Below are 55,813 nucleotides of genomic sequence, written 5' to 3' on the forward strand. Positions count from 1 at the left end.
AACCGACCAGATACATCTGCCAGCTTTTATTCACCAGGCGGAAGGTTTTGCCAAACAGCCAGTTCATGACGCCGCCCTGGGCAGGGAGCGTAATATCGCCCTGCACGGGCCTGCCCTGTTTCAGCGCCTGAAAACTGCGCCAGACGCCGCGCAGGATCACCATGTTCACCAGCGCCATCGCCAGCAGGAAGGTGGCGGAAACCGCGGTGCCGATCAGGCTGCCGGTTTCGTGGAACCACTCCATGTTTTTCTGAAACGCCGTCGCGGTCGCGGCGATAGCAATAGAGGCCAGCACCACGATGGTGGAGTGCCCCAGCGAGAACCACGCCCCCACGCCGGAAGGACGTTTGCCCTGCTGCATCATCTTACGCGTCACGGTATCAATCGCCGCGATGTGGTCAGCGTCCACCGCGTGACGCAGCCCGTAGCACCATGCCAGCAGGCTGGCGGCCATCAGCGCCGTGCTGCCGCTAAAAGCGTGCCATGCCCATCCCCAGGCCAGCAGGTTTGCCATTACCAGAGCCAGCAGCAGAAGCGCGGCGCGAGGTTCATTGCGTAAGAGTCGTAACATTTTAAGTCCTTTGTGAACATGACCGGGCAGCGGCAACCACCGCCTGCCCGAAGGAGATCGCTCCGTCACCTGCGGGCAGGCGCGAAGGAAAAAGAAGCGTAAAGTCAGAAAGATAATGACGCAGGCGTGCGCGCAGCAGACGGTTGTGCAGCACGCCGCCGCTGAGACAGATTGTTGACAGCGACAGGCGTCGGGCATGGCGCGCGGCGAGTTGCGCCAGCCCTTTTGCCAGCGCGTCGTGAAACGCCCACGCGCGCTCGCAGGGTTCCGCCTGCCAGCTCAGCCACTGCAGCCAGAACTGCGCGAGGTTATCCACGTCCAGCGTCACCGGATGGTCGACGCCCGCGCACCGCGAGGCCAACGCTTCCAGCCGGCAGGCCGCTTCACCTTCCCAGGATTGGGTTTCGATGCCCAGCGCGCAGGCGACCGCATCAAACAGGCGACCACAGGACGAGGCCTGCGGCGCGTTGATGCCGCGCCGGATCGCCGTTGCCAGCAGCGGCCAGTTTTCACGCTGAACCGCGCGCGTTTCCGGGTACTGCTGCCAGTCAGGGACAAACGCCAGGCAGTGGGCGAGTAAATTACGCCACGGCTGCCGCGCCGCCAGATCGCCCCCCGGCAGCGCAACGGCAGGCAGCCCGTCCAGACGCTCGCACGCGAGATAGTTCACCCGCAGGCACTCCCCGCCCCACAGCGCGCCGTCCTCGCCCATGCCGATCCCGTCCAGCGTCAGGGCAATCGCGTCTCCGCCGTCGAGCGGCCAGCCGTTCTCCGCCAGGCACGCCGCCGCGTGGGCGTGATGGTGCAGCACGGTTTCGACCGGCAGCCCCTGCGCCTGCGCCCATCGTTGTGTGTGATAGCCCGGATGGGCGTCACACACCACGCGCTTCGGCTGAAAGGCGTAAATTTTCTGCATCAGCGATAGCGCGCCGCGCCACTGCGCTTCGACGCCCTCGTCGCCGAGATCGCCAAAATGCTGGCTCAGCACCGCCTGGCTGCCACGCACCAGGCAGAAGGTGTTTTTCATCTCCGCGCCGGTGCATAGCATGGCGGGGATATTCTCAAAACCCGCAGGCAGCGTAACGGCATCGGGTACAAAACCGCGCGCGCGGCGAAGCATCGCGCCGTCGCGATCCATCACCGAATCATCCATCCGCTGCAGGATATCGCGGTTGTGCAGCAGGAAGCCGTCCGCGACGTCGCCGAGCTCATCCAGCGCCTGCTGGTTGGTCATGGCAGGCGGTCTGCCGCTGAGGTTGCCGGAAGTCATCACCAGCGGGCGCCGGCAGTCCATCATCAGCAAATGTTGCAGCGGGTTAGCGGGAAGCATAATGCCAATACAATCGAGCCCCGGTGCAATCCCTTCGGGAAACCCGGGAAGCGAAGCTCTTGGGGTCAGCACAATCGGCGCTGCAGAGGAGCGCAACAGCGTCTGGATCGCCTCCGGCATGCCGTCCGCATTTGGGATCATCACCGCCAGCGGCTTAGACGGTCGCTGTTTGCGTGACCGGAGCGTCGCGACCGCCTGCGGATTACGCGCATCGCAGACAAGATGAAAACCGCCCAGCCCTTTAACCGCGACTATGCCTCCGCTTTTCAGCATCGCCACCGCCGCGCTCAGCGCGTCCTCGCGGGCTGCGGTGATGTTGCCCGCGCGCCATTCCAGCGCGGGCCCGCAGTCCGGGCAGGCTACCGGCTGGGCGTGAAAGCGGCGGTCAGCCGGGTTACGGTATTCCGTCTCACACGGCAGGCAGAGGGGAAATGCGGCCATTGACGTGGCCGGACGGTCATAGGGCATCGCGCGGATAATGGTAAACCGCGGCCCGCAGTGCGTACAGTTGATGAACGGATAGCGATAGCGGCGCTCGCCGGGGTCGCGCATTTCAGCCAGGCACGCCGGGCAGGTCGCGGCGTCGGGGACGATCTGCGTGTCCATCGCCCCGCCCGCGCTCTGGCGGATGGTAAAGTCCTCCGGCACCTGCGCCCACGTAAACGGCTGCGTTTCAACGTGGTCAATGCGTGCCAGCGGTGGGCAGTCCTGATGCAGCCTCGCGGTAAAGGCCCCCCCATTACCCGCGAGGCGCACCAGCACGCCCTCTCCATCATTGCAGACGTCGCCGGTCAACTGAAGCGCCTGCGCCAGCTGCCAGACGAAGGGACGAAACCCCACGCCCTGCACTTTACCGCGCACGCGCAGCTGTACGCCGTTACTGCACATACGGTTCAGAACAGCAGCGATGACGACGTGTCGAATGCCGCACGACGGCGCTTTTCGGCGCTCATCTGCTCAAGCTTCTCGCGATCCACGCAGACCAGCGCATGCGTCGGGCAGGCTTCCATGCAGGCCGGACCGGCGTCGCGGTGATAGCAAAGATCGCATTTGTTGGCTTCGGCTTTCTCCGCACGTACGCTCAGACCCATGCCGCTGTTGCGTACCACCGGACGAACAACCACCTCCATCGCGCCGTACGGGCAGGCGACCACGCAGGTTTTGCAGCCAATGCAGCGCTCCTGCATGACGTGCACAAAGCCTTTCTCGCGTTTAATTGCCCCGTTCGGGCAGACGTTCGCGCACGGTGCGTCTTCGCACTGGCGACAGATGGCGGCGGTGGAAATATTCACGCCTTTGATGACGTGGATGCGCGGCAGGAAGGTGTCAGGGGTGAGCGACGCGCAGTCCTGCTCCGCCTGATGGGAAACCACGCACGCCACTTCACAGGTACGGCAACCAATACACTTACTGGCATCGGCCATAATAAAACGGTTCATCTGCTTCTCCAGCATTACAGTTATGCGCGGAGATATTCATAAACCGTGCCAATAATTAACCTGTTGATTTTAGATGAATTTAAAAATCACGATGGTGCTGTCATCGTCACTTATGACGATGACAGCTGTCGACATCAGCGGTGCGGGCCGTCAATAACGGAGTCGCGCAGGACAAGCTCGCCGGAGAAGGTCTGCTGATACTTAAACTCACCGCCGTCGAGCATGAAGATCAGGCGGCTGATGGTCTCTTTGATCATCTCCGTCACCGGAATATGCACGCTGGAGAGCGACGGCACGATGTAGGGCGCGATGGCCACGTCGTCGAAACCGATCACCGACACCGCGTCCGGTGCGGCCACGCCGCTGTCGTGGAGCTGCTTCATGGCGCCAATCGCCATGTCGTCATTACTCGCCACCAGCGCCGTAAACCGTTCACCGCGCGCAAGCAGTTCGGCAACCGCCGCCGCGCCGCTGGCGGGGTTCCACTTCCCCTGCGCAATCAGCCCCTCGCGCAGCGGAATACCGTGCTGCGCCAGCGCGTCCTTGTAGCCGGAGAGACGCTCAACCCCGGTGGGAGAATCCAGCGAGCCGGTGATAAACGCGATCTCCCGGTGCCCTTTCGCAATCAGCTGCGACACCGCCTCCTGGCTGGAGGCTTTATGATCTGACCAGACGCAGTGGCTGCTGTTTTTCCGCAGGCGGCGGTTGAGCACCATAATCGGCTGCTCGCACTTCTCGACGATCTCATCCATCTCTTCCACGCTCAGGAAACGCGGATAGATAATCACCGCGTCGCAGCGCATATCGAGCAGGTACTGGATCGCCTCGCGCTCTTCATCCGCGCTGTGCTTGCCGTCCGCGAGGATCAGCTGCCGCCCCTTTTCTTCCGTCATGCGCGCGGCGTGAAACAGCAGTTCGCTAAAGTAGACGCCGTGATAGAGGGTGTTCGTCACCACCAGTCCCAGCGTCTGGGTACGTTTGGTTGCCAGGTTTCGCGCCAGCAAATTCGGGCGATAGCCGCTCTCTTCAATGGCCTGAAACACCCGGTCTTTGGTCTCCTGGCTGACGTAGCCATTTCCCGACAGCACCCGGGACACCGTGGCTTTCGAAACGCCTGCCCGCTTCGCCACTTCAAGCATCGTGGTCATAGTGTTATTCCGTCTGAATCTGATGGAGCGCAGTGTACTGCACTGCAAAAAAATTGTCGCAGCGGTGAAATCACGCTTTCGATACCTCATTGCGATCTGCATCACGAAACGAAAAAATGGTCAAAAAGCGATCTTGTTTCATTCACAGAAACTCATGATGATTATGTGGAACCGGTTTCCTACATGTCTCACAACAATAACAGGATCACATCCGATGGCCAAAAATTACGCTGCGCTGGCGAACGACGTTATCAGCGCGCTGGGCGGCAAAGAGAACATCGTCGCCGTAACCCACTGCATGACGCGTCTGCGTTTCGTACTGAAAGACGAAAGCCTGACCGACGCTGCGCGACTGAAAAGCATCAGCGGCGTGCTCGGCGTGGTACGCAACGACAACCAGTGCCAGGTCATTATTGGCAACACGGTTTCACAGGCGTACCGCGAAGTGGTGAGCCTGCTGCCCACGGACCTGCAGCCCGCAGTGCCGGAAGGTCCGCAGAAGATGACCTTACGCCGCATTGGCGCCGGGATCCTCGACGCGTTGATCGGCACCATGTCCCCGCTGATCCCGGCGATCATCGGCGGCTCGATGGTCAAGCTGCTGGCGATGATCCTCGAGATGACCGGCGTGCTGCCAAAAGGCGCGCCGACGCTCACTATTCTGACCGTCATCGGCGACGGCGCCTTCTTCTTCCTGCCGCTGATGGTGGCGGCCTCGGCGGCGGTGAAATTCAAAACCAACATGTCGCTGGCCATCGCCATTGCCGGCGTGCTGGTGCACCCGAGCTTTATCGAGCTGATGGCGAAAGCCGCGCAGGGCGAGCACGTTGAGTTCGCCTTTATTCCGGTGACGGCGGTGAAATACACCTACACCGTCATCCCGGCGCTGGTGATGACCTGGTGCCTGTCGTATATCGAACGCTGGGTGGATCGCATTACCCCGGCGGTGACGAAAAACTTCCTCAAGCCGATGCTGATCGTGCTGATTGCCGCCCCGCTCGCCATCGTGCTGATTGGCCCGCTGGGGATCTGGATCGGTAGCGCCATCTCCGCGCTGGTCTACACCATTCACGGCTACCTGGGCTGGCTCTCAGTCGCCATCATGGGCGCGCTCTGGCCGCTGCTGGTGATGACCGGGATGCACCGCGTGTTTACGCCGACCATCATTCAGACCATTGCCGAAACGGGCAAGGAAGGGATGGTGATGCCGTCGGAAATCGGCGCCAACCTGTCGCTCGGCGGCTCGTCGCTGGCAGTGGCGTGGAAAACCAAAAACCCGGAGCTGCGCCAGACGGCGCTGGCGGCGGCGGCCTCCGCCATTATGGCGGGGATCTCTGAACCGGCCCTGTACGGCGTGGCGGTGCGTCTGAAACGTCCGCTGATTGCGAGCCTGATAAGCGGTTTTATCTGCGGGGCGGTCGCCGGCATGGCCGGTCTTGCCAGCCACTCGATGGCGGCACCGGGGCTGTTCACCAGCGTGCAGTTCTTTGACCCGGCCAATCCGATGACCATCGTCTGGGTGTTCGGCGTGATGGGGCTGGCAGTGGTGCTGTCGTTTGTTCTGACCCTGCTTTTAGGGTTTGAGGATATCCCGGTCGAAGATGAGGCTGAAAAAGCGCGCGCCCTGCAGACCGCACCGGTACAGAACAACGCAGCAAAAGCATAAATTGAAAGCGAGGTAAGAATGTCTGTTTTTCCACAAGGATTTTTATGGGGCGGCGCGCTTGCCGCCAACCAGAGTGAAGGTGCTTACCGTGAAGGCGGCAAAGGACTGACGACGGTCGATATGCTCCCCCACGGCGCGAATCGCCTGGCGGTGAAGCTCGGTAAGGAAAAGCGTTTTTCGCTGCGTGACGACGAGTTCTACCCGAGCCACGAAGCGATTGATTTTTACCATCGCTATAAAGAAGACATTGCCCTGATGGCGGAGATGGGCTTTACGGTGTTCCGCACCTCCATTGCCTGGAGCCGCCTCTACCCGAACGGCGACGAACCGCTGCCGAACAAAGAGGGCATTGCCTTCTATCGCGCGGTGTTCGAGGAGTGCAAAAAGTACAACATCGAGCCGCTGGTGACGCTCTGCCACTTTGACGTGCCTATGCACCTGGTGACGGAATACGGCTCCTGGCGCAACCGTAAGATGGTCGATTTCTTTGCCCGCTACGCCCGCACCTGCTTTGAAGAATTTAACGGGCTGGTGAAATACTGGCTGACCTTCAACGAAATCAACATCATGCTGCACAGCCCGTTCTCCGGCGCGGGGCTGGTGTTTGAGGAAGGCGAAAACGAAGACCAGGTGAAATACCAGGCCGCGCACCACGAGCTGGTGGCAAGCGCGCTGGCGACCAAAATCGCCCACGAGGTAAACCCGGAAAACCAGGTGGGCTGCATGCTGGCGGGCGGTAATTTCTACCCCTACTCCTGCAAGCCGGAAGACGTGTGGATGGCGCTGGAGAAAGACCGCGAGAACCTGTTCTTTATCGACGTGCAGGCGCGCGGCAGGTATCCGACCTACTCCGCCCGCGTGTTCCGCGAAAAAGGCGTGGTGATTGTGAAAGATCCCGGCGACGACGAGCTGTTAAAAAACACCGTCGACTTTGTCTCGTTCAGCTATTACGCCTCGCGCTGCGCGTCGGCGGATATGAACGCGGGCAACACCAGCGCGGCGAACATCGTGAAGTCCCTGCGTAACCCGCATATTCAGGTGAGCGAATGGGGCTGGGGCATCGACCCGCTCGGCCTGCGCATCACCATGAACATGATGTACGACCGCTACCAGAAGCCGCTGTTCCTGGTGGAAAACGGCCTCGGGGCGAAAGACGTTATTGATGAAAACGGCGAGATCAACGACGACTACCGCATCAGCTACCTGCGCGAGCACATCCGCGCGATGGGCGACGCGATTGAGGACGGCGTGCCGCTGATGGGCTACACCACCTGGGGCTGCATCGACCTGGTGGCCGCCTCAACGGGCGAGATGAGCAAGCGCTACGGTTTTGTGTACGTTGACCGCGACGACGCCGGGAACGGCACGCTGGACCGCAAGCGCAAGAAATCGTTCTGGTGGTATAAGAAGGTGATCGCGAGTAACGGGGCGGATCTCGAGTAGCCTGTCCTTACCCCTCACCCTAACCCTCTCCCCATAGGGGAGAGGGAACCGTTTGGTGCGGTTTTCACCCTCTTTACTCCGGGAATAAAGGACTGCTCGGCGCGGTTTTCACCCTCTCCCCTCTGGGGAGAGGGCCGGGGTGAGGGGTTCAAACCCTCGATCCCCAACCCACTCCGCAAGCCGTGAATAGACCCGTTCCACCGCCTCCTTCACCGGCGGCGTCATCGGGTAATAAAATCCAACGATGTCCGGCTGAATCCCCAAAAACAGCACCTCGCCCACGTCGTCTTTAATCTGATCGACCAGGTAGTTCAGCGGCATATTGTGGGTGGTCATCATAAACATCTCGGCGATGTCGTCCGGGTCAATCAGGCGGATCTCACCGGGGTTGAGCCCCATATCGGTGGCATCGACGATTAACAGCCTCTCCGGGCGCAGCTCGCGGATGGCGACCACGTCGTTTTCCGGCGCGCTGCCGCCGTCAATTACCACCCAATTGCCCTGCGGATTCGCGGCGCACATCTCTGCCAGCAGCGGGCCCGCGCCGTCGTCGCCCATCATGCTGTTGCCCACACACAGTAAAACGTCAGTCACGTAATCTCCTCACCATCAGGTAGATGGCGCTCTCCTGGTGAATATCGTGCAGCATGCCGAGCAGCGTTTTGCTCCACGACTGCTGCTCGGGGGTTTGCCTGGCGAGCGCCGCGTCAAAGGCGTTGGCGAGCATCGCAATGTGGTTGGCGTCGATGACGATCTCGCCATACTTCGGCACGCCCTCCATTTTGCGCCGCGCCGTGCTGCCCTCCTCCAGCGTGGCGATCCACGCTAGGTACTCGGGCCACGGGCAGCTCAGCGCCGCCTCCAGGCAGTCAATCACCCCGAGGTGATGCCCAATCGCCAGGCTGTAATAGACCACCTGCTGCGCCGCATCCGGCGTGGCATCGTTCTCATCAATAAACTTACGGCTCAGCTGGCTGAACACCACCGTTTCACTCATCGGATACGCGCCTCATCCACGATGCTGTTCAGGTTTGCCACGATCTCATTGAGACGCGGATCGTTTTCCGCCTCCAGCCAGCGCGCTACCTGATGGTCGCCCTGACTCAGCAGGCGCAGATAATCGTCGGCAATCTGGCGCCCATAGCGGTAGCCCGCCAGCCTGCGCGCCGTGCGGTCAATCTTCACCCGCAGCGGCTGGACCATGTCCGGGTGCAGGATGGCCGCAGGCCGGTTGTCCAGCTCGCCCGGCTCGCGCGCGTGGATTTTCTGCTCCAGCAGGCCGAGCGCCATGGCAAAGCCGTACAGCGTCGCGGCGGGCGTTGGCGGACAGCCCGGAATGTAGACGTCCACCGGCACGATTTTGTCGGTCCCGCCCCAGACGCAGTAGAGGTCGTGGAAGATGCCGCCGCTGTTGCCGCAGGCCCCGTACGAGATGCAGATTTTCGGGTCCGGCGCGGACTGCCAGGCGCGCAGCGCCGGCGAGCGCATGGCGCGGGTGACGGCCCCGGTAAACAGCAGGATGTCCGCATGACGCGGGGACGGCACCACTTTGATGCCGAAGCGCTCGGCGTCAAACAGCGGCGACAGCGTAGCGAAGATCTCAATCTCGCAGCCGTTGCAGCCGCCGCAGTCCACGCGGTAGACGTAGGCCGAGCGTTTGATTTTTTTCAGCAGCGACGCCTTCATGCTGGCGATGGACTCCTCCACCGTCATCGGCACCGGAATGCCGTTAGCGTCGCGCGGGCCGAGTAAATTTTCCATCAGCTGGCCTCTCTCATATGGCGGGTGATATCAATGCGGTCGGACGGCAGCAGGCACTTCTGACGCTTGCACTCCGGGCAGGTTTCAAAGCTTTCGCGGTGATGCTCCGCGCGGGCGTCACCGTTGTGCTGCAGCAGCGCGATGGCGTAGTCGATCTCTTTTTGCACGGCGAACGGGCGCCTGCAGACGCGGCAGCTGCACAGGTCAAAGCGCGACTGCTGCAGAAAATCCTCCTTCTTCCACACCGCCAGCTCGAATTCCTGCGACAGGCGAATGGCGACCGTCGGGCAGACCTCCTCGCAGCGGCCGCAGAAGATGCAGCGCCCGAGGTTAAACTGCCAGGCCAGCTCGCCGGTTTTGAGATCCGTTTCCACCGTTAAGGCGTTCGACGGACAGGCGTTGACGCAGGCCGCGCAGCCGATGCACTGCTGCGGGTTGTGCTCCGGCTTGCCGCGAAAATTTTTATCCACCGGCATCGGCTCCAGCGGATAGCGGCTGGTCTGCGTGCCCGTTTTGATTACTTTTTTGATAAAGGTAAACATGGCGAGTCCTTATTTCAGCGGCGAGTTTTTACGCTCGATGCTGTAGCGCTCAAGCTCTTTGTACGGCACCACCAGGCTTTTCTTCTTGCGCACGTCCACCACGGTCATGCGGTCGGTGCAGGAGTAGCACGGGTCGAGGCTGCCGATGATCAGCGGCGCGTCGGAAACCGTGTTGCCGCGCAGCATATAGCGCAGGGTTGGCCAGTTGGCGTAGGTGGCCGCGCGGCAGCGCCAGCGGTAAAGCTTCTGGTTGTCGCCGGTCATGCTCCAGTGGATGTCGTCCCCGCGCGGCGCTTCGGCAAAGCCGAGGGCAAAACGGTTCGGAATGTAGGTGAAGCCTTCCACCATCAGCGGGCCGCCCGGCAGGTTATCGAGGCCGTAGTCGATCATGTTCAGGGCGGTGAACACCTCGTTGATGCGCACCTTGAGGCGCGAGATGACGTCGCAGCCCTGCTCGCTGTGCACGGTCATCGGCAGCAGGCCGTAGCCGACGAACGGGTGATCGGCTCGCGTGTCGCGGGCGTGGCCGCTGGCGCGCACCATCGGGCCGACGTTGCTGAAGTCGCGGGCGATTTCCGGATCAAGACGGCCGATGCCGACGGTGCGCTGCTCGATGTTTGGCGTGCTGAGCAGCATGTCCACCAGCTCCTGCACGTCGCGGCGCATCTGCTGCGCCAGCTGGCGGGTCTGGATCATGTCGTCCTTCAGCAGGTCGCGGCGGATCCCGCCGATCAGGTTCAGGCCATAGGTTTTACGCGCCCCGGTGAGGATCTCCGCCATCTTCATTGACGCTTCACGCACGCGGAAGAACTGCATAAACCCGGAGTCAAAGCCGACGAAGTGGCAGGCCAGGCCGAGGTTCAGCAGGTGCGAGTGCAGACGCTCCACCTCCAGCAGAATGGCGCGGATCATCTGCGCGCGCTCCGGCACCACGATCCCCATGCCGTTCTCCACCGAGGTGGTGTAGGCGGTGCTGTGGGCGAAGCCGCAGATGCCGCACACGCGGTCAGAGAGGAACGTTACTTCGTTGTAGCCCATGCGGGTTTCCGCCAGCTTTTCCATGCCGCGGTGGACGTAGAACAGGCGGTAGTCGGCGTCGATAATGTTTTCGCCGTCGACAAACAGGCGGAAGTGGCCCGGTTCGTCGGAGGTGACGTGCAGCGGGCCGATCGGCACCACGTTGTTCTTCTTGCTGCCCAGCTCGTTGATAAACTCGTAGGTTTCGCTGTCGGTGGTCGGCGCCGGGCGCTGGCGGTAGTCCATGCTGTCTTTGCGCAGCGGATAGAGTTCGTCCGGCCAGTCGTCCGGCAGCACCAGACGTCGCTCGTCCGGCAGGCCGACCGGCACCAGGCCGTACATGTCGCGCACTTCGCGCTCGCCCCAGACGGCGGCGGGCACGCGCGGCGTGACGGACGGGTATTCCGGCTTAGCCGGGTCGACTTCGACGCGCACGGTGAGCCAGCACTTTTCGCCCTGCTCCATCGACATCACGTAGTACACCACATAGTTGCCGCACAGCTGGCGCTCGTCGTTGCCGAACAACACCGACAGCCAGCCGCCCTGCTGGTAGTACAGAAACTCGACCACTTCCGGCAGATAGTTCACCTTGATGGTGACGGTTACCTGGTCTTTGGTTTGCCAGGAGTCCTCCAGCACCACGCCGGGGAAAGCCTGATGCAACGCGGCGAGATACTGCTGACCTTTCTTTTCTTCAGACATAAATACTCTCTTTAATCACGCCACCAGCAAGGAGACGAACGCTAAAAATGCAAAACCAAAACCGGCCCAGGTGATGTGCGACGTTTCCACAAAACGCAGGCGCGCCATGCTGTTTTCAAACAGGGCAATCACCAGCACGCCGACCAGCAGCTTAAGGGCGGCAATCACGACGGCCAGCACCAGACCGCCTGCGGAGAAGTGCGTCATCTGCCCCCACGGGAAGAAGACGCCGACAAACATCTGCAGCACCACCAGCTGTTTGAGGCTGATGCCCCACTTCAGCACCGCGAATCCATAGCCGCTGTACTCGGTAAGCGGCCCCTCCTGCAGCTCCTGCTCGGCTTCCGCGAGGTCGAACGGCAGTTTGCCCATCTCAATAAACGTGGCGAACGCGCAGGCGCACAGCGCCAGCACCAGCGGGATCGAGCGCGCCACCGGCCAGTGGTAAACGGTGTGGGTGATAAAGCTGATGTGGGTGGAGCCCGCGACCTGCGCGGCGACCCACAGCCCCAGCAGCAGGATCGGCTCCACCAGCACGCCGAGCATTGCCTCGCGGCTGGCACCGATGCCGGTAAACGGGCTCCCGGTGTCCAGGCCCGCAATCGCAAAGAAGAAGCGGGCGATGGCAAAGAGGTAGATAAGCGTGATCAGATCGCCAAGCACGGGCAGCGGCGACGCCACCGTCACCACCGGCAGCGCGGTGGCGATGGTCAGCATCACGCCCACCATCACAAACGGCGTCAGGCGGAAGACCCAGCCTGCGGCGTCCGGCGCGACGCTCTGACGGGAGAGCAGTTTAAAGAGATCGCGGTATTCCTGAAGCACCCCAGGCCCGCGACGGTTGTGCATCCGGGCGCGCGCCACGCGCGTGATGCCCGACAGCAGCGGCGCAGCGGCGAACAGCACCAGCGCCTGAAGAATTGCCAGTAACAGACTCATGTCAGGCTCCTCGTGAAATCACAATGACCACCAGCACCGCCAGCTCGATGACCGCCAGACGGCGGAACAGCGCGGGTGCGGCGGCGCTCTGCCAGCCGGGTACCCAGCCTACCGGGTTCAGCCAGTGGCGCAGCTTCAGCACGGCGGCGAAGTTCTCCTTCACCGGCATGGCAAAACCGTGGGCGGTGATGACCATCGACTGTTCGTGTTCGTAGCCGCAGGCCCACGCCGAACCGCGCGAGCGGGAGGCGAGCCGGTCGCGTTTGAAGAACAGCATCAGGACGAGCGGCAGCAGCGGTGCGCCAATCAGCAGCAGCGCGATCATGGGCTGAGAGACGGTGGTATTCGCCACGGTCAGCGGCAGCGGAATGGCGTTGCCCAGCAGCGGCAGCAGCCACGGCGCGGCGACGCCGCCCGCGATGCAGCACAGCGCCAGCGCGACCACGCTCGCGCCCATTAACAACGGTGCGCAGCAGGCGTTTTCCGCTTCGCGGGTGCGCGGCGCGCCGAGGAAGGTCACGCCGTAGACTTTCGCCATGCACATCACCGCCAGCGCCCCGGTAATCGCCAGCCCGACAGCCAACAGCGGGCCGAGCAGGCGCGCGATAAAGAGATCGCTCTGACCAAGCGCGAAGAAGGACTGATAGATCACCCACTCCCCGGCAAAGCCGTTCAGCGGCGGCAGCGCGGCCATTGCCATCAGACCCACCAGCATGGCCAGCGAAATCACCGGCATCTTTTTGCCAATCCCGCCCAGCTTTTCGATATCCCGATGACCGGTGCGGAACCAGACGCTGCCCGCGCCGAGGAACAGAGTGCTTTTAAACAGGCTGTGGTTGACGAGGTGATAAAGACCGCCGATAAACCCGGCGGCAATCAGCGCCGGATGATTAAGCGCCAGCCCGGTCACGCCCGCGCCAATACCGAGAAGGATAATGCCGATATTTTCCAGAGTGTGGTACGCCAGCAGGCGCTGGATGTTGTGCTCCATCAGCGCGTACAGGCCGCCGACGAACGCGGTAATCATTCCGGCGACCAGCAGCACGACGCCCCACCACAGCGGCGGTTGTCCGCCGGTCAGCGTAATCGCCAGAATCCCGAACAGACCCACTTTCATCACCACCGCAGAAAACAGCGCGGCAGCGGGCGCGGAGGCATTCGCATGCGCCTGCGGCACCCAGCCGTGCAGCGGGATGATGCCGGCGAGCAGGCCAAAGCCGAGCACGCCCAGCAGCCAGACGTCGTTCCCCAGCGGATGGCCGTTGAGCGCAGCGAAGTCCAGCGTGCCGAAGCGGTGCCACACCAGCCAGCAGGCCAGCGCCAGCAGCAGCGTCCCGAGGCGTCCCAGCGCAAACCACAGCTTGCCGGAGGTGCTGCAGCCGGTCAGGAACACGCCGCACAGCGCCATGATTTCCGCCATCACCACCAGCGCGCCGAGGTTGCTGGCAATAACGGTGCAGACCGCCGCCGCCATCAGCAGGTTAACCAGCAGGCCGTTAGCCCTGGCGTGCGGATGGCGGTGCCAGTCGATATTGAACAGGCTGATAAACAGCCCGCACAGGCCAAACGTCACCAGCCAGATGGCGTTCAGCGGCGTGATCTCAACCGTGTGGCGAATCAGCGGCATCACGGCCTCTGCGGACTGGCCGCCGAGCAGGACAACGCCGCCTGCCGCCAGCGTCATCAGGCTAGCAACCGCCCCGCCGATCCCGGCGATCGCGCCGCTCAGAGTTTTATGGAATGAGAAGATCAGCGCCAGAACAGCGGCGGCAGCAAAACAGGCTACCGCGCTGGTAATCATCATCGCCGCGTTCATTTCGCCCCCTCGTTAAGCGCCTGTAGCAGAGAAAGGTCGCCAAAATCACTGTTGATGGTCAGCTCGCGTTTACGCTTGCTGGTACGGGCGATGTCGCGAATGTTAACCAGAATCAACGCCTTAGTCGGGCAGGTTCGCACGCAGGCCGGGCCCTGCTCATCGAAGCTGCACAGGTCGCATTTCACCGCAACGGCACGGATGCCGGGCACCCAGTCCAGCAGCGTACTTACGCGTGCCGGAGCCGGTGGCGCGGGCGGGGCTTTTGGCGAGTTGGCGTTCGCCGGAATATGCAGCGGACGGCTGCCGGAAAATTCAATCGCGCCGAACGGGCAGGCAATGCCGCACAGCTTGCAGCTTACGCACAGGCTTTCGTTCAGCTGGACAGCGCCATCAACGCGGGTGATGGCATTCACAGGGCAGACGCCCGCGCAGGGGGCGTCTTCACAGTGATGGCAGAGCTGCGGGGCAGACTCTTTTTCATTACGCATGACGTGCAGGCGCGGCATGGACTGCAGCCCATGCAGGCGATGCGTTTCCGAGCACGCCGCCTCACAGGTTCGACAGCCAATACAGACCGTCGAGTCAGCAATTACAAAACGGTTCACCGGGTTATCCTCTGGTGATAGTCATTTTTGACGAAAAACTGTCTTGTCGACACTTCTCGACACGCAGGAGTCAGGCCACGTTCGCTGAGGTATTTCCATCCATCAGCTGCTTCAGGTTGACCGGAAGATCGTGTTCAACGGCGGCGTACAGGCCGTTATAGACCGGCGCGATTTTTTCCAGATAGTGCTCCAGCACCTGCTGGCGATCGCGGTTGCTGACGTGGCCGTCCACCATGCCATCGGCCATCAGCTGCGCCTTCGCAATACACTGTTTTTCGCCGTCTTTTGTCTCGAGGTGGTACTCAATGGTGTGGCTGTTGAAGTTATCCGCCAGGGTAACGTTAATGGTGAAATGGCCGAACAGGACAAAGCGCATATCGCCCTGCGCCGCGCAGCTCATCGCGTGGTGAAGACGCGCTTTCGAGAGGGTGATGCCCTGAACCAGAGAGTTGCAGTAGAGGTGCCACTGGTCCTGCAGCTGCTGATGACGCTGCGCGATGTAATCCGCTTTTTCGCTGATTTCCCAAATAGTCATAGAAGGTATCCGGTTAATGGAGATAGCGGCTGTTAAGCAGATTCCATGCCAGTTTTTATCTTGCTGATTTTAAATAGATTTAATTACAAAACCGCTGTCAACGCCGCGGTGTCGACGTGTCATTTCGACAGCGTTGACATCGTCACGCCTTAACAAAAATCAAGCTGGCACCGTTATTGCATTCAATGGCGCAATTCATTGAGGAGGCGTCATGCACGAAATCACCCTCTGCCAGCGGGCTCTGGAACTTATCGAACAGCAGGCAGTGCAAAACCACGCGAAGCGCGTCACCGGCGTCTGGCTGAAGGTCGGGGCGTTTTCCTGCGTCGAGACCAGCGCCCTGCATTTCTGTTTTGAGCTGGTGTGTCGCGGCACGCTGGCGGAAGGCTGCGAGCTCCATATCGAAGAGCAGCAGGCGGAGTGCTGGTGCGAGCAGTGCCAGCAGTACGTCACCCTGCTGTCATCAAAGGTTCAGCGCTGTCCGCAGTGTCAGAGCACCGGTCTTCGCATCGTGGCGGACGACGGCATGCAGATCCAACGCCTCGAAATCGAGAAGGAGTAAAGTATGTGTAGCACCTGCGGTTGCGCCGAAGGCAACCTGTATATAGAAGGGGATGAACACCGTCCCCATTCCGCGTTTCGCTCCGCGCCCTTTTCGCCAGCCCCGCGGCCAGCTGCGGCTTTAACCGGTATCACCTTCTCCCCGCAACGCTCCGCTGCGGGCGATCTGCACTACGGCCACGGCGAAGCGGGTACCCACGCGCCGGGCATCAGCCAGCGCCAGATGCTGGAGGTGGAAATCAACGTGCTGGACAAAAATAACCAGATCGCCGCCCGCAACCGCGCGCGCTTTGCCACCCGCAAACAGCTGGTGCTGAACCTGGTCTCCAGCCCCGGCTCCGGCAAAACCACGCTGTTAACGGAAACGCTCAAACGCCTGAACGGGCGCGTCTCCTGCGCGGTGATCGAAGGCGACCAGCAAACCGTTAACGACGCGGCGCGCATTCGCGAAACCGGCACCCCGGCGATTCAGGTCAATACCGGCAAAGGCTGCCACCTGGATGCGCAGATGATTGCCGACGCCGCCCCGCGTCTGCCGCTGGCGGATAACGGCATTCTGTTTATTGAAAACGTCGGCAACCTGGTCTGCCCGGCAAGCTTCGATCTGGGCGAACGCCACAAGGTGGCGGTGCTTTCGGTGACCGAAGGCGAAGACAAGCCGCTGAAGTACCCGCATATGTTTGCCGCCGCCTCCATCATGCTGCTGAACAAAGTCGACCTGCTGCCGTACCTGAACTTCGACGTGGATAAGTGCCTGTCCTGCGCCCGGGAAGTGAATCCCGAGATTGAGATCCTGCTGGTCTCCGCCACGCGCGGCGACGGCATGGACGCCTGGCTGAACTGGCTGGAGAGTGAACGATGTGCATAGGCGTACCGGGACAAATCCATTCCATTGACGGGAACCAGGCCAAAGTGGAGGTCTGCGGCATCCTGCGCGACGTGGACCTGACGCTGGTGGGCAGCAGCGATGAAACGGGCGCATCGCGTCTCGGCCAGTGGGTGCTCGTCCACGTGGGGTTTGCCATGAGCGTGATTAACGAAGCGGAAGCCCGCGACACGCTGGATGCCCTGCAAAACATGTTCGACGTGGAGCCGGACGTGGGCGCGCTGCTGTACGGCGAGGAGCGTTAGCCATGCGTTACGTTGATGAATACCGCGCGCCCGAGCAGGTGCTGCAGCTTATCGGGCACCTGAAAACGCGCGCGGCGCTGCTGAACTACACGAAAGAGAGACCGCTGCGGATCATGGAGGTGTGCGGCGGACATACGCACGCCATCTTCAAATTTGGCCTCGACCAGCTGCTGCCGGAGAACATCGAGTTTATCCACGGCCCCGGCTGCCCGGTGTGCGTGCTGCCGATGGGGCGCATCGACAGCTGCATCGAAATTGCCAGCCAGCCCGACGTCATTTTCTGCACCTTTGGCGACGCGATGCGCGTGCCGGGGAAAAACGGCTCGCTGCTGCAGGCGAAAGCGCGCGGGGCCGACATCCGGAACGTCTATTCGCCGATGGATGCCCTGACGCTGGCGGAGGACAACCCCGCGCGCAAGGTGGTGTTTTTTGGTCTGGGGTTTGAAACCACCATGCCCGCCACCGCCATCACGCTGCAGCAGGCGAAAGCGCGCGGCGTCGGGAATTTTTTCTTCTTCTGCCAGCACATTACGCTCATTCCCACGCTGCGCAGCCTGCTGGAAGAGCCGGGAAACGGCATTGACGCCTTTCTGGCACCGGGGCATGTCAGCATGGTAATTGGCACAGACGCCTACGGTTTTATCGCTGAACAGTACAATCGTCCGTTAGTGGTCGCTGGTTTCGAACCACTTGATCTACTGCAAGGTGTCACCATGCTGGTTGAGCAGAAAATAGCGGCCCTGAGTACCGTGGAAAACCAGTACCGCCGCGTGGTACCGGATGCGGGAAATGAGCGGGCGCAGCAGGCGATAGCCGATGTGTTCAGCGTTGAGGGCGACAGCGAATGGCGTGGTCTGGGGCTGATTGCCGAATCCGGCGTGCGCCTGACGCCAGCCTATCGCGCGTTCGACGCCGAAGCGCATTTCCGCCCGCAGCCGCAGCAGGTTTGCGACGATCCCCGGGCCCGCTGTGGCGACGTGCTCACCGGTAAATGCAAACCGCATCAATGCCCGTTATTTGGCAATACCTGTAACCCGCAAACGGCGTTTGGCGCGCTGATGGTCTCCTCCGAAGGGGCGTGTGCCGCGTGGTATCAGTATCGCAACCAGGAGAGTGAAGCATGAATACGGTTGAAATGGCGCACGGCAGCGGCGGACAGGCGATGCAGCAGCTGATTAACCGGCTGTTTATGGAAGCCTTCAACAACCCCTGGCTCGCCGAACAGGAAGACCAGGCGCGCATTGACCTCGCCACCCTCACCGCGCAGGGCGACAGGCTGGCCTTCTCCACCGACAGTTACGTGATTGACCCGCTGTTCTTCCCCGGCGGCGATATCGGCAAGCTCGCCGTCTGCGGCACGGCCAACGACGTGGCGGTCAGCGGCGCCATTCCGCGCTACCTCTCCTGCGGATTCATCCTCGAAGAGGGGTTACCGATGGAGACGCTCACGGCAGTGGTCAACAGCATGGCGCAGACCGCGCGCGAGGCGGGGATAGCTATCGTCACCGGCGATACCAAAGTGGTGCAGCGCGGCGCGGCCGACAAGCTGTTTATCAACACCGCCGGCATGGGGGCGATCCCCGCCGATATTCACTGGGCGGCACAGCATCTTAGCGTGGGCGACGTGCTGATCGTGACCGGGACGCTGGGCTGCCACGGGGCGACCATCCTTAACCTGCGCGAAGGTCTGGGGCTGGATGGCGAACTGCGCAGCGACTGCGCGGTACTCACCCCGCTGATCCAGACGCTGCGGGGTATTCCCGGCGTGAAAGCCCTGCGGGACGCGACGCGAGGCGGCGTGAACGCCGTGGTCCACGAATTTGCAGCAAGCTGCGGGTACGGGATTGAACTCACCGAGCGCAGCCTGCCCGTTAAGCCTGCCGTTCGCGGCCTTTGCGAACTGCTGGGCCTTGACCCGCTCAACTTCGCCAACGAAGGCAAACTGGTGATTGGCGTTGAACGCGCGTCAGCGGAAGCCGTTCTTGAACAGCTGCGGGCTCATCCGACAGGAAAAGAGGCGGCGATGATTGGTGAAGTGGTTGAGCGCAAAGGGGTGCGCCTGGCCGGGCTGTATGGCGTGAAGCGCACGCTGGATCTGCCGCACGCGGAACCCTTACCCCGTATTTGCTAGAACCGCGCCAAAAGCGGTCAGCACTGAATGTCTCTTTTTTGCCAGTTTCTATTGGAAAGCAATATGCCGTATACACCGATGAGCGATCTTGGACAGCAGGGCCTGTTTGACATCACGCGCACACTTTTACAGCAGCCCGATCTCGGTGCGCTGAGCGATGCCCTGACGCGGTTGGTCAGGCAATCGGCGCTGGCGGACAGCGCCGCGATTGTGCTCTGGCATAGCGGAACGCAGCGCGCGAGCTACTACTCGACGCGTGATAATGGCAAAACGTTTGAATACGAAGACGAAACGTATCTTGCGCACGGCCCGGTGCGCCGCATACTCTCCCGGCCTGAAGTGCTGCACTGCAACTTTGCGGAGTTCCGCCAGGCGTGGCCGAAGCTGGCGGAAAGCGACCTCTATCAGCCTTTCGGGCATTACTGCATGCTGCCGCTGGCGGCTGAGGGACAGATTTTTGGCGGCTGCGAGTTTATCCGCACGACCGACCAGCCCTGGAGCGAGGCGGAATACGAGCGCCTGCACACCTTCACCCAGATCGTGGCCGTCGTCGCGGAGCAGATCCAAAGCCGCGTCACCAATAACGTCGATTACGACCTGCTGAGCCGCGAGCGCGACAACTTCCGCATTCTGGTCGCCATCACCAACGCCGTGCTCTCCCGCCTGGACATGGACGAGCTGGTCAGCGAAGTCTCGAAAGAGATCCACCACTATTTCAAAATCGACGCCATCAGCATTGCGCTGCGCGGCCATCGCAAGGGCAAGCTGAACATCTACTCCACGCACTATCTCGATGAAGCCAACCCGGCGCACGAGCAGAGCGAGGTGGACGAAGCGGGCACCCTTTCCGAGCGGGTCTTCAAGAGCAAAGAGATCCTCCTGCTCAACCTGAACGAGCAGGACCCGGTCGCGCCGTACGAGCGGATGCTGTTTAACACCTGGGGCAATAAAATTCAGACCCTTTGTCTGCTGCCGCTGATGTCCGGCAACACCATGCTGGGCGTGCTAAAGCTGGCGCAGTGCGAGGAGGGCGTGTTTACCACCGCCAACCTGAAGCTGCTGCGCCAGATTGCCGAGCGTATTTCCATCGCGCTGGATAACGCCCTCGCCTATCAGGAAATTCATCGCCTGAAAGAGCGGCTGGTGGATGAGAACCTGGCCCTGACCGAACAGCTCAACAACGTGGACAGCGAGTTTGGTGAAATCATCGGGCGCAGCGACGCCATGTACAGCGTGCTTAAGCAGGTTGAGATGGTGGCGCAAAGCGATAGCACGGTGCTGATTCTGGGCGAAACCGGCACGGGCAAAGAGCTGATAGCCCGCGCCATTCACAACCTGAGCAACCGCAACAGCCGACGGATGGTGAAGATGAACTGCGCCGCGATGCCTGCGGGACTGCTGGAAAGCGATCTGTTCGGCCACGAGCGCGGAGCATTCACCGGGGCCAGCAGCCAGCGGCTGGGCCGTTTTGAGCTGGCGGACAAAAGCTCGCTGTTCCTCGACGAAGTGGGCGATATGCCGCTGGAGCTACAGCCGAAACTGCTGCGCGTCCTGCAGGAGCAGGAGTTTGAGCGCCTGGGCAGCAACAAGCTTATCCAGACCGACGTGCGGCTGATTGCCGCCACCAACCGTGACCTGAAAAAAATGGTCGCCGACCGCGAGTTTCGCAGCGATCTTTACTATCGTCTGAACGTCTTCCCGCTCTTCCTGCCGCCGCTGCGCGAGCGCCCGGAAGATATCCCCCTGCTGGTCAAAGCCTTTACCGCGAAGATCGCGCGCCGGATGGGGCGCAACATCGACAGTATTCCTGCCGAGACGTTGCGCACTCTTTCATCGATGGAATGGCCCGGCAACGTGCGCGAGCTGGAAAACGTCATCGAACGCGCGGTGCTGCTGACGCGCGGTAACGTGCTGCAACTCTCCCTGCCTGAGGTTACGCTTCCTGACGTGACCGCGCCCGCCGCCGAGACAGCGAAAGAGGGAGAAGATGAATATCAGCTCATTATGCGCGTGCTGAAAGAGACCAACGGCGTGGTCGCCGGGCCAAAAGGTGCCGCTCAGCGACTGGGGTTAAAACGCACCACCCTTCTGTCACGCATGAAGCGTCTCGGGATTGATAAAGAGAGCCTCATTTAAGACCTTATTCCGGCGGTGTTTTTCTGACACCGCCTTTTGTTCCCCTGCGCAATTGTCCCTCATTGACACAAAATCGTTTCCTCTGTATAAAATTCCGCCTTAATAATGAGTTTCATTTGCATCAATAATAATTTTAATGAAGGGTAGCGTTTCATGAAAAAGGTCATCTGCGCGTTAGGCCTGGCGATTGCGTCGGTCGGTTCTGCTCTGGCAACCACCTATCCCCTGACGATTGAAAACTGTGGCTACAAAGAGACGTTCACCAAAGCGCCGGAACGCGTCGTGGCCCTGGGCCAGAACACCGTCGAAATTTTGCTCCTGCTGGGCCTGGAAGATAAGGTGAAGGCCAGCGCCTTCTGGCCGACCAAAGTGCTGCCGCAGCTGGCGGAACAGAACGCAAAAATCAAAACCCTGACGGTCGAAATCCCGACCCTTGAATCCGTTCTTGCGCAAAATCCTGACTTTGTCCCCGCGCAGTCCCCGCTGCTGCTGGGGCCTGAAAGTAAGGTCGCAAAACGCGAAGACCTGATGACCCTGGGCGTGAACAGCTACGTGTCGCCGGGCATGTGCGCGACCAAAAAAGCCACAGGCGATATGTACGGCAGCCGCCAGAAGCTGTGGGATATGACGTATCTCTATAAAGAGATTGAGGATTTCGCCAAAATCTTTAACGTTGAAGACCGCGGTCAGGCCGTTATTGCCGATTTCAAAAAACGCGAGGCCGACCTGCGTAAGGAATTCGGCAAGAGTAAAAAAGACCTTTCGTTTGTCTTCTGGTTCTCCAGTTCATCCCCTTCTGCAGACGCCTACGTCGGCGGTAAAAATAGCCCCTCCGGGTTTATCGCCAGCCTGATGGGCGGCCATAACGCCATCACGTCCGAGGCCGAATGGCCAACCGTGGGTTGGGAAAGCATTATTGCCGCAAATCCGGATGTCATCGTGGTGTCCAGCCTGGACCGCAACCGCTGGGCGCTGGATAACGCGGAAGAAAAAATCAAATTCCTGAAGAGCGATCCGGCGGTCAGCCAGCTGGACGCGGTGAAAAAAGGCCATATCGTGGTGATGGACGGCCAGGCGATGAACCCGACGATCCGCACGATTTACGGGGCTGAGCAGGTCGGCGAACAGCTCAGAAAGCTGGGGCTGAACTGATGACAACCGCCGTTCTTCAGGCCCGGCAGAGCCTGGTTCTGACGACCTCGGGTTTGCTCGCCCTGGTACTGTTATTTCTGACGATCGCGCTGAGCGTCAGCGTCGGCGAGCTGTCCATCCCGCTGGATAAGGTGTTTTACGCCATCAGCAATAAAATGGGGCTCACCGAGGTTCCGCTCACCCGCATCTATGAGAGCGTGATCTGGGACTTTCGCCTGAGCCGCGCGCTGGTGGCGGCCTGCTGCGGCGCGGGGCTGGCCATCTGCGGTGCCGTATTGCAGAGCCTGCTGAAGAACGCGCTGGCGGAACCTTACGTGCTCGGCGTGTCGGCAGGTGCCTCAACCGGAGCGGTGTCGGTCGTCGTTTTGGGGATTGGCACCGGTGCGGTGTCGTTGTCTGCCGGGGCCTTTGCCGGGGCGTTCGCCGCCTTTGCGTTTGTCGCGTTTCTGACGAACGGCGCGCGCGGGGGAAATGAACGTACCATTCTGGCTGGCGTTGCCGCCTCACAGCTGTTCAACGCCATTACTGCCTATACCATCAGCACCTCCGCCAGCGCCCAGCAGGCGCGCGACGTGATGTTCTGGCTGCTGGGCAGCTTCAGCGGCGTTCGCTGGCCGGAATTCCAGCTGGCGCTGGTGGTGGTGGTGACTGGATTAGCCGTTTGCCTCTACTATTCCCGGGCGCTGGATGCCTTCACGTTCGGTGATGACGCTGCCGCCTCTTTAGGTATTGCCGTCCCGTGGGTGCGCCTGACGCTCTTTACCACTACCGCGCTGATTACCGCGACGATTGTCAGCATGGCGGGCTCAATCGGCTTTGTCGGGCTGGTGGTCCCGCACGTGATGCGTTTCCTGTTCGGGCCGCTGCACCGCACGCTGCTGATTGCCAGCGCGCTGGCAGGGGCGATCCTGATGGTGCTGGCAGACATTGCCTCGCGCATGCTGATTGCGCCGCAAAGCCTGCCCGTCGGCGTGGTCACCGCGCTGGTTGGCGTGCCTTTCTTTGCCGTGATTATCTATCGTTCAAGGAATAAGTGATGAGTATCTGCGCTGAAAATATTACCTGGAAGGTCGGCAAAAAGGTCATCGTTAACAACGTCTCGCTGAAGGTGTCACGGGGCGAAACGGTAGGGCTGCTTGGTCCTAACGGCTGCGGTAAATCGTCTCTTTTACGGATCCTCGCCGGGCTTCGTCGCCCGAATGCTGGCTGCGTTACCCTGGACGGGCAGGACATCTCCCGCATCGCCAAAAAGCAGCTGGCGCGCCGGGTCGCCTTCGTCGAGCAGCACGGCATGACGGACGCCAACATGCGCGTGCGGGACGTGGTGAAACTCGGGCGTATTCCGCACCACTCCGCTTTTTCCAACTGGAGCAACCACGATGACGAAACCGTCACTGCCGCCCTGCAGCGCGTGGATATGCTGGATAAAAGCGGCCAGGGCTGGCTGAGCCTCTCCGGCGGAGAGCGCCAGCGGGTGCATATTGCCCGCGCCCTGGCTCAGACCCCAACGGAAATCCTGCTGGACGAACCGACCAACCACCTGGACATTCATCATCAGATGCAGCTGATGCAGCTGATCAGCGAATTACCGGTCACCAGCATTGTCGCTATCCACGATCTCAACCACGCCTCGATGTTCTGCGACTCGCTGATTGTGATGCAGAAAGGACAAATTGTGGCGACGGGGACACCGCAGGATATCTTATCCGAGTCTTTGTTGTGGGATGTCTTCCGGGTCAAAACCAAAATTGAGATCTCGCCGTTCCATGGCAAAAAGCACATCCACTTTATCGTTTAGGGGCGAGTGAACGACGATGCCCCTTCGCCCTGCCGCCGCGCTCTGGCCGCCCGTCTTACTGGGTAGCCAGTTTGTTTTCAACATTGGCTTTTACGCCGTCGTTCCCTTCCTAGCGATATTCCTGCGCGACGACATGCTGCTCTCCGGCGGACTGATCGGGCTGATCCTGGGCCTGCGTACCTTCTCGCAACAGGGGATGTTTATCGTTGGCGGTGCGCTATCGGATCGGTTTGGCGCGAAAGTGATTATCCTGAGCGGCTGTATTGTTCGTGTTTCAGGCTATCTGCTGCTGGCCTTCGGGGAATCCCTGTGGCCGATTATTCTGGGCGCGTGTCTGACGGGCGTTGGCGGCGCATTATTCTCCCCCTCGATTGAGGCACTGCTGGCAAAAGCAGGCACTCACAGCGAGGCAAAAGGCAAACGCGGCCGCGCGGAGTGGTTTGCGCTCTTTGCCGTCTGCGGAGAGCTCGGCGCGGTACTGGGCCCGGTTGCTGGCGCCCTGCTCACCGGCCTCGGCTTTCGTCAGGTGGCGCTGGCGGGGGCAGGCGTCTTTATCATTGCGCTAGTGGTGCTCTACTTTTGCCTGCCTGCTGCTGGCCACCGTTCACAGACGCTGAAAATACAGCCCTGGTGGACAACGTTCCACCAGCCGCGCTTTGTCGCCTTTATCATTGCCTACAGCTCGTGGCTGTTAAGCTATAACCAGCTTTATCTGGCGCTGCCGGTGGAAATCCAGCGTTCTGGCGGTAACGAGAAAGATCTCGGCCCGCTTTTTATGCTGGCCTCCGTTCTGATCATCACCTTACAGCTGCCGCTGGCCCGCTTCGCCCGTCGCGTGGGCGCGGTGAGAATTCTGCCGGTGGGATTTTTGCTGCTGTCAGCCGCCTTTGCGAGCGTGGCGACGTTCGCCCCGATAACGCCGCCGGAAGGCTGGCTGCGCTTGCGGCCTTCAGTCTGTTTTGTGACGCTGTTAACGCTGGGGCAAATGCTGCTGGTGCCATCGGCTAAAGATCTGATCCCTCGGTTTGCGGAGGAATCCACGCTTGGCGCGCACTACGGCGCACTCGCCACCGCCGGAGGCATAGCGGTACTGGCGGGAAACCTGGTGTTTGGCAGCCTGCTGGACCGCGCGCTGGTGCCCTCAACGCAGGCGATGTACCCCTGGCTGCTGCTGGCCCTCTTCCCGCTCTGCAGCGCGCTGGCTCTGAAGGTGATTTGCCGTCCACTGAGACGCTGAACCGATCACTTTTTCGGACCGTACTTCTCCGGCAGTTCCGGCACGGGACGGCGGTCATCCATCAGATGGCGAACGGTAAGAATAGGATGACGCCATAACATACGCGGGCCTGCCCAGCGCATAACCTGCTTCATCTCTTCACGTCTGGCAGGCTGGTAACAGTGTACGGGGCACTGCTTGCAGGCCGGCTTTTCCTCACCGAAAACGCATTTATCCAGGCGCTTATCGGCATACGCATTGAGCGCCTGATAATACCCTTCCTCCTGAGAGGCCTGTGGACACTGCTTTTCATACAACGCGATCATTTTCGCGATGGTCTCTTTTTCTCGTGAGATGCGTTTACCGGACATAGCGGATTACCGAATAATAAAGTGCATCGATAATACACCTTTCAACACTGGATTTCAGCGGTTGCATTTCGTTTCCTGAAGGCTGATTCCAGTTTTAGCCCTGCACCGGCGAACAATCACTGGTATTTTATACAGGCATCAGAAATGACCTTTGTCCATGTTGTCTGGAGACCCTATGCAAGAGCTCACGATCGGCAAACCCTATCGCCATTTGAAAGTGGGATATTTTAGAAAGCGCCATGAAGACCGCAATACCAAAATACCGAAGCGCTACAGCGTACATGCGGCGCTGAGCTTAAAAGGTGACTGGCTTGAAAAGGCGGGGTTTACGACCCATTCCCGAGTCAGGGTGGGCGTGGAGCATGGAAAAATTGTCATCGAATTAATGGCGGAAGATGCCTCGTAAAGCCACGACATTTTTCTGCGCCGGACCTTTTTTTCATGCGACAATAGAAGGAACAAACGGCCATTGAGCCCATCAAAACGGTTTATTTTCAAAGAAATGGACATCATAACTCCATGAGCACAATCGACAATTTCGACGCACATACGCCGATGATGCAGCAGTATCTGAAGCTGAAAGCACAGCATCCGGAAATCCTGCTGTTTTACCGTATGGGCGATTTTTACGAGCTGTTTTATGACGATGCTAAGCGTGCATCGCAGCTGCTCGACATCTCGCTGACCAAACGTGGCGCATCGGCAGGCGAGCCCATTCCTATGGCAGGTATCCCGCACCACGCGGTAGAAAACTACCTGGCGAAGCTGGTGAATCAGGGCGAGTCCGTTGCCATCTGCGAACAGATCGGCGATCCGGCGACCTCAAAAGGCCCGGTGGAACGCAAAGTCGTGCGCATCGTTACGCCTGGCACCATCAGTGATGAAGCCCTGTTACAGGAGCGCCAGGATAACCTGCTGGCAGCGCTGTGGCAGGACGGTAAAGGCTTTGGCTACGCGACGCTGGATATTAGCTCCGGACGTTTTCGTCTGAGTGAACCGGCTGACCGTGAAACGATGGCCGCCGAACTGCAGCGCACCAACCCGGCAGAATTGCTCTATGCCGAAGATTTCGCCGAAATGGCGCTGATTGAAGGTCGTCGCGGGTTGCGCCGTCGTCCGCTGTGGGAATTCGAAATTGATACCGCGCGCCAGCAGCTGAATCTGCAGTTTGGCACCCGCGATCTGATTGGCTTTGGCGTGGAAAACGCACCGCGCGGGCTGTGTGCGGCCGGTTGTCTCCTGCAGTACGTGAAAGATACCCAGCGCACCGCCCTGCCGCATATCCGCTCTATCACCATGGAGCGCCAGCAGGACAGCATCATCATGGATGCCGCCACGCGCCGTAACCTGGAGATCACGCAGAACCTGGCGGGTGGCGTAGAAAATACGCTCGCGTCGGTCCTCGACAGTACGGTAACGCCAATGGGCAGCCGCATGCTGAAACGCTGGCTGCATATGCCGATCCGCGATACCGAGACGCTGGTTTGCCGTCAGCAGACGATTGCCGCGTTGCAGGATCGCTATACCGAGCTGCAGCCGGTTCTGCGCCAGGTGGGCGATCTGGAGCGTATCCTTGCGCGTCTGGCACTTCGAACAGCACGACCACGCGATCTCGCGCGGATGCGTCATGCTTTCCAGCAGCTGCCGGAACTGCGCGCGCAGCTGAGTGACGTTGACAGCGCGCCGGTACAGAAACTCCGCGAAACCATGGGCGAATTTACCGAGCTTCGCGAACTGCTGGAGCGCGCTATTATCGATGCGCCTCCGGTTCTGGTGCGTGATGGCGGCGTGATTGCCCCAGGCTACAACGAGGAGCTGGACGAATGGCGCGCGCTGGCCGACGGTGCGACGGACTACCTCGATAAGCTGGAAATCCGCGAGCGCGAGCGTCTTGGGCTCGACACACTGAAAGTGGGGTATAACGCGGTACACGGTTACTACATTCAGATTAGCCGCGGGCAGAGCCACCTGGCGCCGATTCACTACGTGCGTCGCCAGACGTTGAAAAACGCCGAACGCTACATCATTCCTGAACTGAAAGAGTACGAAGACAAAGTCCTCACCTCGAAAGGCAAGGCGCTGGCCCTGGAAAAACAGCTGTATGACGAGCTGTTCGACATGCTAATGCCGCACCTGGGCGACCTGCAGCAAAGCGCCAGCGCGCTGGCGGAGCTGGACGTGCTGGTGAATCTGGCAGAACGCGCTGAAACGCTGAACTACACCTGCCCAACCTTTACCGACAAGCCCGGCATTCGCATAACCGAAGGCCGTCACCCGGTGGTAGAACAGGTGCTGAACGAACCGTTCATCGCCAACCCGCTGAGCCTGTCACCGCAGAGAAGAATGTTGATCATTACCGGTCCGAACATGGGCGGTAAGAGTACCTATATGCGTCAGACGGCGCTGATTGCGCTGCTTGCGTATATCGGCAGCTACGTCCCGGCGCAAAACGTGGAGATTGGCCCCATCGACCGTATCTTTACCCGCGTCGGGGCAGCGGACGATCTGGCGAGCGGTCGCTCAACCTTCATGGTCGAGATGACCGAAACGGCAAACATTCTGCATAACGCGACGGAGCACAGCCTGGTGCTGATGGACGAGGTCGGACGCGGAACGTCAACCTACGATGGTCTGTCGCTGGCATGGGCCTGTGCGGAAAGCCTTGCGAATAAAATCAAGGCCATGACGCTGTTTGCCACCCACTATTTCGAACTTACGCAGCTGCCGGAGAAAATGGAAGGGGTTGCGAACGTTCATCTGGATGCGCTGGAGCACGGCGATACCATTGCCTTCATGCACACGGTGCAGGATGGCGCGGCGAGCAAGAGCTATGGCCTGGCCGTCGCGGCGCTGGCAGGTGTGCCGAAAGAGGTGATCAAGCGCGCGCGTCAGAAACTGCGTGAACTGGAAAGCCTGTCACCGAATGCGGCGGCGACGCAGATTGATGGTACGCAGATGTCGCTGTTGGTGCCTGCGGAAGAGACGTCGCCTGCGGTGGAAGCGCTGGAGAACCTCGACCCGGATTCACTGACGCCGCGTCAGGCGCTGGAGTGGATTTACAGGTTGAAGAGTCTGGTTTAGTTTTCTGCGGTCTGTTTTGTCGGGTGGCGGCTTCGCCTTACCCGACCTACAAAACCGTAGGCCCGGTAAGCGCAGCGCCACCGGGCTTTTTTTTACAGCAGAAGCGGGATCGTCGGCACCTGCGGCGCCTCGTCAATATCCTTCTGCGTCATGCGGAACGCTTCCGGGTAATGCTCGCGGCTGGTACGGCGCAGCGGTTCAGTATTACGCCAGGTATACAAACAATGCTGGCACTGGTAAACGGTCCAGACCCCTTTTACCGGCGACGTCGCCATCACTTCAATATGCGCATCGGCACAACGTGGACAAATCATCTTTTCCTCCTTATTGACGTGCTGCCAGCATCGCGGTCAGTTTTTCAGCCCAGGCTTTGGTTTCAGGCAGATCTTGTACCGGCTGGCTGTAGTGGCCCCGGGTGTCCGGCGCGACAGGCGTGGTGGCATCGATAATCAGTTTGTCGGTAATGCCCGCCGGGCTGGAGCCAGGATCGAGTTCAAGGACAGACATGTTCGGCAGTTGCACCAGATCGCCTGCCGGGTTCACTTTCGACGACAGCGCCCACATCACCTGCGGGAGGTTGAACGGATCGACATCCTCATCCACCATAATTACCATCTTCACGTAGCCCAGACCGTGCGGCGTGGTCATGGCGCGTAAACCCACCGCGCGGGCAAAACCGCCGTAGCGTTTTTTGGTGGAGATAATCGCCAGCAGACCGTGGGTGTACATCGCGTTCACCGCCTGCACTTCCGGGAATTCCGCTTTCAGCTGCTGGTAGAGCGGCACGCAGGTGGCTGGTCCCATCAGATAGTCAATCTCGGTCCACGGCATGCCGAGGTAAAGGGATTCGAAAATCGGCCTGGTGCGGTAAGAGACTTTGTCGATACGGACCACCGTCATATTACGGCCACCGGAATAGTGTCCGGTAAACTCGCCAAACGGCCCCTCGATTTCCCGCTTGCGGCCTTCAATCACTCCTTCCAGAATCACTTCAGAACCCCACGGCACATCGAAGCCGGTCAGCGGCGCGGTGGCAATCGGGTACGGGCTTTCACGCAGCGCGCCGGCCATTTCATACTCGGACTGATCGTATTTCAGCGGCGTGGCGCCCATCAGGGTGATGATCGGGTCGTTGCCCAGCGTAATCGCAATCGGCAGGTCTGCACCGCGCTCTTCCGCCTTGTGCAGATGCAGGGCGATATCGTGCATCGGAACAGGCTGCAGGCCGAGCTTGCGCTTACCCTTCACTTCCATGCGGTAGATCCCGACGTTCTGCTTGCCGAAGTTGTCCGGGTCGAGCGGATCGCGCGAGACAACGCACGCTTTATCGAGATAAAAACCGCCGTCACCGTCGTTCAGACGAAACAGCGGCAGGATATCGAACAGGTTAATGTCTTCACCGTCCACCGTATTCTGCGCCCAGGCCGGGTTGGCGCGACGCTCCGGCGTGACGGGGAATTTATCCCAGCGGCGGATAAACTCGTCGATCTGTTTTTTTACCGGAGTGTTCGCAGGGAGCCCCATCGAAATGGCGTGGTTCTGCCAGGAGCCGATGGTGTTCATCACCACGCGGGCATCGGTAAAGCCACGAATGTTGTCGAACCACAGCGCGGGCGCGCCGTCGCCAATGCGGCCGGTCGCGTTGGCTGCCGCCGCCAGATCGGGCTCGGCGTTAACCTCTTCCTCAATTTTCAGCAGCTGCCCTTGCTCATCGAGCGCCTGCAGGAAGCTTCTCAAATCATCAAATGCCATCTTTATTCTCCTGTGAAAAATGTTTCCCCTCCCGCAACCCGTTCCAGCGGCGCGCCTTTTTATGCTCCAGCCCGAACTGATCGAGTACGCGGGTCACGATGTGCTGGGTAATGTCATCTGCGGTTTGTGGGTGGTTGTAATACGCAGGCATGGGCGGCACCATCGCCACGCCCATGCGGGAAAGTGCGAGCATGTTCTCAAGATGAATGGTGCTGAGCGGTGTTTCACGCGGAACCAGCACCAGCTTGCGCCCCTCTTTCAGCACCACGTCAGCCGCGCGTCCCACCAGCCCTTCGGCGTAGCCCGCGCGGATCCCCGCGAGCGTTTTCATGCTGCAGGGAATGACGATCATGCCGTCGGTGCGAAACGAGCCGGAGGAGATGGTGGCGGCCTGGTCAGCCGGACTGTGGACAACGTCAGCCAGGGCAGCAACGTCCTGCGCGGTGTAGGGCGTTTCCAGCTCAATGGTGGTTTTTGCCCACTTAGACATGACCAGATGCGTCTCCACCTCCGGCATTTCCCGCAGCGCCTGCAGCAGCGCCACGCCCAGCGGTGCGCCCGTTGCCCCCGTCATTCCCACTATCAATCTCATTCATCACCTCAATACTTTGTTCGTGTACGAACATTATAGATAAGCTACTCCAGGATCGTTTACCTGACAAGATCGTTCGCATACGATCACACGAATGGCTAAATGATGCCGCGTTAAAATTGAGAGCAATAGCGGCTATCATAGGGGGAGATTTTTTCCGTCGGAGTGTTCATGGAACTAAGACAAGAGGCGTTCCACCTGTTACGTCAGCTTTTTCAACAGCATACCGCGCAGTGGCAACATGCCTTACCGGAACTGACCAAGCCACAGTATGCGGTGATGCGCTCTATTGCCGAGCATCCGGGTATTGAACAGGTGGCGTTGACCGAAGTGGCGGTCAGCACGAAAGCAACCCTGGCGGAAATGCTCAGCCGCATGGAGGCGCGCGGGCTGGTCAAACGCGAGCACGATCCGGCCGACAAGCGCCGCCGGTTTGTCTTCCTGACCCCAGAAGGTGAAGCCCTGCTTGCAGGCTGTAAACCGCTTGGCAACGAGGTGGATGAGGCGTTTTTAGGACGTCTTAACAAGGCCGAGCGGGAGCAGTTCTCTGCGCTCATCAAAAAGATGATGCACGATTAATTCACGCTGGTGCGCATAAAATCGATAAACGTGCGCACCTTCGCCGTCACGTGCCGGGCATCGGGATAAACCGCATAGATGCCCTGCTGCGCAAAGGTATATCCCGGTAAAACCGGGACCAGTTTTCCCGCATCAAGCGCATCGCGCGCCAGCCATTCCGGCAGTAACGCCACGCCTCCGCCAGCAAGTGCAAAGGCCATAAGAGCCTGCGCGCTGTCGGCAAACAGGCGCGGCGCTTTTTTTATCTCCAGCGTTTCAGGCGCACCGCTGGCATCCTTCACCTGCCAGCGCAGCGGCGAGGCCAGGCGCTCGTGAATAATCCAGTCGGCGTTGGCAAGGTGCGCAAGCGTTTCGATCGGATGGTTAACGAGCCACCCGGGCGTCGCGACGGGGAGAATGGAGAAGTGCGAAATCAGCGCGGCGTGGTTGCGCGAATCGGCAAGCGTTCCCAGCCGGATAGCTACGTCAAAGCGCTCCGAGATAAGGTCGGCGTGCAGGGAGGACGAAACGTGCCGCACGCGAAGATCCGGGTGTTGCTGGCTAAACCTGGCCAGCAGCGGCACCACCACCTGTGAGCCATACTCGGGCGTCGTCGTGATCCGCAGTTCGCCAGTGAGCCCCGCATGATTCGCGCGGACATCATCCTGCAGCCGTTCCGCATCCTTCAGAAGCGCCACGCTGCGTTGATGAAAGAGCGCGCCCGCCTCGGTTAACGTCAGACGGCGGGTGGAGCGCAGCAGCAGCGTAACGCCCAGCTCATCTTCAAGCTGGCGAATATTGAAGCTGACCACGGCTTTTGTCAGCCCCATTGCCTCGGCTGCGGCAGTGAAACTGCCGGTGTCGGCCACCGCGACAAACATCTGAGCCCGCTGCAGGTTAATCATCACCACGCCTTTTACTGTCAAAATATTTTTGACAGTATATCGCGCTTTGTCAGGTTTATCCGTTCTTCCCGGATCGATACGATACGCCACCTCACCGGAGGATCCACCATGACGTATCGCAGCAAAGTCGCCGTTGTTTACCTGCTTGGCTTTTTTCTTGATTTGATCAACATGTTCATTGCCAGCGTCGCCTTCCCGGCAATGGCTCACGCCTTTAACACCACGCCTTCAGCCCTTGCCTGGGTCAGTAACGGGTACATTGCCGGCCTGACGCTGGTGATCCCGTTTAGCAGCGTGCTCACGCGCCGCATCGGGCCAAAGCGAGTCATACTGCTCTCGCTTTTTCTGTTCAGCGCAGCCTCCGCTGCGGCGGGCCTGTCTGCAACGCTTGAAAGTCTGATCGCCTGGCGAGTACTCCAGGGCGTGGGAGGGGGCTTACTGATCCCCGTCGGACAGGCGCTGACCTGGCAACAGTTTAAGCCTCACGAGCGTGCCCGACTCTCCTCGGCGGTGATGCTGGTGGCGTTGCTTGCCCCGGCCTGCTCTCCTGCTATCGGAGGACTGCTGGTGCAGACGCTCAGCTGGCGATGGATATTTTTCGCCACGCTACCGGTCGCTATCGTGACCTTTGTTTTGGCCTGCCTGTGGCTTAAACACGAAATGCCCGCGATGAAAGCGGCCAGACTGCTAAACCTGTCGTTGCTCGCGGACCCGCTTTTGCGTTTTTCCATGCTTGTCTATATCTGCGTACCCGGCATGTTTATTGGGGTGAACGTCACGGGCATGTTTTATCTTCAGCATGTGGCGAACATGAGCCCAGCCGCAACGGGGATGCTCATGCTGCCGTGGTCCGTGGCATCGTTTATCGCCATCACGGCAACGGGACGCTATTTTAACCGTATCGGCCCCCGACCGCTGATCGTCATCGGTTGCCTGCTGCAGGCGACGGGTATTCTGCTTTTGATTAACGTCAGTTCGGCGACGCTGCTGCCTGCCGTTGCGTTTACCCTGATGGGCGCGGGGGGAAGCCTGTGCAGCAGTACGGCTCAAAGCAGCGCTTTTCTGACGACGCGCCGGGAAGAGATGCCGGATGCCAGCGCGCTGTGGAATCTTAATCGGCAGCTGAGCTTTTTTGCCGGCGCCCTGCTGCTGGCGCAGGCGCTGAGCCTGGCGCAGGCCTGGCTGCCACCGCTCGCGGCCTGGCACGGGATGTTTATTTTTGCCGCAGGCATGACCTTTCTGCCTGTACTGTACGTTTTTCGTCTTAACAATACGCAGGTGCTCACCCAGCTGCGACAGGAGAATTCATGACGCCTTTCGAACACGACATTATCGACCTCCACATTGCGCTTGAAAACTGGTTAGGCAAAGGTGAAGGAGATCCCGACGCCCTGCTCGCCCGCTTCAGCCCGGATTTTCTGATGATCCCGCCGGGCGGCGTTCAGATCGACTATATCGGTCTTGCCAGTTTTCTGGAAAACCAGCGCGGAAGCCGTCCAGGACTGAAGATCGTCATTGACGAATTGTCCACGATCCAGCGCTGGGATCGTGGCGCGGTGCTCCACTACCATGAGACGCAAACCCGGCCGGACCTGCCCGTCAACGTGCGCTGGTCAACCGCGGTGCTCAATCAGGAAGGCGATCGGATAGTGTGGCGTCTGCTGCACGAAACGGCTAAGCCGTAGCGCAAAAGAAAAAGGCCCGTCTCACGACGGGCCTTTTTTGACGAAAGGTTGCTTATTCACGGAACAGCGCTTCGATGTTCAGACCTTGCCCCTGCAGGATTTCACGCAGGCGGCGCAGACCTTCAACCTGAATTTGACGAACACGTTCACGGGTCAGGCCAATTTCGCGGCCGACGTCTTCCAGTGTCGCAGCTTCATACCCCAGTAAACCGAAACGACGTGCCAGCACTTCACGCTGTTTGGCGTTCAGTTCGAACAGCCATTTGACGATGCTCTGCTTCATGTCATCGTCCTGCGTGGTGTCTTCCGGACCGTTGTCTTTTTCATCGGCCAGGATGTCCAGCAGCGCTTTTTCGGAGTCGCCACCCAGCGGGGTGTCAACGGAGGTAATGCGCTCGTTGAGACGCAGCATACGGCTTACGTCATCAACCGGTTTATCGAGTTGTTCGGCAATTTCTTCTGCGCTTGGCTCGTGGTCCAGTTTATGGGACAACTCGCGCGCGGTGCGCAGATAAACGTTCAACTCTTTGACGATGTGAATCGGCAGGCGGATCGTACGGGTCTGGTTCATAATAGCCCGTTCGATGGTCTGACGAATCCACCAGGTCGCGTAGGTTGAGAAACGGAACCCGCGTTCCGGGTCAAACTTCTCAACTGCGCGGATGAGACCTAAGTTGCCCTCTTCAATCAGATCCAGCAGAGCCAGACCACGATTGCCGTAACGGCGGGCAATTTTCACGACCAGTCGCAGGTTACTTTCAATCATGCGACGACGCGAGGCTACATCACCACGCAAAGCACGACGTGCGAAATAGACTTCTTCTTCGGCCGTTAGCAGTGGGGAGTAACCAATCTCCCCAAGGTAAAGCTGAGTCGCGTCCAGTACACGCTGTGTGGCACCCTGCGATAACAGCTCTTCTTCAGCCAAATCGTTATCACTGGGTTCCTCTTCTACTAAGGCTTTTTCGTCAAAAGCCTCTACTCCGTTCTCATCAAATTCCGCGTCTTCATTTAAATCATGAACTTTCAGCGTATTCTGACTCATAAGGTGGCTCCTACCCGTGATCCCTGAACGAGACACCCTGGCTGGCATGCCCCGTCAAATTATCGCTGCGGCAAATACTGCAGCGGGTTTACGGATTTCCCCTTGTAACGAATTTCAAAATGCAAGCGTGTAGAACTGGTTCCGGTGCTACCCATGGTAGCGATTTTTTGCCCCGCCTTAACTTCTTGTTGTTCCCGGACCAGCATTGTGTCGTTATGGGCGTAGGCACTCAGGTAATCATCGTTATGTTTGATGATAATAAGATTACCGTAACCGCGCAGAGCGTTACCGGCATACACAACGCGCCCGTCTGCGGTCGCGATGATAGCCTGTCCTTTACTCCCTGCGATATCGATCCCTTTATTTCCCCCCTCGGAGGAAGAGAAGTTCTCGATAACCTTGCCGTCAGTTGGCCAGCGCCATGCAGAGATTGGCGAACTGGAGGTCATACTGCTGGCAGTCGGTTCAGTAGAGCTAACCACAGGTGCCGTTACCGGTGCTGTGACAACAGTCGCAGTCCCTTTATTATTCGGCAACATTTTGTTAGCAGTCTGATCACCTGAATCCTCAGAATACGTAATTACAGGTTGTGAAGCAACCACCGTGGTGGATTTTTGTGCAGGCTTAACGCTGTTATTTTGAGCCGTCACATCGGCCGCTGAAACGGTGTTGCCAGGCGTAAGCGGCGTGCCCGTCGCGTTGCCAACCTGGAGCGTTTGCCCAACTTCCAGACCGTATGGGGCCTGGACGTTATTGCGCTGCGCGAGGTCACGGAAATCGTTCCCGGTGATCCACGCAATGTAGAACAGCGTATCCCCGCGTTTCACGGTATAGGTGCTGCCACCGGTATAGCTGCCTTTCGGAATGTTCCCATACTGACGGTTATAGACTATGCGGCCATTCTGGGTCTGAACAGGCTGTTCCACTGGCTGAATCTGCGTCGGCTGCGTCATTGGACGCTGAACCGGCTGGATTGGCGGATTTTGTTGCGCCGTAGAGGTACCCATTTTAGGCGGAGGAGTGATCAACATTCCGCCGGACGTGTTACCCGAGCCGCTGTTTCCGCCGACAGAACTGACGGGCGCAGGCGCGTTATTAGAACTTGTACAGCCTGCCAGCCAGAGCGAAACCAGTGATAATGCCGCAACACGGCTGATGGTGAATTTAGGGCTTCCCGCGCTCATTTATCCCCCAGGAATGTGTTAACTACCAGTGACTTAAAATTTACCGTGATGGCACGAATCTTTCGCGCCACACCATACGCTGAATTTGCCTTAATAACCCTGGATAATTCCGAGTCTCAGGCCAACTCCCCCTTGACCAGAGGCACAAAGCGCACGGCTTCCACGGTGTCGATAATAAACTCGCCGCCGCGCCGACGAACGCGCTTCAAAAGCTGCTGCTCGTCCCCGACGGGCAGAACAAGAATGCCCCCCTCATCCAGCTGCGACAACAGGGCCGCAGGAATTTCAGGCGGGGCCGCCGTCACGATGATCGCGTCAAACGGCGCGCGCGCCTTCCAACCCTGCCATCCATCACCGTGTCGTGTCGAAACATTATGTAAATCAAGTTGTTTCAGGCGACGACGCGCCTGCCACTGTAAACCTTTAATCCGTTCAACGGAGCATACATGATGAACCAGATGCGCCAGGATCGCGGTTTGATACCCCGACCCGGTGCCAATCTCCAGCACGCGGGAGTCAGGCGTCAGCTCCAGCAGCTCCGTCATGCGCGCCACCATGTAAGGCTGCGAAATCGTCTGGCCCTGTCCGATGGGCAGCGCCACGTTTTCCCACGCTTTGTGTTCAAACGCCTCGTCTACAAATTTCTCACGCGGAACCTGAGCAAGCGCTTCAAGCACGTGCTCGTCGCGGATCCCCTGCGCGCGGAGTTGTTCCAGAAGAGTTTGTACACGTTTGTTTACCATTGCGCGTTCACTCCTGCGCGATCCAGCCAGCCCGACACCACATCATGCGCGCTATACGCGGTTAAATCTACGTGCAGCGGGGTAACCGAAACATAGCCTTCATCCACGGCGGCAAAGTCGGTATCCGGACCCGCATCGCACTTATCGCCGGGAGGGCCAATCCAGTAAAGCGTGTTGCCGCGAGGATCCTGCTGCGGGATCACCTGATCGGCAGGATGTCGGCTTCCGCAACGGGTGACGCGAATGCCTTTAATTTCATCGAGAGGAAGATCCGGCACGTTGATGTTGAGGATGCGCCCGGTACGCAACGGCTCGCGGCCGAGCGCCCGCAGGATCGAACAGGTCACCGCGGCGGCGGTGTCGTAGTGCGTGTGGCCGTTTAACGAGACCGCCAGCGCCGGGAATCCAAGATGGCGCCCTTCCATTGCGGCCGCCACGGTGCCGGAGTAAATCACGTCATCGCCGAGGTTAGGACCGGCGTTAATGCCGGAAACAACGATATCCGGACGCGGCCGCATCAGCGCGTTCACGCCCAGAAAAACGCAGTCGGTTGGCGTGCCCATCTGCACGGCAATATCGCCATTTTCAAAGGTAAAGGTGCGAAGCGACGACTCCAGCGTCAGGGAGTTAGACGCTCCACTGCGGTTACGATCGGGCGCCACGACCTGCACGTCCGCGAATTCGCGGAGGTGTTTCGCCAGGGTCTGAATGCCTGGCGCGTGGATACCGTCATCGTTACTCAGCAATATTCGCATAATCACCCGAGGTGTTGATAAGTTCCCTGACAACACTGGTGGCAAAGCTACCTGCCGGTAGCCAGAAGCGTAACTCGACGGTCACGTCATCCCACCAGTTCCAGCTTAACTGCTGCGGATAGAGCAGCATCGCGCGGCGTGCCGCTTCGACTTTTTCCCGCACCAGCAAGGATTGCAATTCTGGCGCATCCGCTACGGCTAACTGCTCGGCAGCCAGCGCGTCGCCCTGTGTTCCCCAGTCGCCCGTACCAGGCAGCGCGGCGGTAATCATCAGCGCTTTTGCGTCCACGCGCGACTGCACATCGGCCATTTCTTCAGCCGTTGCCACAAACCAGCTTCCGCGTCCCGCTAATTGTAGCGCATCGCCAACAACAACTTGATTCGCGTCCGGTTTTTTCAGCCTTTCGCTCACAATCTGATTAAACAACGCGCTGCGGGCCGCCGACAACCAAAAACTGCGTTTATTCCTGTCGCGCACCGGGGCATCGCTTTGCGCCCAGCGCAGCGCACCCTGCAGGTTGCTGCCGCCAATGCCAAAGCGCTGCGCGCCAAAGTAGTTCGGTACACCGCGTTCACTGATCGCGTTCAGACGTTTTTCAACGTCTTCGCGGTGAGACACTTCACGCAGCACCAGCGTAAAGTCGTTCCCCTTCAACGCCCCCAGACGCAGTTTGCGCTTGTGGCGGGCGAATTCCAGTACCTTACAGCCTTCAAGCTCAAATTTGCTTAAATCAGGCATCGTATTGCCGGGAACGCGCACGCAGAGCCACTGTTCCGTGACGGCATGTTTATCTTTCTGTCCGGCAAAGCTCACTTCACGGGCATGGATTTTGAGGAATTTTGCCAGCGCGTCGGCCACAAAGCGGGTATTGCAGCCATTTTTCAGAATACGCACCAGGATATGTTCGCCTTCGCCATCCGGCTCAAAGCCCAGATCCTCCACCACGAGGAAATCTTCCGGGCTGGCTTTCAGCACCCCGTTCCCCTGCGGTTTACCGTGCAGGTATGTCAGGTTGTCGAAGTCTGTCATTTGCTCGCCTTCAGCAGCAGCGCCACAGCTTCACAGGCAATTCCTTCTCCACGCCCGGTAAAGCCCAGCTTCTCGGTCGTCGTCGCTTTAACGTTCACGTCGTCCATATGGCAGCCCAGATCTTCTGCAATAAACACGCGCATCTGCGGAATATGCGGCAGCATTTTCGGGGCCTGGGCAATAATCGTCACGTCGACGTTGCCGAGGATGTAGCCTTTCGCCTGAATGCGGCGCCACGCTTCGCGCAGCAGTTCGCGGCTGTCCGCGCCTTTAAATGCCGGGTCGGTGTCCGGGAACAGCTTGCCGATATCGCCCAGCGCGGCAGCGCCCAACAGCGCGTCGGTCAGCGCATGCAGTGCCACGTCGCCATCAGAATGCGCCAGCAGTCCTTTTTCATAGGGAATGCGCACGCCGCCAATGATAATTGGGCCTTCTCCGCCAAAGGCGTGTACATCAAAACCGTGTCCAATTCGCATTATGCCTTCTCCTGATGGGTCGAACGGGTAAGATAAAATTCCGCAAGCTGTAAATCTTCCGGACGCGTCACTTTAATATTATCAGCACGTCCTTCAACAAGCTCAGGGTGGAAACCGCAATACTCCAGCGCGGAGGCTTCGTCCGTGATGGTCGCACCTTCTTTAAGCGCTCGCGTTAAGCAGTCGTGGAGTAATTCGCGGGGGAAAAATTGTGGCGTCATCGCGTGCCATAAATCGACGCGATCGACGGTGTGGGCGATAGCCTGTTTGCCCGGCTCGGCGCGCTTCATGGTGTCGCGCACCGGTGCGGCCAGAATCCCGCCAACCTTGCTTGTTTCGCTCAGCGCCAGCAGGCGCGCAAGATCGTCCTGATGCAGGCACGGACGCGCCGCGTCATGTACCAGCACCCACGGCGCGTTTCCGGCGGCCTGAATGCCCGCCAACACGGAATCGGCGCGTTCGGCGCCACCGTCAACGACGGTAATGTGTGGATGATTTGCCAGCGGCAGCTGCGCGAAGCGCGCATCGCCAGGGCTGATAGCGATGATCACACGCGTCACCCGCGGGTGCGCCAGCAGCGCCGCCACGGCGTGCTCGAGGATCGTTTTATCGCCAATAGAGAGGTACTGCTTGGGACATTCTGTCTGCATGCGCCGGCCAAAACCTGCGGCCGGCACCACGGCGCATACGTCCGAAAAAGTTACTGCCATGTCGTAATCCTGGGCCTGATTATCGATTGTTTTGTGCTGAGCCCTGATTGCGTTTAGACGCATCCGGAACCAGACGATAAAAGGTTTCGCCCGGCTTAGTCATACTGAGTTCATTGCGTGCGCGTTCCTCAATCGCCTCTTGCCCGCCATTGAGGTCATCAATTTCAGCAAAGAGTTGATCGTTTCGCGCCTTAAGTTTGGCGTTTGTTGCCTGCTGAGCCGCGACGTCATCGCTCACCCGGCTATAGTCGTGCAGTCCGTTCTTACCGAACCACAGCGAATATTGCAGCCAGATTAGCAAAGCCAGCAACAGCAGCGTTAGTTTACCCATCCTGCCCCCTGAAAAACGGCATCATCATCCCAAGACTTCCCCAGAGCACTACGCCGGGGTAACAGAGATGCCGCAACATCGCGGGCAAATGTACCACATTTTTTCCGCAGAATCGTCCTGCACAATATCGTTACACAGTTGGTTACGGTTTGAATTATGGCTGAAGTTAGCCCATGAGCCACAAAAATAACAGACCAAACATGAGAACCACCGTCACAATCGTGACCACGGTGCTGTAGAGGAGCTTACCGTTGAGCAGCGAGTGCAGCGCAATGCCGACGACAACCGCCACGGGCATCAACGCCAGAAAGAAAGGCCAGGTGTAGAGAAAGAAGAACAGCGTGTTGCCGCCGTAGATGAGAAACGGAATGCCAAGCGCCAGCAGCCATGAGACGAAGCCAATGATGGCCCCAGGAAATGACCAGGTCGTTTCGTCGTCGGTCGCTAGCGGCTCCGACCCGGTGGTGGTGATGTAATGTTCACTGTTGCGCATAGCTAATCCTGTGACCGTGACTGATCGTTCGGGAAGACAGCTCCCGAACGATACCGCCTCAGGATCTGATAATATCGTCCCGTCTGAGCAGGTCTAATAATTGGCTTACTAAATTTGTTACCAATTGTTGACCTTCCAGGTGAATTTCAGGCGATTCAGGCGCTTCGTATACCGCGTCAATTCCGGTGAAGTTGCGCAGTTCTCCGGCACGCGCTTTCTTGTACAGCCCTTTCGGGTCGCGCGCTTCGCAAATCTCCAGCGGCGTATCGACAAACACCTCGATAAAGCGATCCTGGCCCACGCGTTCGCGCACCATCTGGCGCTCGGCGCGGTGCGGAGAGATAAACGCGGTCAGCACCACCAGCCCGGCGTCAGCCATCAGGCTGGCGACTTCGCCCACCCGGCGGATGTTCTCTTTGCGGTCATCGTCGCTAAACCCTAAATCGCTGCACAGGCCGTGACGCACGTTGTCGCCATCCAGCAGGTACGTGCTTACGCCCTGCTGATGCAACGCCTCTTCCAGCGCGCCGGCCACCGTCGATTTACCCGAGCCGGACAGCCCGGTAAACCACAGCACGACCCCACGGTGACCGTGGAGCTGTTCGCGCTGGGCGACGGTGATCGGATGAGGATGCCAGACGACGTTCTCATCATGGGCGGCCATTACTTGCCTCCCAGCAGGTCGCGTGCACCCCAGTGCGGGAAGTGTTTACGCACCAGCGCGTTCAGTTCCAGCTCGAAGGCGCTGAATTCAGACGTCGCGGCAGCCTGTTTAATCGGTTCGCGCACCATACCGGCCCCGACGGTAACGTTGGTCAGCCTGTCGATAAAGATAAGACCTCCCGTGACCGGATTCTGCTGATACGGATCCAGCACCAGCGGTTCGTCGAAGGTCAGATCGACCAGACCAATGCCGTTCAGCGGCAGCTCGGTGACGTCACGCTGGGTCAGGTTGTTGATATCCACCTGGAACTGAATACCGTCCACGCGGGCGCGGGTTTTCTTGCCGGCAATTTTGATGTCATAGCTCTGGCCAGCGGTCAGCGGCTGTTCGGCCATCCACACCACGTCCACGGAAGCCCCCTGCACTGCCGCCAGCGTTTCCTGCGCGTCAACCAGCAGGTCGCCCCGGCTGATATCAATTTCGTCTTTCAGCACCAGCGTTACGGCTTCACCGGCGCCCGCTTCCTGCAGGTCACCGTCGAAGGTGACGATGCGGGCGATAGTCGATTCCACGCCGGATGGCAGCACCTTGACGCGCTGACCTACCTTCACGGAGCCTGACGCGAGGGTGCCTGAGAAGCCGCGGAAATCGAGGTTTGGACGGTTCACGTACTGCACCGGGAAGCGCATCGGCTGGGTATCGACCACGCGCTGAATTTCAACGGTTTCCAGCACTTCCAGCAGCGTCGGACCGCTGTACCACGGCATGTTCGCGCTCTGGGAGGCGACGTTATCCCCTTCCAGCGCCGAGAGCGGTACAAAGCGAATATCCAGGTTGCCCGGCAGCTGTTCGGCAAAGGTCAGATAGCTCTGGCGGATCTCCTCGAACTTCTCTTCGCTGAAGTTGACCAGATCCATCTTGTTGACCGCCACCACCAGGTGTTTGATCCCCAGCAGCGTCGAGATAAAGCTGTGACGACGGGTCTGATCCAGCACGCCTTTTCGCGCGTCCATCAGCAGGATCGCCAGGTCGCAGGTGGACGCGCCGGTCGCCATGTTGCGGGTGTACTGCTCGTGCCCCGGGGTATCGGCGATAATAAATTTGCGCTTCTCGGTAGAGAAGTAGCGGTAGGCCACATCGATGGTGATGCCCTGCTCGCGCTCCGCCTGCAGGCCGTCCACCAGCAGCGCCAGGTCGAGTTTTTCACCCTGGGTGCCGTGACGCTTACTGTCGTTATGCAGGGAAGAGAGCTGATCTTCGTAAATCTGGCGCGTATCGTGCAGCAGGCGGCCAATCAGGGTACTTTTCCCGTCATCCACGCTGCCGCAGGTCAGAAAACGCAGCAGGCTTTTGTGTTGTTGCGCGTGCAGATACGCTTCCACGCCGCCTTCGTTGGCAATTTGTTGAGCAATAGTGGTGTTCATGGCGGCTCCTTAGAAATAACCCTGACGTTTCTTCAGCTCCATGGAGCCTGCCTGGTCGCGGTCAATCACGCGCCCCTGTCGCTCGCTGGTGGTGGACACCAGCATCTCTTCGATGATCTCCGGCAGCGTCTGCGCGCTGGATTCCACCGCCCCGGTCAGCGGCCAGCAGCCGAGGGTACGGAAGCGCACCATCTGTTGTTTGATCACTTCGCCCGGCTGCAGGTCGATACGATCGTCGTCGATCATCATCAGCATGCCGTCGCGCTCCAGCACCGGGCGCTCGGCGGCCAGATACAGCGGAACGATTTCAATGTTTTCCAGATAGATGTACTGCCAGATGTCCAGCTCGGTCCAGTTGGAGAGCGGGAAGACGCGAATGCTTTCGCCTTTGTTAATCTGACCGTTGTAGTTGTGCCACAGCTCCGGACGCTGGTTTTTCGGATCCCAGCGGTGGAAGCGGTCGCGGAAAGAGTAGATACGTTCTTTGGCGCGGGATTTCTCCTCGTCACGGCGCGCGCCGCCGAAGGCCGCGTCAAAACCGTATTTGTTCAGCGCCTGCTTCAGCCCTTCGGTTTTCATGATGTCGGTGTGCTTGGCGCTGCCGTGCACGAACGGGTTAATGCCCATCGCCACCCCTTCCGGGTTTTTATGCACCAGCAGCTCGCAGCCGTAGGCTTTCGCGGTACGGTCGCGGAACTCGTACATTTCGCGGAATTTCCAGCCGGTATCCACGTGCAGCAGCGGGAACGGCAGCGTGCCCGGATAAAACGCTTTACGCGCCAGATGCAGCATGACGCTGGAATCTTTACCGATGGAGTACATCATCACCGGGTTAGAAAACTCGGCGGCCACTTCGCGGATGATATGGATACTCTCCGCTTCGAGCTGCCGCAGGTGTGTAAGACGTTTTTGGTCCATAACCGTTCCTTAAGCCAAATTTACGACAGAAGAACCAAAGCCTTCTGCATCGGTTGTGTGTTGGAACCAGGCGAGCGTGCTGTGCAGCTGCACCACTTCTCCCACCACGATCAGGGCGGGCATCGGGGCGTCTTTCGCCAGGGTTGCAAGATGTTCCAGCGTGCCCGTCGCAACGTGCTGATCGACGCGCGTGCCGCGAGAAATGACGGCAACGGGCGTCGTCGCCTCGCGACCGTGCTGAATAAGCTGTTCGCTGATGTCCGCCGCCTTCATCGTGCCCATGTATATCGCCAGCGTCTGGCGGCTCTGGGCGAGATGCGACCAGTCGAACGGCGTGCTGTCGGCCTTGTAGTGGCCGGTCACAAAGGTCACGCTCTGGGCGTAATCGCGGTGGGTCAACGGGATACCGGCGTAGGCCGTTACCGCAGAGGCCGCCGTGATGCCGGGCACCACCTGGAACGGTATGCCCGCTTCGGCTGCCGCCTGCAGCTCTTCGCCGCCGCGACCAAAAATGAACGGATCGCCCCCTTTCAGGCGCACCACGGTTTTACCCGCTTTGGCGGCGTCAACCAGCATCTGGTTGGTGTCGTGCTGCGGCACCGAGTGCTCGCCTGCCCGTTTGCCGACGCAGATTTGCTCCGCGTCGCGACGGATCAGCTCGCGCACGCCGTCGGTGACCAGATGGTCGTAGAACACCACGTCCGCGTCCTGCAGCACCTGCAGGCCGCGCAGCGTCAGAAGCCCGGCATCGCCCGGCCCTGCGCCCACCAGAATGATCTCCCCGCCCGTACTGCCGGGGTTATCCAGTTCGTCCTCGAGAATTTTCTGCGCTGCCGTCTCATTACCGGCATGCATCAGGCTGGCAAAGCGGCCGCGAAACACGCGTTCCCAGAAGCGACGGCGTTCCGTTACGCTGGTCAGGCGCGTTTTCAGGTGGTTGCGCCAGTAGCTGGCTTTTTCCGCCATGCGCCCGAGGCTGGTCGGCAGCAGCGCTTCGATTTTTTCACGCAGCACGCGCGCCAGCACCGGTGCGGTACCGCCGGAGGAGATCGCCACCAGCAGCGGAGAACGGTCAACGATCGACGGGAAGATGAACGAACATAACGGCTGGTCGTCCACCACGTTCACCAGGCGGTAACGGGCCTGAGCGGCGTCGGAAATCCGCCGGTTCAGGTCGCGATCTTCGGTCGCCGCAATCACCAGCACGACGCTGTCGATTTGTGATTCGTCAAAATCCGCTTCTGCCACTACCCGCACCTGCGCCCCTGCGCGTTGCAGAAACGCGATTTTGCGATCGGCAGTTTCACCCGTGCCAACAACCAGCACCGGCTTCTCTTTTATCGCGGCAAATAAGGGCAGATAGTCCACAAGCAACAACTCACTAACAACGAGGAATAAAGGGACTATAGGGGGCAGCTTAGACCGAATGAAATTACGAATTGGAATGAGTAGTTACTCAATGGAATAACGCCGTGAAAAAGCTAATACCAAAAAGTGCTTAACACGCGAAATTTCGGGCATTTAAGACCAATTCAAATTGTGTATGGACGATCACAGTTTCATACTAGGCGGGTTATTATTTTGCTCAGTTTTTAAGGACTCACTATGTTTTCCGCAACGCGCCACCGTATCGCTGCCCTGGCGCTCGGCGTTTGCTTTATTCTTCCTGCCCAGGCAAAAAACCAACCTTATGGTGAAATCGCCACTATGCAGGCGCGGCATATTGCCACCGTCTTTCCAGGCCGCATGACCGGCTCGCCTGCGGAGATGCTCTCCGCGGACTATCTTCGCCAGCAGTTTGCCGGGATGGGCTACCAGAGCGATATCCGGTCGTTTCACAGCCGCTACGTCTATACCTCACGAAATAAAACGAAAAACTGGCATAACGTGACCGGCAGTACGGTTATCGCGGCGCATGAAGGTCGCGCGGCTGAACAGATTATTATCATGGCTCACCTTGATACCTACGCTCCGATGAGCGATGCCGATACGGATAACAACCTCGGCGGGCTGACGCTGCAGGGCATGGACGACAACGCGGCGGGCCTGGGCGTGATGCTCGAACTGGCCGAGCGGATGAAAGATATTCCAACGCAGTATGGCATTCGTTTCGTGGCTACCAGCGGTGAGGAAGAGGGCAAACTCGGCGCTGAGAATCTCCTTAAACGCATGAGCGCTGAGGAGAAGAAAAATACGCTGCTGGTGATCAACCTCGATAACCTGATCGTCGGCGATAAGCTTTATTTCAACAGCGGGCAGAGTACGCCGGGACCCGTGCGGAAACTGACGCGCGACCGGGCGCTGGCGATAGCCCGCAGCCATGGCGTTTTTGCCACGACCAATCCGGGCGGGAATCCTGCTTTCCCACGCGGAACAGGCTGCTGCAACGACGGGGAAGTCTTCGATAAGGCGGGCATTCCGGTGCTGTACGTGGAAGCGACAAACTGGGCGTTGGGCAAGAAAGATGGCTATCAGCAACGCGCTAAATCGAAAGCCTTCCCGGACGGGACAAGCTGGCACAACGTGATGCTGGATAATCAGCAGCACATTGACAGCGCGCTGCCGCAGCGGATTGAGCACCGCAGTCGTGATGTGGTGAAGGTCATGCTGCCGCTGGTGAAGGAGCTGGCGAAAGCGGGGAAAGCCTAGTGCTTATTTTCCCCTCACCCCTGCCCTCTCCCCTAAGGGGCGAGGGAGAAAAGACGGCTCCGAGCAATCCCCTCTCCCCTTAGGGGAGAGGGTTAGGGTGAGGGGGGGGATAAGGAATCATCCTTCGTGCAGCCCGCACTCGCGCTTCAGCCCAAAGAATCGCGTCTCTTCTTCCGCCATTCCCGGTTCCCATTTGCGCGTGGTATGGGTATCGCCCACCGACAGATAGCCCTGGTCCCACAGCGGATGGTACTTCAGCCCGTGTTTTTGCAGATACTGATACACCGTACGGTTATCCCAGTCGATAATCGGCAGCACTTTAAATACCCCGCGCTGGACCGCCAGCACCGGTAAGGTTGCACGGCTGCCGGACTGCTCGCGGCGCAGCCCCGCAAACCACGTCTGCGCATTGAGCTCTTTCAGCGCCCGGTTCATCGGCTCGACTTTGTTGATCTCATTGTATTTCTCAATGCCCTCAACGCCCTGCTCCCACAGCTTACCGTAGCGCGCCTCCTGCCAGGCCGTGCTTTCCGTCGCGCGGTACACTTTGAGGTTCAGCTTGAGCTTGTCCGTCAGCTCGTCAATAAACTGGTAGGTTTCAGGAAACAGGTAGCCGGTATCGGTAAGGATCACCGGAATGTCCGGACGGATCTGATTCACCAGATGCAGGCTGACCGCCGCCTGAATACCAAAGCTCGACGAGAGCACATAGTCTCCCGGCAGGTTTTCCAGCGCCCACGCCACACGCCCTTCGGCGTCCAGCTTTTCAAGGCGGGCATTGGTTTCTGCCAGCGCCAGAATGCGTTCGACTTTAGGCAGATCGTTAAGGGCGTTTAGATCGAGTACGGACATAATTACCTCTCGTGGTTACTCCCAGAAATCCCTTGCGGGATCGAGCACCGGGCGAATGATGCCCGCACGCACCGTAAAGTCGCCGAAGCCTTCACCCGCTTCGCGCTCTTTCGCCCAGCGCCCGACAAGCTCGTCGATGGAATCAAGGATTTCCGGCTCGGTAATGTTCTCGCGGAACATACGCGGAATGCGCGTGCCGATACGGTTACCGCCCAGGTGCAAGTTGTAACGACCCGGCGCTTTCCCCACCAGACCCAGCTCGGCCAGCATCGCGCGGCCGCAGCCGTTCGGGCAGCCGGTGACGCGCATAACAATATGCTCGTCCGGAATACCGTGTTTTTCCAGAATCGCCTCCACTTTGTCAGTGAATGACGGCAGGAAACGTTCCGCTTCGGCCATCGCCAGCGGACAGGTCGGGAACGACACGCAGGCCATGGAGTTTTCACGCTGCGGCTTAACCGCCTCCATCAACCCATGATCGCGCGCCAGCTTCTCGATCTTCGCCTTCTGGCTCTCCGGCACGCCGGCAATAATGAGATTCTGGTTAGCGGTAATGCGGAATTCGCCTTTATGGATCTTAGCAATTTCCAGCAGACCAGTTTTCAGCGGACGGCCCGGATAATCCAGAATACGACCGTTTTCAATAAACAGCGTCAGGTGCCATTTATTGTCGATACCTTTCACCCATCCAATGCGATCGCCGCGACCGGTGAATTCGTAAGGACGGATCGGCTCAAATTTGATCCCCGCACGACGCTCCACTTCCTCTTTGAACGTCTCAACGCCCACGCGCTCCAGGGTGTATTTGGTTTTCGCGTTTTTACGGTCGGTACGGTTGCCCCAGTCGCGCTGCGTGGTCACTACCGCTTCCGCCACGGCCAGCGTGTGCTCCAGCGGCAGGAAGCCGAACTCGCTCGCGGTGCGGGCGTAGGTTTTCTTATTACCGTGTTCAATGGACAGGCCGCCGCCCACCAGCAGGTTAAAGCCGACCAGCTTGCCGTTTTCGGCAATCGCCACGAAGTTCATGTCGTTGGCGTGCAGATCGATATCGTTCTGCGGTGGGATCACGACCGTGGTTTTAAACTTACGCGGCAGATAGGTCTGGCCAAGGATCGGTTCTTCGTCCGTGGTGGCGACTTTTTCCTGATCGAGCCAAATCTCCGCATAGGCGCGGGTGCGCGGCAGCAGGTGCTCAGAGATCTTCTTCGCCCACTCGTACGCTTCGGCGTGCAGCTGGGACTCATACGGGTTCGAGGTGCAAAGCACGTTACGGTTCATGTCGTTGGCGGTCGCCAGCGCGTCCAGCCCGACCGAGTGCAGCATCTGATGCACCGGCTTGACGTTCTTCTTCAGAATGCCGTGGAACTGGAAGGTCTGACGGTTGGTCAGGCGGATGCTGCCATAAATCGTGTTTTCACCGGCAAACTTGTCGATGGCCTGCCACTGTTTGGTGGTGATCACCCCGCCCGGCAGACGGCAGCGCAGCAGCATCGCATGACGCGGCTCCAGCTTCTGTTCGGCACGCTCGGCGCGGATGTCGCGATCGTCCTGCTGGTACATGCCGTGGAAGCGGATCAGCAGGAAGTTGTCGCCTTTGAAGCCGCCGGTGAGACCGTCATTCAGATCTTCAGCAATGGTGCCGCGCAGATAGTTGCTTTCCAGCTTCATGCGCTCGGCGTCTGTCAGTTTACCTTCGACCACCAGTGGCCCTGGATGTTTTTCGCTCATTAGTAGACATCTCGCTGATAACGGCGCTCAACGCGCAGCTCACTTAAAAATTCATCCGCCGTTTCGGCATCCATACCGCCGAATTCGGCAATCACTTCCAGCAGTGCCTGCTCAACGTCCTTCGCCATGCGATTGGCGTCGCCGCAGACATAAATGTGGGCACCGTCATTGATCCAGCGCCACAGCTCTGCGCCCTGTTCGCGCAGTTTATCTTGTACGTATACTTTTTCTTTCTGGTCGCGGGACCAGGCCAGATCGATGCGGGTCAGTACGCCTTCTTTCACATAGCGCTGCCACTCAACCTGGTAGAGGAAATCCTCGGTAAAGTGCGGGTTGCCGAAGAACAGCCAGTTTTTACCCGGCGCTTCATCTGCCGCGCGCTGCTGCATGAAGGCGCGGAACGGCGCAATGCCGGTGCCCGGGCCAATCATGATGACCGGCGTTTCCGGGTTCGCCGGCAGGCGGAAGTTGTCGTTGTGCTCGATAAAGACGCGCACTTCGCCCTCTTCTTCCACGCGATCCGCCAGGAAGCTTGATGCCCCACCCGCACGGGCGCGGCCTTCGATGTCGTAACGCACCACGCCGACGGTAATATGCACTTCACTCTCCACTTCGGCCTGCGAAGAGGCGATGGAGTACAGGCGCGGCGTCAGCGGTCGCAGCAGGCCGATCAGCGCATCGGCATCCAGCTGAGCCGGAGAGAAACGCACCATATCGACAATTGGCGTCGTCGCGGCGTAATGCTGCAGCTTCGCCTTGTCGCCCACCAGCGGCAGCAGGGATTCGCTGCGCGTTAAGGTGGCATAATTTTCGACGATATTCGGGGTGTTCACCGTCAGCTCGAAATGCCACTGCAGCGCCTCTGCAAGCGGCTGGGTTTTGCCGTCAACGGTGACGGGCTCGTCACCCTTCAGCCACAGCAGCTCAACCAGCTCTTTCACCAGAGCCGGATCGTTCTGATACCAGATACCCAGCGCGTCGCCCGGCTGATAGCGCAGGCCAGAGTCGCCGAGATCGATCTCGATATGGCGCACATCTTTTTCCGAATCGCGGCCGGTGATTTTCTGGTTCACCGACAGGCTCGCCGTCAGCGGCGCCTCTTTGGTGTACGGGCTGGTATGGATGTCGTTGACGGCACCCGTCGCGGTGAACGCGGCCTGCGCCGACGTCTCTTTCGGCACGCGCGCTTTCAGCACCTCAACGATGCGCGCACGCCATTCGGCGGCGGCGGTCTGGTATTCAACATCCGCGTCAACGCGGTCCAGCAGGCGCTCCGCGCCCAGCTCCGCCAGCCTGCTGTCGAAGTCTTTACCGGACTGGCAGAAGAATTCATACGAGGTATCGCCAAGGCCAAATACGGCAAACGCCGTGGCATCCAGCTTCGGCGCTTTTTTCGAGAACAGGAACTTGTGCAGCGCCACCGCTTCTTCAGCAGGTTCACCTTCACCCTGCGTAGAGGCGACCACCACCAGCAGTTTTTCTGACGCGATTTGCTTAAATTTATAATCCCCGGCGTTGACCAGGTTCACGTTCAGTTTGGCGGCCAGCAGGTCGTCACGCAGCGCTTCGGCCACGCGGCGCGCATTGCCCGTCTGCGAGGCGGAAATCAGGGTAATGGCCGGAATTTCAACGGCCGTTACCGGTGCACCCGCCACAGCGCCAGGCTGCTGATTGAGCATTCCCCAGAAATAACCGGAGACCCAGGCAAGCTGAGTGGGAGAAAAATCAGAGGTGGCAGCCTGAAGGCGCGCCAGTTGCTCCGGGTTCAGGGGAAGCAAATTTGAAGGTGGGGCCTGTGTTGTCATGCGTCGTTATGTTCCAGTAGCCAAGCGGACTTTAAGCGAATAAATCCAAACTGAAGATAAGGTTAACGGCGAGGATAATAACAATTAAAGAAGGGATGGAAATAATAAATAACCAAATGGACTAACCTGTTTTAGTTGTCATACTTAGCGATAAAACCGATTAATTAACCCTCTGAAAATTATCGATAAAAGCATCAAAAAACGCCTGTTAACGAGACGCCAGGCTTCAGAGCCGTTTTAGTTAATGCTAAAAATTGTGCTTTCCGGTACTATGCGGCGGTTTTTTCCGCATTACTGAGAGCGATCATGTCCACCACACTGTTTAAAGATTTCACCTTCGAAGCCGCCCACCACCTTCCGCATGTCCCTGAAGGGCATAAATGCGGCCGTCTGCACGGGCATTCGTTCATGGTGCGTCTTGAGATCACCGGTGAAGTTGATCCGCATACCGGTTGGATCATGGATTTTGCCGAACTGAAGGCGGCGTTTAAGCCGACCTACGATCGTCTGGATCATTACTACCTGAATGATATCCCGGGCCTTGAAAACCCGACCAGCGAAGTGCTGGCGAAATGGATTTGGGATCAGATGAAGCCGCTGGTGCCGCTGCTGAGCGCGGTGATGATCAAAGAGACCTGTACCGCCGGCTGTATCTATCGCGGGGAGTAAAAAAAGCCCGGCTAAACCGGGCTTTTTTTTAGGCAATATTCAGGTACTTGTGCGTCTGCATCGACAGGCGCCAGTTGCGCGCAATACAGGTTTCAATGCACAGGCGCGTCGCGTCGTCTTTCTGGCTGATCGGCTGTAGCGCAATGACGCGCTGCTTTTCATCCGTCAGCGTTGCCAGCAGTTCATCCAGCGCTTCGATATCACGCACGCGCCCAACCGGGTGCTTAATCTCATCCGCGCGTTCCAGCGCCTGAGACAGCACGTCATACCCGCCGCGCATATTCACTTTTGGCGATACCGTCACCCAGGTGGTGTGTGAAGAGCGCACTTCATGGGTGCCGCTGGTTTCAATCTGGCAGCTGTAGCCGTTCTTTTCGAGCAGTTCGGTCAGCGGCGTCAGATCGTGGATACAGGGTTCACCGCCGGTGATCACCACGTGGCGCGCCGTCCAGCCCTGACGACCAATAATGGCCAGCAGATCTTCTGAACTGCCCGCGCCCCACTTATCGCTCTCTTTGGTTTTCGCCAGAATGCTAAACAGCGACACTTCCCGATCTGCGAGCTTATCCCACGTATGTTTGGTATCACACCAGGCACAGCCAACCGGGCATCCCTGTAAACGAATGAAAATAGCGGGAACGCCGGTAAAGTAACCCTCGCCTTGCAGGGTCTGGAACATCTCGTTAATCGGGTACTGCATAGTCATCTCAGTAAAGGGGATAAACGATAAGTATCGCAGATCCCCGCAGGATGGTCATGCTCCATCGGTGCTTTGCGCGCCAATCGCCGCCATAAAACGCTCGGTAATTTGCTGTGGACGGGTGATGGCGCCGCCGACGACGACCGTATGCGCGCCCAGCGCCAGGCATCTGGCCGCGCGTTCAGGCGTATCCACGTTGCCTTCGGCAACCACGGGAACCGTCACGGCAGCCAGCGCGGCCTTCAGGAACGCGCAGTCGTTCTCCGGAAGCGAATGGCCCGCCGTTTCCGCCGTATAGCCGTAAAGCGTGGTGCCGACACAGTCAAAACCAAGCGCCTGTGCCGTCACGGCTTCGCCCACGGTGGAAATATCCGCCATCAGCAGTACCGCGGGATAGCGCGAGCGGATGCGCGTGACCAGCGTTTCCAGGGATTCTCCACCGGGACGCTCCCGCGCCGTCGCATCAAGCGCAATGATTTCCGGAGAGACGGCCATGAGCTCATCCACCTCTTTCATCGTGGCGGTGATAAACACCTCGCTTTCCGGGTAATCCCGTTTGATGATGCCGATAACAGGCAAAGAGACCTGCTGCTTAATGGCCTCGATATCCACCACGCTGTTGGCACGAATGGCAGCGGCCCCGCCCTGCGCCGCCGCCAGCGCCATGCGCGACATAATAAACGGGCTGTGCAGCGGTTCATTCTCCAGCGCCTGACAGGAGACGACCAGTTTTCCCTTCAGGTTATCCAGTACAGTTTTCATTACGATAAGATCTCTTCCACTTCGTTTTTGATAATCGTGACGTGCGGGCCATAAATGACCTGAACCCCGTTACCGCGTACGATAACGCCGCGCGCGCCGGTGGCTTTCAGCGCCGCATCATTCACTTTGCTGCCGTCCTTCACCGTGACGCGAAGCCGCGTGGCGCAGCAGTCCACCTCTTCCAGATTCTCTTTTCCGCCTAATCCCGCGATCACCGCAACGGCGCGCTCGCTCTGCGAGAAGGTCACCTCATTGGCCATCGCCTCCTTTTCCCGACCCGGCGTGGCAAAATCAAAGCGGTTAATCAGATAGCGGAAGGTGAAGTAGTAAAGGAAGAACCACGGCACGCCGACCAGCGGAACGAACATCCAGTTGGTTTTGGCCTCTCCCTGCAAAATGCCGAACAGCACGAAGTCAATAAAACCGCCGGAGAAGGTTTGCCCGATGGTGATATGCAGCATGTGCGCGAGCATGAACGCCAGCCCGTCAAACAGCGCATGAATGACGTAAAGCACAGGCGCAATAAACAGGAAGGAAAACTCGATAGGCTCGGTAATCCCGGTCAGGAACGAGGTTAGCGCCGCAGAGAGCAGCAGCCCGGCAACGCGCTTTTTGTTCTCCGGTTTTGCCGTGTGGTACATCGCCAGACACGCGCCGAGCAGGCCAAACATCATCGTAATAAAGCGCCCGGACATGAAGCGCGACGTGCCCTCATAGAAATGCTGCGTGTTCGGGTCGGCCAGCTGGGCGAAGAAGATCCGCTGTGTGCCCTCGACGAGGTGACCGTTAACAATCTCACTGCCGCCGAGCGCGGTGGTCCAGAACGGCAGATAGAAGATGTGGTGCAAACCAAACGGGCCCAGCATGCGTAAAATGAAGCCGTACAGCAGGGTGCCCAGATAGCCGGTGGCATCCACCAGCCCGCCGAGACCAAAAATCAGTTTCTGAAAATGCGGCCAGACCACCGTCATGAGCGCGCCGACGAGTATCGCCGCCAGCGAGCTGATGATGGGAACAAAGCGCGAGCCGCCAAAAAACCCGAGGAACTGCGGAAGCGCAATTTTATTAAACCGGTGATGGAGCGTGCAGGTCACCAGACCAATCACCACGCCGCCAAACACGCCGGTTTCCAGCGTCTGGATCCCCAGCGTCATTCCCTGCCCTACAGCGCCCGGGTTCTCGTGCGCCAGTTTGCCGGTGAGGATCAGCAGCGCGTTGATGGTGGCATTCATCACCAGAAACGCGAGTAGCGCCGCCAGCCCAGCCGTGCCCTTATCGCTTTTTGCCAACCCGACGGCTACCCCAACCGCAAACAGCACCGAGAGGTTCGCAAACACGATTGAACCGGCGCTGCTCATGATAGTGAAAATGGCCTGCAGCCAGCCCACATCTAAAAACGGATAAGCCGCCAGCGTATTGGGATTCGATAACGCGCCGCCTATCCCCAGCAGCAGGCCCGCCGCGGGCAGCACGGCGATAGGCAACATAAAGGATTTACCAAAGCGCTGCGCTTTTTCAAACCATCCCCCCGAAGAAGCACCACTGAACATTTGCATCATTTTTTCATCTCCCCGTTAAACGATGAAAATTTTTACCACATAAATATAACACAGTGAAAATTATCATCAAAAACCAGGAAGCCGATCATACTTTTTCAAAATGACTGGCATCTTTCCCCTCCTTTCCGCCACACTAGTCGCAGCGAAACACATTAAGGACGTGGCATGTCGGACCATGAAAATCTGCTGCTGAAGCTCCGCCAGGAGGCTTCCGGGTACAGCCCAACGCAACAAAAACTCGGTGAGTTTGTCCTCAGCGATCCTGCCCGGGTGCTCTACCTGACGATCACTGAACTGGCGCGCGAGAGCCGCACCAGCGAAGCCAGCGTCACGCGCCTTTGCCGGACGCTGGGCTGCAAGGGCTATAACGAATTTAAAATGGCGCTTGCGCTGGATATTCAGCAGGGCCAGCCCGCGCGTCAGGCGGGGGATGAGATTGATAACGTCGTGGATGAGTCGGTGCAGGCTTTGCAGGATACCGCCAGACTCCTCGACCGCGCGCTGCTTGAAAAAGCGGCGCTGGCGCTGCATCAGGCGCAATCCGTGCAGATTTATGGCGTCGCGGCCAGCGCGATCCTCGGGGAGTATCTGCATTACAAGCTGCTGCGGCTGGGCAAACCCGCACAGCTGTTTAGCGATATGCACCGTGCGGCCATGAATGCGACAACGCTTTCGAAAGATACGCTGGTTGTGGCCATCTCCAGTTCGGGTTCAACGCGGGATTTACTCCACG

At 59.2% G+C, this 55,813-nt stretch carries 57 protein-coding genes (2 of these 57 running past the window's edge); 20 read left to right on the plus strand and 37 right to left on the minus strand.

What is annotated here, in order from left to right; translation table 11 throughout:
- The 4 genes from ACWKXN_RS14175 to ACWKXN_RS14190 all read right to left on the minus strand — a co-directional run.
- A protein-coding gene (locus ACWKXN_RS14175) for a HoxN/HupN/NixA family nickel/cobalt transporter (protein ID WP_048975979.1) crosses the window boundary here: on the minus strand, positions 1-571 show its 5' portion. The gene continues 452 nt to the left of window position 1, outside the view; only the first 571 of its 1,023 coding nucleotides appear in the window; it begins with the start codon at positions 569-571; its stop codon lies beyond the left edge, outside the window.
- A gap of 1 nt (position 572) precedes the next feature.
- Entirely contained in the window at positions 573-2,789 is a 2,217-nt protein-coding gene (gene hypF / locus ACWKXN_RS14180) for a carbamoyltransferase HypF (protein ID WP_454543934.1), read from the minus strand.
- Between the two features lie 5 nt (positions 2,790-2,794).
- Positions 2,795-3,340 carry an electron transport protein HydN gene (gene hydN, locus ACWKXN_RS14185; protein WP_039263391.1) on the minus strand — a complete coding sequence of 182 codons (546 nt, stop codon included), beginning with the start codon at positions 3,338-3,340 and terminating at the stop codon, positions 2,795-2,797.
- A gap of 134 nt (positions 3,341-3,474) precedes the next feature.
- Positions 3,475-4,488: a LacI family DNA-binding transcriptional regulator gene (locus ACWKXN_RS14190; RefSeq protein WP_087823285.1), complete on the minus strand. Its 1,014-nt coding sequence runs from the start codon at positions 4,486-4,488 to the stop codon at positions 3,475-3,477.
- A gap of 214 nt (positions 4,489-4,702) precedes the next feature.
- Between ACWKXN_RS14190 and ascF the strand changes: the two genes are divergently transcribed.
- Both ascF and ACWKXN_RS14200 read left to right on the plus strand, forming a co-directional pair.
- Positions 4,703-6,154, plus strand: coding sequence for a PTS cellobiose/arbutin/salicin transporter subunit IIBC (ascF, locus tag ACWKXN_RS14195; protein WP_032660344.1), 1,452 nt, complete (start codon positions 4,703-4,705; stop codon positions 6,152-6,154).
- Between the two features lie 18 nt (positions 6,155-6,172).
- Positions 6,173-7,597, plus strand: coding sequence for a 6-phospho-beta-glucosidase (locus ACWKXN_RS14200; RefSeq protein ID WP_454543935.1), 1,425 nt, complete (start codon positions 6,173-6,175; stop codon positions 7,595-7,597).
- A 108-nt stretch (positions 7,598-7,705) separates the two neighbouring features.
- Here the strand turns inward: ACWKXN_RS14200 and hycI are convergent, their stop codons facing one another.
- The 9 genes from hycI to hycA all read right to left on the minus strand — a co-directional run bounded on the left by hycI (position 7,706) and on the right by hycA (position 15,514).
- Positions 7,706-8,191, minus strand: coding sequence for a hydrogenase maturation peptidase HycI (gene hycI, locus ACWKXN_RS14205; protein WP_454543936.1), 486 nt, complete (start codon positions 8,189-8,191; stop codon positions 7,706-7,708).
- Positions 8,184-8,594: a formate hydrogenlyase maturation HycH family protein gene (locus ACWKXN_RS14210; protein WP_033146381.1), complete on the minus strand. Its 411-nt coding sequence runs from the start codon at positions 8,592-8,594 to the stop codon at positions 8,184-8,186. The genes hycI and ACWKXN_RS14210 overlap by 8 nt, the downstream gene beginning before the upstream one ends.
- On the minus strand, positions 8,591-9,358 hold the full coding sequence (locus ACWKXN_RS14215; RefSeq protein ID WP_033146382.1) for an NADH-quinone oxidoreductase subunit B family protein: 768 nt from the start codon (positions 9,356-9,358) through the stop codon (positions 8,591-8,593). The genes ACWKXN_RS14210 and ACWKXN_RS14215 overlap by 4 nt, the downstream gene beginning before the upstream one ends.
- A complete protein-coding gene (locus ACWKXN_RS14220; protein ID WP_010434471.1) occupies positions 9,358-9,900 on the minus strand; it encodes a formate hydrogenlyase complex iron-sulfur subunit in 543 nt (180 codons plus the stop codon). The genes ACWKXN_RS14215 and ACWKXN_RS14220 overlap by 1 nt, the downstream gene beginning before the upstream one ends.
- A gap of 9 nt (positions 9,901-9,909) precedes the next feature.
- Positions 9,910-11,619 (minus strand): formate hydrogenlyase subunit HycE, encoded by a 1,710-nt coding sequence (hycE, locus tag ACWKXN_RS14225; RefSeq protein WP_454543937.1) that lies wholly within the window; start codon positions 11,617-11,619, stop codon positions 9,910-9,912.
- Between the two features lie 15 nt (positions 11,620-11,634).
- Positions 11,635-12,558: a respiratory chain complex I subunit 1 family protein gene (locus ACWKXN_RS14230; protein WP_454543938.1), complete on the minus strand. Its 924-nt coding sequence runs from the start codon at positions 12,556-12,558 to the stop codon at positions 11,635-11,637.
- A 1-nt stretch (position 12,559) separates the two neighbouring features.
- A complete protein-coding gene (gene hycC / locus ACWKXN_RS14235) occupies positions 12,560-14,374 on the minus strand; it encodes a formate hydrogenlyase subunit 3 (RefSeq protein ID WP_454543939.1) in 1,815 nt (604 codons plus the stop codon).
- Positions 14,371-14,979, minus strand: coding sequence for a 4Fe-4S dicluster domain-containing protein (locus ACWKXN_RS14240; RefSeq protein WP_023308971.1), 609 nt, complete (start codon positions 14,977-14,979; stop codon positions 14,371-14,373). The genes hycC and ACWKXN_RS14240 overlap by 4 nt, the downstream gene beginning before the upstream one ends.
- A 70-nt stretch (positions 14,980-15,049) precedes the next feature.
- Entirely contained in the window at positions 15,050-15,514 is a 465-nt protein-coding gene (gene hycA / locus ACWKXN_RS14245; protein WP_033146386.1) for a formate hydrogenlyase regulator HycA, read from the minus strand.
- Between the two features lie 211 nt (positions 15,515-15,725).
- On the opposite strand from hycA, the gene hypA reads away from it, so the two are divergent.
- The 10 genes from hypA to ACWKXN_RS14295 all read left to right on the plus strand — a co-directional run bounded on the left by hypA (position 15,726) and on the right by ACWKXN_RS14295 (position 25,660).
- Positions 15,726-16,076 (plus strand): hydrogenase maturation nickel metallochaperone HypA, encoded by a 351-nt coding sequence (gene hypA, locus ACWKXN_RS14250; RefSeq protein WP_048979273.1) that lies wholly within the window; start codon positions 15,726-15,728, stop codon positions 16,074-16,076.
- 3 nt (positions 16,077-16,079) lie between these two features.
- A complete protein-coding gene (hypB, locus tag ACWKXN_RS14255; protein WP_167818889.1) occupies positions 16,080-16,943 on the plus strand; it encodes a hydrogenase nickel incorporation protein HypB in 864 nt (287 codons plus the stop codon).
- A complete protein-coding gene (locus ACWKXN_RS14260) occupies positions 16,934-17,206 on the plus strand; it encodes a HypC/HybG/HupF family hydrogenase formation chaperone (protein WP_023308975.1) in 273 nt (90 codons plus the stop codon). Before hypB ends, ACWKXN_RS14260 begins: the two co-directional genes overlap by 10 nt.
- 2 nt (positions 17,207-17,208) lie before the next feature.
- A complete protein-coding gene (gene hypD / locus ACWKXN_RS14265; RefSeq protein ID WP_454543940.1) occupies positions 17,209-18,330 on the plus strand; it encodes a hydrogenase formation protein HypD in 1,122 nt (373 codons plus the stop codon).
- A complete protein-coding gene (gene hypE, locus ACWKXN_RS14270; protein ID WP_454543941.1) occupies positions 18,327-19,337 on the plus strand; it encodes a hydrogenase expression/formation protein HypE in 1,011 nt (336 codons plus the stop codon). The genes hypD and hypE overlap by 4 nt, the downstream gene beginning before the upstream one ends.
- Positions 19,338-19,400: 63 nt before the next feature.
- On the plus strand, positions 19,401-21,473 hold the full coding sequence (gene flhA, locus ACWKXN_RS14275; RefSeq protein ID WP_454543942.1) for a formate hydrogenlyase transcriptional activator FlhA: 2,073 nt from the start codon (positions 19,401-19,403) through the stop codon (positions 21,471-21,473).
- A 153-nt stretch (positions 21,474-21,626) separates the two neighbouring features.
- On the plus strand, positions 21,627-22,625 hold the full coding sequence (locus tag ACWKXN_RS14280) for an ABC transporter substrate-binding protein (RefSeq protein WP_454543943.1): 999 nt from the start codon (positions 21,627-21,629) through the stop codon (positions 22,623-22,625).
- Positions 22,625-23,662 carry a FecCD family ABC transporter permease gene (locus ACWKXN_RS14285; protein WP_262770562.1) on the plus strand — a complete coding sequence of 346 codons (1,038 nt, stop codon included), beginning with the start codon at positions 22,625-22,627 and terminating at the stop codon, positions 23,660-23,662. Before ACWKXN_RS14280 ends, ACWKXN_RS14285 begins: the two co-directional genes overlap by 1 nt.
- Positions 23,662-24,423 carry a siderophore ABC transporter ATP-binding protein EitC gene (locus ACWKXN_RS14290; protein ID WP_182931135.1) on the plus strand — a complete coding sequence of 254 codons (762 nt, stop codon included), beginning with the start codon at positions 23,662-23,664 and terminating at the stop codon, positions 24,421-24,423. Before ACWKXN_RS14285 ends, ACWKXN_RS14290 begins: the two co-directional genes overlap by 1 nt.
- Positions 24,424-24,439: 16 nt before the next feature.
- Complete coding sequence (locus ACWKXN_RS14295) at positions 24,440-25,660, plus strand: MDR family MFS transporter (protein ID WP_454543944.1); 1,221 nt, start codon at positions 24,440-24,442, stop codon at positions 25,658-25,660.
- A gap of 5 nt (positions 25,661-25,665) precedes the next feature.
- Here ACWKXN_RS14295 and ACWKXN_RS14300 read toward each other — a convergent pair whose 3' ends face one another.
- Positions 25,666-26,010 (minus strand): nitrous oxide-stimulated promoter family protein, encoded by a 345-nt coding sequence (locus ACWKXN_RS14300; protein ID WP_033146396.1) that lies wholly within the window; start codon positions 26,008-26,010, stop codon positions 25,666-25,668.
- 175 nt (positions 26,011-26,185) lie between these two features.
- Here ACWKXN_RS14300 and ACWKXN_RS14305 point away from each other — a divergent pair, with 175 nt between their 5' ends.
- Both ACWKXN_RS14305 and mutS read left to right on the plus strand, forming a co-directional pair.
- Positions 26,186-26,416, plus strand: a complete 231-nt coding sequence (locus tag ACWKXN_RS14305; protein WP_023333217.1) for a SymE family type I addiction module toxin — start codon at positions 26,186-26,188, stop codon at positions 26,414-26,416.
- A 113-nt stretch (positions 26,417-26,529) separates the two neighbouring features.
- Positions 26,530-29,091, plus strand: coding sequence for a DNA mismatch repair protein MutS (gene mutS / locus ACWKXN_RS14310; RefSeq protein WP_033146397.1), 2,562 nt, complete (start codon positions 26,530-26,532; stop codon positions 29,089-29,091).
- 92 nt (positions 29,092-29,183) lie between these two features.
- On the opposite strand, the gene ACWKXN_RS14315 is transcribed toward mutS, so the two are convergent.
- The 3 genes from ACWKXN_RS14315 to ACWKXN_RS14325 are packed head-to-tail and all read right to left on the minus strand — an operon-like array spanning position 29,184 to position 31,435.
- Positions 29,184-29,405 carry a non-oxidative hydroxyarylic acid decarboxylases subunit D gene (locus ACWKXN_RS14315; RefSeq protein ID WP_454543945.1) on the minus strand — a complete coding sequence of 74 codons (222 nt, stop codon included), beginning with the start codon at positions 29,403-29,405 and terminating at the stop codon, positions 29,184-29,186.
- A gap of 10 nt (positions 29,406-29,415) precedes the next feature.
- Positions 29,416-30,843, minus strand: coding sequence for a non-oxidative hydroxyarylic acid decarboxylases subunit C (locus tag ACWKXN_RS14320; protein ID WP_454543946.1), 1,428 nt, complete (start codon positions 30,841-30,843; stop codon positions 29,416-29,418).
- On the minus strand, positions 30,833-31,435 hold the full coding sequence (locus ACWKXN_RS14325) for a non-oxidative hydroxyarylic acid decarboxylases subunit B (RefSeq protein WP_047746445.1): 603 nt from the start codon (positions 31,433-31,435) through the stop codon (positions 30,833-30,835). Before ACWKXN_RS14325 ends, ACWKXN_RS14320 begins: the two co-directional genes overlap by 11 nt.
- Positions 31,436-31,606: 171 nt before the next feature.
- On the opposite strand from ACWKXN_RS14325, the gene ACWKXN_RS14330 reads away from it, so the two are divergent.
- On the plus strand, positions 31,607-32,014 hold the full coding sequence (locus tag ACWKXN_RS14330; protein ID WP_033146401.1) for a MarR family winged helix-turn-helix transcriptional regulator: 408 nt from the start codon (positions 31,607-31,609) through the stop codon (positions 32,012-32,014).
- On the opposite strand, the gene ACWKXN_RS14335 is transcribed toward ACWKXN_RS14330, so the two are convergent.
- On the minus strand, positions 32,011-32,898 hold the full coding sequence (locus tag ACWKXN_RS14335) for a LysR family transcriptional regulator (RefSeq protein WP_048976046.1): 888 nt from the start codon (positions 32,896-32,898) through the stop codon (positions 32,011-32,013). The two genes, ACWKXN_RS14330 and ACWKXN_RS14335, sit on opposite strands and share 4 nt — an antisense overlap.
- Before the next feature lie 108 nt (positions 32,899-33,006).
- Between ACWKXN_RS14335 and ACWKXN_RS14340 the strand changes: the two genes are divergently transcribed.
- Both ACWKXN_RS14340 and ACWKXN_RS14345 read left to right on the plus strand, forming a co-directional pair.
- A complete protein-coding gene (locus tag ACWKXN_RS14340; protein WP_454543947.1) occupies positions 33,007-34,209 on the plus strand; it encodes an MFS transporter in 1,203 nt (400 codons plus the stop codon).
- The gene (locus ACWKXN_RS14345; RefSeq protein WP_454543948.1) at positions 34,206-34,583 is read left to right on the plus strand and encodes a DUF4440 domain-containing protein; all 378 of its coding nucleotides are present in this window, start codon (positions 34,206-34,208) and stop codon (positions 34,581-34,583) included. The genes ACWKXN_RS14340 and ACWKXN_RS14345 overlap by 4 nt, the downstream gene beginning before the upstream one ends.
- A gap of 52 nt (positions 34,584-34,635) precedes the next feature.
- Here ACWKXN_RS14345 and rpoS read toward each other — a convergent pair whose 3' ends face one another.
- The 13 genes from rpoS to cysG form a co-directional block, all read right to left on the minus strand.
- Positions 34,636-35,628 carry an RNA polymerase sigma factor RpoS gene (rpoS, locus tag ACWKXN_RS14350; protein ID WP_008499600.1) on the minus strand — a complete coding sequence of 331 codons (993 nt, stop codon included), beginning with the start codon at positions 35,626-35,628 and terminating at the stop codon, positions 34,636-34,638.
- Between the two features lie 59 nt (positions 35,629-35,687).
- Complete coding sequence (gene nlpD / locus ACWKXN_RS14355) at positions 35,688-36,812, minus strand: murein hydrolase activator NlpD (RefSeq protein WP_033146405.1); 1,125 nt, start codon at positions 36,810-36,812, stop codon at positions 35,688-35,690.
- 116 nt (positions 36,813-36,928) lie between these two features.
- Positions 36,929-37,555 (minus strand): protein-L-isoaspartate(D-aspartate) O-methyltransferase, encoded by a 627-nt coding sequence (locus ACWKXN_RS14360; protein ID WP_023333224.1) that lies wholly within the window; start codon positions 37,553-37,555, stop codon positions 36,929-36,931.
- Positions 37,549-38,310, minus strand: a complete 762-nt coding sequence (surE, locus tag ACWKXN_RS14365; protein ID WP_023308990.1) for a 5'/3'-nucleotidase SurE — start codon at positions 38,308-38,310, stop codon at positions 37,549-37,551. Before surE ends, ACWKXN_RS14360 begins: the two co-directional genes overlap by 7 nt.
- Entirely contained in the window at positions 38,291-39,340 is a 1,050-nt protein-coding gene (gene truD, locus ACWKXN_RS14370; RefSeq protein WP_454543949.1) for a tRNA pseudouridine(13) synthase TruD, read from the minus strand. Before truD ends, surE begins: the two co-directional genes overlap by 20 nt.
- On the minus strand, positions 39,337-39,816 hold the full coding sequence (gene ispF, locus ACWKXN_RS14375) for a 2-C-methyl-D-erythritol 2,4-cyclodiphosphate synthase (protein ID WP_032660285.1): 480 nt from the start codon (positions 39,814-39,816) through the stop codon (positions 39,337-39,339). The genes truD and ispF overlap by 4 nt, the downstream gene beginning before the upstream one ends.
- Positions 39,816-40,526: a 2-C-methyl-D-erythritol 4-phosphate cytidylyltransferase gene (gene ispD, locus ACWKXN_RS14380; protein WP_454543950.1), complete on the minus strand. Its 711-nt coding sequence runs from the start codon at positions 40,524-40,526 to the stop codon at positions 39,816-39,818. Before ispD ends, ispF begins: the two co-directional genes overlap by 1 nt.
- Before the next feature lie 19 nt (positions 40,527-40,545).
- Positions 40,546-40,857 carry a cell division protein FtsB gene (gene ftsB / locus ACWKXN_RS14385; protein ID WP_008499609.1) on the minus strand — a complete coding sequence of 104 codons (312 nt, stop codon included), beginning with the start codon at positions 40,855-40,857 and terminating at the stop codon, positions 40,546-40,548.
- Between the two features lie 166 nt (positions 40,858-41,023).
- Positions 41,024-41,350 carry a DUF3561 family protein gene (locus ACWKXN_RS14390; protein WP_008499610.1) on the minus strand — a complete coding sequence of 109 codons (327 nt, stop codon included), beginning with the start codon at positions 41,348-41,350 and terminating at the stop codon, positions 41,024-41,026.
- 58 nt (positions 41,351-41,408) lie between these two features.
- On the minus strand, positions 41,409-42,014 hold the full coding sequence (gene cysC, locus ACWKXN_RS14395) for an adenylyl-sulfate kinase (RefSeq protein WP_087823270.1): 606 nt from the start codon (positions 42,012-42,014) through the stop codon (positions 41,409-41,411).
- Positions 42,014-43,438, minus strand: coding sequence for a sulfate adenylyltransferase subunit CysN (gene cysN, locus ACWKXN_RS14400; RefSeq protein ID WP_023308996.1), 1,425 nt, complete (start codon positions 43,436-43,438; stop codon positions 42,014-42,016). The genes cysC and cysN overlap by 1 nt, the downstream gene beginning before the upstream one ends.
- Positions 43,439-43,447: 9 nt before the next feature.
- The gene (cysD, locus tag ACWKXN_RS14405) at positions 43,448-44,356 is read right to left on the minus strand and encodes a sulfate adenylyltransferase subunit CysD (protein ID WP_010434549.1); all 909 of its coding nucleotides are present in this window, start codon (positions 44,354-44,356) and stop codon (positions 43,448-43,450) included.
- A gap of 9 nt (positions 44,357-44,365) precedes the next feature.
- Positions 44,366-45,724: a siroheme synthase CysG gene (gene cysG / locus ACWKXN_RS14410; RefSeq protein ID WP_454543951.1), complete on the minus strand. Its 1,359-nt coding sequence runs from the start codon at positions 45,722-45,724 to the stop codon at positions 44,366-44,368.
- 237 nt (positions 45,725-45,961) lie between these two features.
- On the opposite strand from cysG, the gene ACWKXN_RS14415 reads away from it, so the two are divergent.
- Positions 45,962-47,005, plus strand: coding sequence for an aminopeptidase (locus ACWKXN_RS14415; RefSeq protein ID WP_047650262.1), 1,044 nt, complete (start codon positions 45,962-45,964; stop codon positions 47,003-47,005).
- Positions 47,006-47,122: 117 nt separating this feature from the next.
- Here the strand turns inward: ACWKXN_RS14415 and cysH are convergent, their stop codons facing one another.
- Genes cysH through cysJ form a run of 3 tightly spaced genes read right to left on the minus strand, consistent with a single transcriptional unit; the run spans position 47,123 to position 51,390 of the window.
- Positions 47,123-47,857 (minus strand): phosphoadenosine phosphosulfate reductase, encoded by a 735-nt coding sequence (gene cysH / locus ACWKXN_RS14420; RefSeq protein ID WP_182931142.1) that lies wholly within the window; start codon positions 47,855-47,857, stop codon positions 47,123-47,125.
- 15 nt (positions 47,858-47,872) lie between these two features.
- The gene (cysI, locus tag ACWKXN_RS14425; RefSeq protein ID WP_320717428.1) at positions 47,873-49,585 is read right to left on the minus strand and encodes an assimilatory sulfite reductase (NADPH) hemoprotein subunit; all 1,713 of its coding nucleotides are present in this window, start codon (positions 49,583-49,585) and stop codon (positions 47,873-47,875) included.
- Positions 49,585-51,390, minus strand: coding sequence for an NADPH-dependent assimilatory sulfite reductase flavoprotein subunit (gene cysJ / locus ACWKXN_RS14430; RefSeq protein ID WP_033146415.1), 1,806 nt, complete (start codon positions 51,388-51,390; stop codon positions 49,585-49,587). Before cysJ ends, cysI begins: the two co-directional genes overlap by 1 nt.
- 306 nt (positions 51,391-51,696) lie before the next feature.
- On the opposite strand from cysJ, the gene queD reads away from it, so the two are divergent.
- Positions 51,697-52,059 carry a 6-carboxytetrahydropterin synthase QueD gene (gene queD, locus ACWKXN_RS14435; RefSeq protein ID WP_023309002.1) on the plus strand — a complete coding sequence of 121 codons (363 nt, stop codon included), beginning with the start codon at positions 51,697-51,699 and terminating at the stop codon, positions 52,057-52,059.
- A 28-nt stretch (positions 52,060-52,087) separates the two neighbouring features.
- On the opposite strand, the gene queE is transcribed toward queD, so the two are convergent.
- From queE to ACWKXN_RS14450, 3 genes are read right to left on the minus strand one after another with little or no spacing between them, the layout of a single operon-like run.
- Complete coding sequence (gene queE / locus ACWKXN_RS14440) at positions 52,088-52,759, minus strand: 7-carboxy-7-deazaguanine synthase QueE (RefSeq protein WP_182931144.1); 672 nt, start codon at positions 52,757-52,759, stop codon at positions 52,088-52,090.
- A gap of 54 nt (positions 52,760-52,813) precedes the next feature.
- Positions 52,814-53,521 (minus strand): N-acetylmannosamine-6-phosphate 2-epimerase, encoded by a 708-nt coding sequence (locus ACWKXN_RS14445; RefSeq protein ID WP_182931145.1) that lies wholly within the window; start codon positions 53,519-53,521, stop codon positions 52,814-52,816.
- Positions 53,521-55,080, minus strand: a complete 1,560-nt coding sequence (locus ACWKXN_RS14450) for a PTS transporter subunit EIIC (RefSeq protein WP_033146417.1) — start codon at positions 55,078-55,080, stop codon at positions 53,521-53,523. The genes ACWKXN_RS14445 and ACWKXN_RS14450 overlap by 1 nt, the downstream gene beginning before the upstream one ends.
- A gap of 165 nt (positions 55,081-55,245) precedes the next feature.
- Between ACWKXN_RS14450 and ACWKXN_RS14455 the strand changes: the two genes are divergently transcribed.
- Positions 55,246-55,813, plus strand: the 5' portion of a protein-coding gene (locus ACWKXN_RS14455) for a MurR/RpiR family transcriptional regulator (protein ID WP_182071555.1). It continues 257 nt past the right edge of the window; 568 of the gene's 825 nt are visible here — the first part of the coding sequence; its start codon is at positions 55,246-55,248; its stop codon lies off the right edge, out of view.

This window comes from Enterobacter sp. UPMP2060 (assembly GCF_053709655.1).

Coding starts and splice junctions, on each gene's coding strand:
- ACWKXN_RS14360 (WP_023333224.1), bottom strand. CDS start 37,555: ATGGTAAACAAACGTGTACAAACTCTTCTGGAACAACTCCGCGCGCAG.
- flhA (WP_454543942.1), top strand. CDS start 19,401: ATGCCGTATACACCGATGAGCGATCTTGGACAGCAGGGCCTGTTTGAC.
- ACWKXN_RS14390 (WP_008499610.1), bottom strand. CDS start 41,350: ATGCGCAACAGTGAACATTACATCACCACCACCGGGTCGGAGCCGCTA.
- ACWKXN_RS14335 (WP_048976046.1), bottom strand. CDS start 32,898: ATGATTAACCTGCAGCGGGCTCAGATGTTTGTCGCGGTGGCCGACACC.
- ascF (WP_032660344.1), top strand. CDS start 4,703: ATGGCCAAAAATTACGCTGCGCTGGCGAACGACGTTATCAGCGCGCTG.
- hydN (WP_039263391.1), bottom strand. CDS start 3,340: ATGAACCGTTTTATTATGGCCGATGCCAGTAAGTGTATTGGTTGCCGT.
- ACWKXN_RS14280 (WP_454543943.1), top strand. CDS start 21,627: ATGAAAAAGGTCATCTGCGCGTTAGGCCTGGCGATTGCGTCGGTCGGT.
- ACWKXN_RS14325 (WP_047746445.1), bottom strand. CDS start 31,435: ATGAGATTGATAGTGGGAATGACGGGGGCAACGGGCGCACCGCTGGGC.
- ACWKXN_RS14260 (WP_023308975.1), top strand. CDS start 16,934: ATGTGCATAGGCGTACCGGGACAAATCCATTCCATTGACGGGAACCAG.
- ACWKXN_RS14200 (WP_454543935.1), top strand. CDS start 6,173: ATGTCTGTTTTTCCACAAGGATTTTTATGGGGCGGCGCGCTTGCCGCC.
- ACWKXN_RS14290 (WP_182931135.1), top strand. CDS start 23,662: ATGAGTATCTGCGCTGAAAATATTACCTGGAAGGTCGGCAAAAAGGTC.
- ftsB (WP_008499609.1), bottom strand. CDS start 40,857: ATGGGTAAACTAACGCTGCTGTTGCTGGCTTTGCTAATCTGGCTGCAA.
- ACWKXN_RS14340 (WP_454543947.1), top strand. CDS start 33,007: ATGACGTATCGCAGCAAAGTCGCCGTTGTTTACCTGCTTGGCTTTTTT.
- rpoS (WP_008499600.1), bottom strand. CDS start 35,628: ATGAGTCAGAATACGCTGAAAGTTCATGATTTAAATGAAGACGCGGAA.
- hypB (WP_167818889.1), top strand. CDS start 16,080: ATGTGTAGCACCTGCGGTTGCGCCGAAGGCAACCTGTATATAGAAGGG.
- ACWKXN_RS14190 (WP_087823285.1), bottom strand. CDS start 4,488: ATGACCACGATGCTTGAAGTGGCGAAGCGGGCAGGCGTTTCGAAAGCC.
- hycA (WP_033146386.1), bottom strand. CDS start 15,514: ATGACTATTTGGGAAATCAGCGAAAAAGCGGATTACATCGCGCAGCGT.
- cysD (WP_010434549.1), bottom strand. CDS start 44,356: ATGGACCAAAAACGTCTTACACACCTGCGGCAGCTCGAAGCGGAGAGT.
- cysC (WP_087823270.1), bottom strand. CDS start 42,014: ATGGCCGCCCATGATGAGAACGTCGTCTGGCATCCTCATCCGATCACC.
- ACWKXN_RS14295 (WP_454543944.1), top strand. CDS start 24,440: ATGCCCCTTCGCCCTGCCGCCGCGCTCTGGCCGCCCGTCTTACTGGGT.
- hycE (WP_454543937.1), bottom strand. CDS start 11,619: ATGTCTGAAGAAAAGAAAGGTCAGCAGTATCTCGCCGCGTTGCATCAG.
- cysH (WP_182931142.1), bottom strand. CDS start 47,857: ATGTCCGTACTCGATCTAAACGCCCTTAACGATCTGCCTAAAGTCGAA.
- ACWKXN_RS14210 (WP_033146381.1), bottom strand. CDS start 8,594: ATGAGTGAAACGGTGGTGTTCAGCCAGCTGAGCCGTAAGTTTATTGAT.
- hypE (WP_454543941.1), top strand. CDS start 18,327: ATGAATACGGTTGAAATGGCGCACGGCAGCGGCGGACAGGCGATGCAG.
- ACWKXN_RS14230 (WP_454543938.1), bottom strand. CDS start 12,558: ATGAGTCTGTTACTGGCAATTCTTCAGGCGCTGGTGCTGTTCGCCGCT.
- cysN (WP_023308996.1), bottom strand. CDS start 43,438: ATGAACACCACTATTGCTCAACAAATTGCCAACGAAGGCGGCGTGGAA.
- ACWKXN_RS14450 (WP_033146417.1), bottom strand. CDS start 55,080: ATGATGCAAATGTTCAGTGGTGCTTCTTCGGGGGGATGGTTTGAAAAA.
- hypA (WP_048979273.1), top strand. CDS start 15,726: ATGCACGAAATCACCCTCTGCCAGCGGGCTCTGGAACTTATCGAACAG.
- ACWKXN_RS14220 (WP_010434471.1), bottom strand. CDS start 9,900: ATGTTTACCTTTATCAAAAAAGTAATCAAAACGGGCACGCAGACCAGC.
- ispD (WP_454543950.1), bottom strand. CDS start 40,526: ATGGCAGTAACTTTTTCGGACGTATGCGCCGTGGTGCCGGCCGCAGGT.
- nlpD (WP_033146405.1), bottom strand. CDS start 36,812: ATGAGCGCGGGAAGCCCTAAATTCACCATCAGCCGTGTTGCGGCATTA.
- ACWKXN_RS14330 (WP_033146401.1), top strand. CDS start 31,607: ATGGAACTAAGACAAGAGGCGTTCCACCTGTTACGTCAGCTTTTTCAA.
- ACWKXN_RS14320 (WP_454543946.1), bottom strand. CDS start 30,843: ATGGCATTTGATGATTTGAGAAGCTTCCTGCAGGCGCTCGATGAGCAA.
- surE (WP_023308990.1), bottom strand. CDS start 38,310: ATGCGAATATTGCTGAGTAACGATGACGGTATCCACGCGCCAGGCATT.
- ACWKXN_RS14285 (WP_262770562.1), top strand. CDS start 22,625: ATGACAACCGCCGTTCTTCAGGCCCGGCAGAGCCTGGTTCTGACGACC.
- ACWKXN_RS14345 (WP_454543948.1), top strand. CDS start 34,206: ATGACGCCTTTCGAACACGACATTATCGACCTCCACATTGCGCTTGAA.
- hycC (WP_454543939.1), bottom strand. CDS start 14,374: ATGAACGCGGCGATGATGATTACCAGCGCGGTAGCCTGTTTTGCTGCC.
- truD (WP_454543949.1), bottom strand. CDS start 39,340: ATGACAGACTTCGACAACCTGACATACCTGCACGGTAAACCGCAGGGG.
- ACWKXN_RS14315 (WP_454543945.1), bottom strand. CDS start 29,405: ATGATTTGTCCACGTTGTGCCGATGCGCATATTGAAGTGATGGCGACG.
- ispF (WP_032660285.1), bottom strand. CDS start 39,816: ATGCGAATTGGACACGGTTTTGATGTACACGCCTTTGGCGGAGAAGGC.
- hypD (WP_454543940.1), top strand. CDS start 17,209: ATGCGTTACGTTGATGAATACCGCGCGCCCGAGCAGGTGCTGCAGCTT.
- cysJ (WP_033146415.1), bottom strand. CDS start 51,390: ATGACAACACAGGCCCCACCTTCAAATTTGCTTCCCCTGAACCCGGAG.
- queD (WP_023309002.1), top strand. CDS start 51,697: ATGTCCACCACACTGTTTAAAGATTTCACCTTCGAAGCCGCCCACCAC.
- ACWKXN_RS14415 (WP_047650262.1), top strand. CDS start 45,962: ATGTTTTCCGCAACGCGCCACCGTATCGCTGCCCTGGCGCTCGGCGTT.
- ACWKXN_RS14300 (WP_033146396.1), bottom strand. CDS start 26,010: ATGTCCGGTAAACGCATCTCACGAGAAAAAGAGACCATCGCGAAAATG.
- ACWKXN_RS14305 (WP_023333217.1), top strand. CDS start 26,186: ATGCAAGAGCTCACGATCGGCAAACCCTATCGCCATTTGAAAGTGGGA.
- mutS (WP_033146397.1), top strand. CDS start 26,530: ATGAGCACAATCGACAATTTCGACGCACATACGCCGATGATGCAGCAG.
- hypF (WP_454543934.1), bottom strand. CDS start 2,789: ATGTGCAGTAACGGCGTACAGCTGCGCGTGCGCGGTAAAGTGCAGGGC.
- ACWKXN_RS14445 (WP_182931145.1), bottom strand. CDS start 53,521: ATGAAAACTGTACTGGATAACCTGAAGGGAAAACTGGTCGTCTCCTGT.
- queE (WP_182931144.1), bottom strand. CDS start 52,759: ATGCAGTACCCGATTAACGAGATGTTCCAGACCCTGCAAGGCGAGGGT.
- cysI (WP_320717428.1), bottom strand. CDS start 49,585: ATGAGCGAAAAACATCCAGGGCCACTGGTGGTCGAAGGTAAACTGACA.
- ACWKXN_RS14215 (WP_033146382.1), bottom strand. CDS start 9,358: ATGGAAAATTTACTCGGCCCGCGCGACGCTAACGGCATTCCGGTGCCG.